Origin of the sequence: Bacillus sp. SJ-10, from assembly GCF_002843505.1 — a bacterium.
In the GTDB taxonomy this organism is placed as follows: Bacteria; Bacillota; Bacilli; order Bacillales; family Bacillaceae; genus Bacillus; species Bacillus velezensis.
The window spans coordinates 60,001-116,515 of sequence record NZ_CP025258.1 but is presented as its reverse complement, the minus strand read 5'-3'; the positions used below and the strand labels follow the sequence as shown (position 1 = coordinate 116,515).

The 56,515-nt window shown below is 46.9% G+C and carries 58 protein-coding genes, 2 tRNA genes, 1 rRNA gene and 1 riboswitch (2 of these 62 running past the window's edge); of the genes, 32 read left to right on the top strand and 29 right to left on the bottom strand.

What is annotated here, in order from left to right:
• Positions 1-546, top strand: partial view of an HAD-IIA family hydrolase gene (locus tag CXL14_RS00585; RefSeq protein WP_101287628.1) — the 3' end only. 693 nt of this gene lie to the left of the window's left edge; the window shows 546 of its 1,239 coding nt (coding positions 694-1,239); the start codon falls outside the window, past its left edge; it ends in the stop codon at positions 544-546.
• Positions 547-712: 166 nt separating this feature from the next.
• On the top strand, positions 713-1,675 hold the full coding sequence (locus tag CXL14_RS00580) for an arsenic resistance protein (protein ID WP_094296422.1): 963 nt from the start codon (positions 713-715) through the stop codon (positions 1,673-1,675).
• Positions 1,676-1,734: 59 nt separating this feature from the next.
• Here the strand turns inward: CXL14_RS00580 and CXL14_RS00575 are convergent, their stop codons facing one another.
• The gene (locus tag CXL14_RS00575; RefSeq protein ID WP_094296423.1) at positions 1,735-2,784 is read right to left on the bottom strand and encodes an NAD(P)-dependent alcohol dehydrogenase; all 1,050 of its coding nucleotides are present in this window, start codon (positions 2,782-2,784) and stop codon (positions 1,735-1,737) included.
• A gap of 158 nt (positions 2,785-2,942) precedes the next feature.
• On the opposite strand from CXL14_RS00575, the gene CXL14_RS00570 reads away from it, so the two are divergent.
• Complete coding sequence (locus CXL14_RS00570) at positions 2,943-3,347, top strand: MerR family transcriptional regulator (RefSeq protein ID WP_094296424.1); 405 nt, start codon at positions 2,943-2,945, stop codon at positions 3,345-3,347.
• A gap of 223 nt (positions 3,348-3,570) precedes the next feature.
• Positions 3,571-4,860: a Na+/H+ antiporter NhaC family protein gene (locus tag CXL14_RS00565; protein WP_101287627.1), complete on the top strand. Its 1,290-nt coding sequence runs from the start codon at positions 3,571-3,573 to the stop codon at positions 4,858-4,860.
• A gap of 37 nt (positions 4,861-4,897) precedes the next feature.
• Here the strand turns inward: CXL14_RS00565 and pdxR (CXL14_RS00560) are convergent, their stop codons facing one another.
• Positions 4,898-6,280, bottom strand: a complete 1,383-nt coding sequence (gene pdxR, locus CXL14_RS00560) for a MocR-like pyridoxine biosynthesis transcription factor PdxR (RefSeq protein ID WP_101287625.1) — start codon at positions 6,278-6,280, stop codon at positions 4,898-4,900.
• A gap of 117 nt (positions 6,281-6,397) precedes the next feature.
• Between pdxR (CXL14_RS00560) and CXL14_RS00555 the strand changes: the two genes are divergently transcribed.
• The gene (locus CXL14_RS00555; protein ID WP_014417020.1) at positions 6,398-7,018 is read left to right on the top strand and encodes an FMN-binding negative transcriptional regulator; all 621 of its coding nucleotides are present in this window, start codon (positions 6,398-6,400) and stop codon (positions 7,016-7,018) included.
• 41 nt (positions 7,019-7,059) lie between these two features.
• Here CXL14_RS00555 and CXL14_RS00550 read toward each other — a convergent pair whose 3' ends face one another.
• Positions 7,060-7,422 (bottom strand): hypothetical protein, encoded by a 363-nt coding sequence (locus CXL14_RS00550; protein WP_014417021.1) that lies wholly within the window; start codon positions 7,420-7,422, stop codon positions 7,060-7,062.
• A gap of 196 nt (positions 7,423-7,618) precedes the next feature.
• Entirely contained in the window at positions 7,619-8,809 is a 1,191-nt protein-coding gene (locus CXL14_RS00545; protein WP_014417022.1) for an MFS transporter, read from the bottom strand.
• 258 nt (positions 8,810-9,067) lie between these two features.
• Between CXL14_RS00545 and CXL14_RS00540 the strand changes: the two genes are divergently transcribed.
• The gene (locus CXL14_RS00540; protein ID WP_021495037.1) at positions 9,068-9,646 is read left to right on the top strand and encodes a TetR/AcrR family transcriptional regulator; all 579 of its coding nucleotides are present in this window, start codon (positions 9,068-9,070) and stop codon (positions 9,644-9,646) included.
• 77 nt (positions 9,647-9,723) lie between these two features.
• Here CXL14_RS00540 and CXL14_RS00535 read toward each other — a convergent pair whose 3' ends face one another.
• A complete protein-coding gene (locus tag CXL14_RS00535; RefSeq protein ID WP_014417024.1) occupies positions 9,724-10,608 on the bottom strand; it encodes a DMT family transporter in 885 nt (294 codons plus the stop codon).
• Positions 10,609-10,734: 126 nt separating this feature from the next.
• Between CXL14_RS00535 and pdxR (CXL14_RS00530) the strand changes: the two genes are divergently transcribed.
• A complete protein-coding gene (pdxR, locus tag CXL14_RS00530) occupies positions 10,735-12,123 on the top strand; it encodes a MocR-like pyridoxine biosynthesis transcription factor PdxR (protein ID WP_014417025.1) in 1,389 nt (462 codons plus the stop codon).
• A 65-nt stretch (positions 12,124-12,188) separates the two neighbouring features.
• Here the strand turns inward: pdxR (CXL14_RS00530) and CXL14_RS00525 are convergent, their stop codons facing one another.
• The 7 genes from CXL14_RS00525 to CXL14_RS00495 form a co-directional block, all read right to left on the bottom strand.
• Positions 12,189-12,488, bottom strand: coding sequence for a spore coat protein (locus tag CXL14_RS00525; RefSeq protein ID WP_014417026.1), 300 nt, complete (start codon positions 12,486-12,488; stop codon positions 12,189-12,191).
• Positions 12,489-12,495: 7 nt separating this feature from the next.
• Positions 12,496-12,702: a hypothetical protein gene (locus CXL14_RS00520; RefSeq protein WP_014417027.1), complete on the bottom strand. Its 207-nt coding sequence runs from the start codon at positions 12,700-12,702 to the stop codon at positions 12,496-12,498.
• A gap of 18 nt (positions 12,703-12,720) precedes the next feature.
• Complete coding sequence (locus CXL14_RS00515) at positions 12,721-13,857, bottom strand: zinc-dependent alcohol dehydrogenase (RefSeq protein WP_014417028.1); 1,137 nt, start codon at positions 13,855-13,857, stop codon at positions 12,721-12,723.
• Positions 13,858-13,875: 18 nt separating this feature from the next.
• A complete protein-coding gene (locus CXL14_RS00510; RefSeq protein ID WP_014417029.1) occupies positions 13,876-14,244 on the bottom strand; it encodes a spore coat protein in 369 nt (122 codons plus the stop codon).
• Between the two features lie 17 nt (positions 14,245-14,261).
• On the bottom strand, positions 14,262-14,507 hold the full coding sequence (locus tag CXL14_RS00505) for a hypothetical protein (RefSeq protein ID WP_007409324.1): 246 nt from the start codon (positions 14,505-14,507) through the stop codon (positions 14,262-14,264).
• A gap of 150 nt (positions 14,508-14,657) precedes the next feature.
• Positions 14,658-15,872 carry an MFS transporter gene (locus tag CXL14_RS00500; protein WP_072177221.1) on the bottom strand — a complete coding sequence of 405 codons (1,215 nt, stop codon included), beginning with the start codon at positions 15,870-15,872 and terminating at the stop codon, positions 14,658-14,660.
• Entirely contained in the window at positions 15,869-16,906 is a 1,038-nt protein-coding gene (locus CXL14_RS00495; RefSeq protein WP_014417031.1) for an ROK family protein, read from the bottom strand. Before CXL14_RS00495 ends, CXL14_RS00500 begins: the two co-directional genes overlap by 4 nt.
• 146 nt (positions 16,907-17,052) lie before the next feature.
• Here CXL14_RS00495 and CXL14_RS20285 point away from each other — a divergent pair, with 146 nt between their 5' ends.
• The 5 genes from CXL14_RS20285 (at position 17,053) to CXL14_RS00475 (ending at position 21,800) form a co-directional block, all read left to right on the top strand.
• Positions 17,053-17,307, top strand: coding sequence for a maltose acetyltransferase domain-containing protein (locus tag CXL14_RS20285; protein ID WP_014417032.1), 255 nt, complete (start codon positions 17,053-17,055; stop codon positions 17,305-17,307).
• A 118-nt stretch (positions 17,308-17,425) separates the two neighbouring features.
• Positions 17,426-17,548, top strand: coding sequence for a maltose O-acetyltransferase (locus CXL14_RS20485; RefSeq protein WP_014417033.1), 123 nt, complete (start codon positions 17,426-17,428; stop codon positions 17,546-17,548).
• A 154-nt stretch (positions 17,549-17,702) separates the two neighbouring features.
• Complete coding sequence (locus CXL14_RS00485) at positions 17,703-18,920, top strand: sensor histidine kinase (RefSeq protein WP_079891268.1); 1,218 nt, start codon at positions 17,703-17,705, stop codon at positions 18,918-18,920.
• Positions 18,913-19,548, top strand: coding sequence for a two-component system response regulator YdfI (locus CXL14_RS00480; RefSeq protein ID WP_053285505.1), 636 nt, complete (start codon positions 18,913-18,915; stop codon positions 19,546-19,548). Before CXL14_RS00485 ends, CXL14_RS00480 begins: the two co-directional genes overlap by 8 nt.
• 98 nt (positions 19,549-19,646) lie before the next feature.
• Positions 19,647-21,800 (top strand): MMPL family transporter, encoded by a 2,154-nt coding sequence (locus CXL14_RS00475; protein ID WP_053285506.1) that lies wholly within the window; start codon positions 19,647-19,649, stop codon positions 21,798-21,800.
• 33 nt (positions 21,801-21,833) lie between these two features.
• On the opposite strand, the gene CXL14_RS00470 is transcribed toward CXL14_RS00475, so the two are convergent.
• From CXL14_RS00470 to CXL14_RS00455, 4 genes are all read right to left on the bottom strand, one after another.
• The gene (locus CXL14_RS00470; RefSeq protein WP_014417037.1) at positions 21,834-22,556 is read right to left on the bottom strand and encodes a gamma-glutamyl-gamma-aminobutyrate hydrolase family protein; all 723 of its coding nucleotides are present in this window, start codon (positions 22,554-22,556) and stop codon (positions 21,834-21,836) included.
• Between the two features lie 126 nt (positions 22,557-22,682).
• Positions 22,683-24,311: a ribosomal protection-like ABC-F family protein gene (abc-f, locus tag CXL14_RS00465; protein WP_014417038.1), complete on the bottom strand. Its 1,629-nt coding sequence runs from the start codon at positions 24,309-24,311 to the stop codon at positions 22,683-22,685.
• A 276-nt stretch (positions 24,312-24,587) separates the two neighbouring features.
• Positions 24,588-25,115, bottom strand: coding sequence for a GNAT family N-acetyltransferase (locus CXL14_RS00460; RefSeq protein WP_014417039.1), 528 nt, complete (start codon positions 25,113-25,115; stop codon positions 24,588-24,590).
• Between the two features lie 115 nt (positions 25,116-25,230).
• Positions 25,231-26,088 (bottom strand): YitT family protein, encoded by an 858-nt coding sequence (locus CXL14_RS00455; protein ID WP_014417040.1) that lies wholly within the window; start codon positions 26,086-26,088, stop codon positions 25,231-25,233.
• A 282-nt stretch (positions 26,089-26,370) separates the two neighbouring features.
• Here CXL14_RS00455 and CXL14_RS00450 point away from each other — a divergent pair, with 282 nt between their 5' ends.
• The gene (locus CXL14_RS00450; RefSeq protein ID WP_014417041.1) at positions 26,371-27,504 is read left to right on the top strand and encodes a glycerol dehydrogenase; all 1,134 of its coding nucleotides are present in this window, start codon (positions 26,371-26,373) and stop codon (positions 27,502-27,504) included.
• A 145-nt stretch (positions 27,505-27,649) separates the two neighbouring features.
• On the top strand, positions 27,650-28,861 hold the full coding sequence (locus CXL14_RS00445; protein ID WP_014417042.1) for a Bcr/CflA family efflux MFS transporter: 1,212 nt from the start codon (positions 27,650-27,652) through the stop codon (positions 28,859-28,861).
• Positions 28,862-28,889: 28 nt separating this feature from the next.
• Here CXL14_RS00445 and fabF read toward each other — a convergent pair whose 3' ends face one another.
• Positions 28,890-30,125, bottom strand: a complete 1,236-nt coding sequence (gene fabF / locus CXL14_RS00440; protein ID WP_014417043.1) for a beta-ketoacyl-ACP synthase II — start codon at positions 30,123-30,125, stop codon at positions 28,890-28,892.
• Between the two features lie 108 nt (positions 30,126-30,233).
• Here fabF and CXL14_RS00435 point away from each other — a divergent pair, with 108 nt between their 5' ends.
• A complete protein-coding gene (locus tag CXL14_RS00435; RefSeq protein ID WP_014417044.1) occupies positions 30,234-31,073 on the top strand; it encodes a helix-turn-helix transcriptional regulator in 840 nt (279 codons plus the stop codon).
• Positions 31,074-31,114: 41 nt separating this feature from the next.
• Here the strand turns inward: CXL14_RS00435 and CXL14_RS00430 are convergent, their stop codons facing one another.
• Both CXL14_RS00430 and CXL14_RS00425 read right to left on the bottom strand, forming a co-directional pair.
• On the bottom strand, positions 31,115-31,858 hold the full coding sequence (locus tag CXL14_RS00430; protein ID WP_021495024.1) for a sulfite exporter TauE/SafE family protein: 744 nt from the start codon (positions 31,856-31,858) through the stop codon (positions 31,115-31,117).
• 157 nt (positions 31,859-32,015) lie between these two features.
• Positions 32,016-32,474 (bottom strand): GNAT family N-acetyltransferase, encoded by a 459-nt coding sequence (locus CXL14_RS00425; RefSeq protein WP_014417046.1) that lies wholly within the window; start codon positions 32,472-32,474, stop codon positions 32,016-32,018.
• A gap of 131 nt (positions 32,475-32,605) precedes the next feature.
• On the opposite strand from CXL14_RS00425, the gene CXL14_RS00420 reads away from it, so the two are divergent.
• The 4 genes from CXL14_RS00420 (at position 32,606) to CXL14_RS00405 (ending at position 36,126) form a co-directional block, all read left to right on the top strand.
• Positions 32,606-33,427 carry a MerR family transcriptional regulator gene (locus tag CXL14_RS00420; RefSeq protein WP_014417047.1) on the top strand — a complete coding sequence of 274 codons (822 nt, stop codon included), beginning with the start codon at positions 32,606-32,608 and terminating at the stop codon, positions 33,425-33,427.
• A 215-nt stretch (positions 33,428-33,642) separates the two neighbouring features.
• The gene (locus tag CXL14_RS00415) at positions 33,643-34,515 is read left to right on the top strand and encodes a DMT family transporter (RefSeq protein ID WP_014417048.1); all 873 of its coding nucleotides are present in this window, start codon (positions 33,643-33,645) and stop codon (positions 34,513-34,515) included.
• A gap of 175 nt (positions 34,516-34,690) precedes the next feature.
• A complete protein-coding gene (locus CXL14_RS00410) occupies positions 34,691-35,308 on the top strand; it encodes an NUDIX hydrolase (protein ID WP_014417049.1) in 618 nt (205 codons plus the stop codon).
• Between the two features lie 35 nt (positions 35,309-35,343).
• Positions 35,344-36,126: a class I SAM-dependent methyltransferase gene (locus tag CXL14_RS00405; RefSeq protein WP_014417050.1), complete on the top strand. Its 783-nt coding sequence runs from the start codon at positions 35,344-35,346 to the stop codon at positions 36,124-36,126.
• A 47-nt stretch (positions 36,127-36,173) separates the two neighbouring features.
• Here the strand turns inward: CXL14_RS00405 and CXL14_RS00400 are convergent, their stop codons facing one another.
• Positions 36,174-37,232 (bottom strand): tartrate dehydrogenase, encoded by a 1,059-nt coding sequence (locus CXL14_RS00400; protein WP_014417051.1) that lies wholly within the window; start codon positions 37,230-37,232, stop codon positions 36,174-36,176.
• Between the two features lie 182 nt (positions 37,233-37,414).
• Between CXL14_RS00400 and CXL14_RS00395 the strand changes: the two genes are divergently transcribed.
• On the top strand, positions 37,415-38,101 hold the full coding sequence (locus CXL14_RS00395) for a GntR family transcriptional regulator (protein ID WP_014417052.1): 687 nt from the start codon (positions 37,415-37,417) through the stop codon (positions 38,099-38,101).
• Positions 38,102-38,243: 142 nt separating this feature from the next.
• Positions 38,244-39,437: a macrolide family glycosyltransferase gene (locus CXL14_RS00390; protein ID WP_014417053.1), complete on the top strand. Its 1,194-nt coding sequence runs from the start codon at positions 38,244-38,246 to the stop codon at positions 39,435-39,437.
• A gap of 57 nt (positions 39,438-39,494) precedes the next feature.
• Here the strand turns inward: CXL14_RS00390 and CXL14_RS00385 are convergent, their stop codons facing one another.
• Complete coding sequence (locus CXL14_RS00385) at positions 39,495-39,749, bottom strand: hypothetical protein (RefSeq protein ID WP_014417054.1); 255 nt, start codon at positions 39,747-39,749, stop codon at positions 39,495-39,497.
• Positions 39,750-39,980: 231 nt separating this feature from the next.
• Here CXL14_RS00385 and CXL14_RS00380 point away from each other — a divergent pair, with 231 nt between their 5' ends.
• Positions 39,981-40,250, top strand: coding sequence for a hypothetical protein (locus CXL14_RS00380; RefSeq protein WP_007409303.1), 270 nt, complete (start codon positions 39,981-39,983; stop codon positions 40,248-40,250).
• A 137-nt stretch (positions 40,251-40,387) separates the two neighbouring features.
• Complete coding sequence (locus CXL14_RS00375; RefSeq protein ID WP_014417055.1) at positions 40,388-41,746, top strand: serine hydrolase domain-containing protein; 1,359 nt, start codon at positions 40,388-40,390, stop codon at positions 41,744-41,746.
• Between the two features lie 52 nt (positions 41,747-41,798).
• Here the strand turns inward: CXL14_RS00375 and CXL14_RS20125 are convergent, their stop codons facing one another.
• A complete protein-coding gene (locus CXL14_RS20125; RefSeq protein WP_007409301.1) occupies positions 41,799-41,972 on the bottom strand; it encodes a hypothetical protein in 174 nt (57 codons plus the stop codon).
• A gap of 196 nt (positions 41,973-42,168) precedes the next feature.
• On the opposite strand from CXL14_RS20125, the gene CXL14_RS00370 reads away from it, so the two are divergent.
• On the top strand, positions 42,169-42,735 hold the full coding sequence (locus tag CXL14_RS00370) for a YdhK family protein (protein WP_014417056.1): 567 nt from the start codon (positions 42,169-42,171) through the stop codon (positions 42,733-42,735).
• 51 nt (positions 42,736-42,786) lie between these two features.
• Here CXL14_RS00370 and CXL14_RS00365 read toward each other — a convergent pair whose 3' ends face one another.
• Complete coding sequence (locus tag CXL14_RS00365; RefSeq protein WP_007409299.1) at positions 42,787-43,947, bottom strand: MFS transporter; 1,161 nt, start codon at positions 43,945-43,947, stop codon at positions 42,787-42,789.
• 54 nt (positions 43,948-44,001) lie between these two features.
• Positions 44,002-44,101: riboswitch (purine riboswitch) on the bottom strand.
• Positions 44,102-44,279: 178 nt separating this feature from the next.
• On the opposite strand from CXL14_RS00365, the gene CXL14_RS00360 reads away from it, so the two are divergent.
• The 3 genes from CXL14_RS00360 (at position 44,280) to CXL14_RS00350 (ending at position 47,007) form a co-directional block, all read left to right on the top strand.
• A complete protein-coding gene (locus tag CXL14_RS00360; RefSeq protein WP_014417057.1) occupies positions 44,280-44,996 on the top strand; it encodes a GntR family transcriptional regulator in 717 nt (238 codons plus the stop codon).
• Positions 44,997-45,116: 120 nt separating this feature from the next.
• On the top strand, positions 45,117-45,803 hold the full coding sequence (locus CXL14_RS00355; protein WP_014417058.1) for a FadR/GntR family transcriptional regulator: 687 nt from the start codon (positions 45,117-45,119) through the stop codon (positions 45,801-45,803).
• Positions 45,793-47,007, top strand: coding sequence for a CynX/NimT family MFS transporter (locus CXL14_RS00350; protein ID WP_012116961.1), 1,215 nt, complete (start codon positions 45,793-45,795; stop codon positions 47,005-47,007). The genes CXL14_RS00355 and CXL14_RS00350 overlap by 11 nt, the downstream gene beginning before the upstream one ends.
• A gap of 59 nt (positions 47,008-47,066) precedes the next feature.
• On the opposite strand, the gene CXL14_RS00345 is transcribed toward CXL14_RS00350, so the two are convergent.
• The 6 genes from CXL14_RS00345 to CXL14_RS00320 form a co-directional block, all read right to left on the bottom strand.
• Positions 47,067-47,381: a DMT family transporter gene (locus CXL14_RS00345; protein WP_003156024.1), complete on the bottom strand. Its 315-nt coding sequence runs from the start codon at positions 47,379-47,381 to the stop codon at positions 47,067-47,069.
• A complete protein-coding gene (locus CXL14_RS00340; protein WP_003156023.1) occupies positions 47,381-47,710 on the bottom strand; it encodes a DMT family transporter in 330 nt (109 codons plus the stop codon). The genes CXL14_RS00345 and CXL14_RS00340 overlap by 1 nt, the downstream gene beginning before the upstream one ends.
• Positions 47,711-47,782: 72 nt before the next feature.
• Complete coding sequence (locus tag CXL14_RS00335; RefSeq protein ID WP_007409294.1) at positions 47,783-48,364, bottom strand: TetR/AcrR family transcriptional regulator; 582 nt, start codon at positions 48,362-48,364, stop codon at positions 47,783-47,785.
• Between the two features lie 116 nt (positions 48,365-48,480).
• Complete coding sequence (locus CXL14_RS00330; protein ID WP_007409293.1) at positions 48,481-50,043, bottom strand: APC family permease; 1,563 nt, start codon at positions 50,041-50,043, stop codon at positions 48,481-48,483.
• A 237-nt stretch (positions 50,044-50,280) separates the two neighbouring features.
• Positions 50,281-51,135, bottom strand: coding sequence for a manganese catalase family protein (locus tag CXL14_RS00325; protein WP_014417059.1), 855 nt, complete (start codon positions 51,133-51,135; stop codon positions 50,281-50,283).
• 111 nt (positions 51,136-51,246) lie between these two features.
• On the bottom strand, positions 51,247-51,711 hold the full coding sequence (locus CXL14_RS00320; RefSeq protein WP_014417060.1) for an SRPBCC family protein: 465 nt from the start codon (positions 51,709-51,711) through the stop codon (positions 51,247-51,249).
• Between the two features lie 127 nt (positions 51,712-51,838).
• On the opposite strand from CXL14_RS00320, the gene CXL14_RS00315 reads away from it, so the two are divergent.
• The 5 genes from CXL14_RS00315 to CXL14_RS00295 all read left to right on the top strand — a co-directional run.
• The gene (locus CXL14_RS00315; protein WP_014417061.1) at positions 51,839-52,840 is read left to right on the top strand and encodes an NADPH:quinone oxidoreductase family protein; all 1,002 of its coding nucleotides are present in this window, start codon (positions 51,839-51,841) and stop codon (positions 52,838-52,840) included.
• A gap of 428 nt (positions 52,841-53,268) precedes the next feature.
• Positions 53,269-54,687 carry a sugar porter family MFS transporter gene (locus CXL14_RS00310; RefSeq protein ID WP_014417062.1) on the top strand — a complete coding sequence of 473 codons (1,419 nt, stop codon included), beginning with the start codon at positions 53,269-53,271 and terminating at the stop codon, positions 54,685-54,687.
• 302 nt (positions 54,688-54,989) lie between these two features.
• A tRNA-Arg gene (locus CXL14_RS00305) sits at positions 54,990-55,066 on the top strand.
• 8 nt (positions 55,067-55,074) lie between these two features.
• A tRNA-Gly gene (locus tag CXL14_RS00300) sits at positions 55,075-55,148 on the top strand.
• Positions 55,149-55,246: 98 nt separating this feature from the next.
• Positions 55,247-56,515 (top strand): 16S ribosomal RNA (locus CXL14_RS00295); it runs 281 nt beyond the window's last position.

Sequence of the window (56,515 nt, the reverse complement as noted above, 5' to 3'; positions counted from 1 at the left end):
TTATTTCCTGCAAAACATGATTTTAGAAATCCGGATGTTGTGATCCGCGATCTGAAAGACTTGTTCGATAATGAAATAAAGGCAGAAGTACGGAAAAAACCGGATTTCCAATGGACAGAACAAGTGAAAGCCGGAGTCGCTGGAATTATAATGAAAGAATCAAGTTCCGTTTTATTAATGAAGCGTGCTGATAATGGTTTATGGGGCATTCCTTCAGGACATGTGGAACCTGGTGAAACAGTTGAACAAGCAATTATAAGAGAAATAGAAGAGGAAACTGGATTAGTGGTGAAAGTCTCTAAAATGATAGGCGTTTATTCTGATCCGAGTTCACAAACCTTTATATACCCTGACGGCAGAGTCAGCCATTTTATTACCAATTGTTTTCAATGTGACGTCATCGGCGGCACTTTGAAAAAGTCCACAGAGGAAGCCATGGAAATCAGATATTTTAATATCCATGAATTACCTGAACATCTCTTGCCGATGCACCCGAGATGGCTGGATGATGCTTTGGAAATGAAAGAGAATGCTTTTATTCGATAAGGAACAGTACGTCAAAAATACTTTTAGGGGGTTATTTACAAGAATTAACGGTTTTCAACCTGTTTTTCTCGGCCGCGTTCCAAAAACACCAAGTGTCACAGACCCTTGGTGTTTTTTAATTCCGGCAGAAAAGAAGGTATAATGGGCGGGGAAGAGGTGTCAGCCAATGAAAATAACCAGAGAGACATTAGAAAAACAGCAAATTTGGATATATGGTGTGACTCTTGTGATCGGAGGAATAGCGGGGATCGCCGGGAAAGATTCAGGACTTCGCTGGGGATGGACGATATCACCGCTTATCGCTGTTCTCATGTATGCCATGTTTGCCCAAATCCCATTCTTGAAGCTGAGGGAAGCCATGTCAAACCTCAAGTTTATGGCGGCTTTACTGATCGGTAATTTCTTAGCTGTACCTGTCGTTGTATGGATGTTAACCGCCATTTTTCCTCAATCTCCTCCTATATTATTAGGGGTTTGTTTGGTATTGCTTACACCTTGTATTGATTACGTCATCGTCTTTACTCAGCTCGGCAAAGGAAATGAGAGATTAATACTGGCTTCCACGCCGGTTTTGTTCGCCGTTCAGATGGTATTGCTTCCGTTATACCTGTGGCTGTTTATCGGGAAAGAAGTGATAGGAGCTGTTCATGCAGAACCGTTTCTGGAAGCATTCTTATGTTTAATAGCGGTGCCGCTGCTGGCGGCGGTGATGACTCAATTATGGGCTGATAAGAAGCCGGCGGGAGAAAAGATGTTAGAGTGGACGGCGTGGCTGCCTGTTCCTTTTATGGCCCTGGTCTTACTGGCGGTCGTCGCCACACAAATCGGCAAGGTCATCAGTGATGCTCACATCATTATACGTGTGATCCCAATCTATTTGTTATTCCTGCTCATTATGCCGTTTGTTTCCCGGTTTATCGCATATGCGTTCCGTCTGGATACAGGCGAAGGAAGAGCATTGATCTTCAGCACGGGCACAAGAAATTCTCTCGCAGTCCTTCCGTTAGCACTGGCCTTGCCGGATGCTTGGGCCTCATTAGCCGCCGCTGTTATCGTCACACAGACGATCGTTGAATTGATAGGCGAGTTGGTTTATATAAAAGCGGTGCCCGGCTGGCTGCTGAAATAAAAAATAATTTGAACTGAAAAAAAACATACCAATAGATATTGGTATGTTTTTTATGTGAATTATAAAGTTGCAATATCAATGACGAAACGGTAGCGGACATCGCTTTGGAGAACCCGTTCGTACGCTTCGTCGACTTGATTGGCGGGTATCACTTCAATTTTAGGAGCAATGCCGTACTCGGCGGCGAAATCAAGCATCTCCTGAGTCTGCGGAATACCGCCGACGAGTGAACCCGCAATGCTGCGGCGGCCCGTGATTAAGGAGAACACACTGTATGAGTCCGGCTTAGCTGGCGCTCCCACATTTACCAATGTACCGTCAATTCGAAGCAGAGATAAGTAGGCATCTACGTCAAGGTTCGCGGATACTGTATTTAAAATAAGATCAAATCGTCCGGCCAGCTCAGTAAATGTATCCGGATCGCTTGTTGCAAAGTAGTGATCGGCTCCAAATTCAAGCGCTTCGTCTTTTTTGTTCATTGAGCGGCTGAGGACGGTGACCTCTGCGCCTAAAGCGTGCGCGAATTGAACGGCTAAGTGTCCGAGCCCGCCCATTCCGACAATCGCCACTTTTTTGCCGGGGCCGGCATTCCAGTGTTTCAGCGGAGAATAGGTGGTAATGCCCGCGCACAATAGCGGGCTGGCAGCATCCAAATCCAGCTGATCCGGAATCCGGACAACGAATCTGTCAGTGACAACTATTTTCTGGCTGTAGCCGCCGTACGTAGGGTTTCCGTCGTAGTCCAGGTTGTTATAAGTTTGAACAACGCCTTTTGTGCAATATTGTTCGTCTCCGTTAAGGCAGTATTCACATTCCCCGCAGGAGTCTACAAAACAGCCGACACCCACACGGTCGCCGACGGCAAATGTGGTGACTTCTTCACCCACGGCTTCCACAACTCCGGCAATTTCGTGCCCGGGAACCATCGGAAAGATTCCGCCGCCCCATTCATCGAATGCGCTGTGGATGTCTGAGTGACAAATCCCGCTGTACTTAATATCAATCAGGATATCGTGCGGCCGTAATGCTCTTCTCTCAATCGTCGTCCGCTCAAATTTAGCTTTTGCATGCGGAGCGCTTAATACACGAGTCGGATGATTATTACACATGGTTATCTTCCTTTCCAAGATAAAGTGATGAATCCTCTGTTCGATTTTACTTTAAATGTTAAAGCGGACTTTAAGTCAAGGAGTTTGGTTTATTTTTTTATGAAATGATATTCTATAATGGCAAGCTTATGAAGGTTTGAAGGACGGGTGATAAGAATATGAAGATTGCGCAGGCTGCAAAGCAGGTTGAGTTATCAGCCGCGACGCTTAGGTATTATGAAAGTATAGGTCTGATTCCTCCGGTAAAACGCGATGAAAGCGGCATCCGCGATTATGACGAAGATGATGTGAATTGGATTCAATTTATAAAATGCATGAGAAATGCCGGGCTGTCGATTGAGGCGCTGATTGAATATACCGCTTTATTTATTGAAGGAGCCGATCATACGATCGAACCCCGAAAAAACATCCTTATAAATGAAAGGAAAAGGCTGACGGAGAAACAGAGGGAAATTGATGAAACCATAAAACGATTAAACAGGAAGATTGAGGATTACGAAGATATCCTTGAAAATGAAGCGAAACTTAAAAACAGATTGAAAGCTGAATGTATTTCTGAATGAAGAGAAGGTGTCCCGGACGCCGGGCCGCATGAAATGTACCAAGGGAAACGAGCCTTGGTTTTTTTATTTTCTAAAGAGTGGAAACAAAACAGCTTTTTCTATCTTATCAATCTTTACTTATCCTTTTTTCAGCTTGACTTTTTTACTGCAGACTTTTAAAGTGTGAAATGTTGCTTAGACTGTGATTAGCGACTTTAATGCTGAAAAGAGGTGGTTTACCCAGATGAACAATAAAAAGAACCCTTGGGCGTTATTGCCTTTAGTCTTATTCGTAGGGCTTTTTGTCGGCTCTGGTCTGGTGACCGGAGATTTTTATAAATTGCCGATCTTGATTGCCGCGATCATTGCGTCAGCTTTTGCGCTGTTATTTAACCGGAAGAAATCGCTCAATCAAAAAATAGAATGGTTCGCTTCCGGTGCGGGACATCCTGATATTATCATTATGGTTATGATTTTTATATTGGCAGGTGCCTTTGCTTCAGCGGCTGAGGCGATGGGAGCGGTGCATTCAACTGTCAATCTTGCTTTGAGCATTATTCCGCAGCAGTTTTTGCTGCCGGGGCTGTTTATCATTGCTTGTTTTATTTCTATATCGATGGGAACATCAATGGGCACGATTGCGGCGGTTGCGCCGATCAGCGCGGGTCTGAGCGGAGAGCTTGGCATCTCCGGCGCGATTACAATGGCAGCTGTGGTCGGCGGAGCTATGTTCGGAGATAATCTTTCTTTTATTTCCGATACGACCATCGCGTCAGTCCGGACGCAAAAAACACAAATGATGGATAAATTCAAAACGAACTTTCTGATTGTTTTGCCTGCTGCCATTGTGACTGTTATTATCTTATTTTTTATTCCGGCAGGCCACGCCGGCCATACGGGTGCTGAATCTTACAACTGGATTAAGGTGCTCCCTTATGTCGCCGTGTTGGTTTTTGCGTTAATCGGTATTAATGTGATGGCTGTCATATTCGGCGGATTGGTTTTGACGGGAATCATCGGATTAGCGGGCGGCAGCCTGACGCTTGACTCTTATTTTAAGGCGATTACGGATGGAATTGCCGGAATGAGCGATCTGATCATCCTGTCCATGCTGATCGGCGGGATGGTCGGCGTGATGAAACAAAACGGCGGGATCGACTTTTTACTGGAGTTCATCACGAAACGAATCCGTTCGAAAAAAGGAGCCGAAGCCGGCATTGCCGGACTGGTCAGTGTGACGAATCTGGCTGCGGCCAATAATACGATCTCGATTATCGCAGCCGGGCCGATTGCAAAGAATATCGCTGATAAATTCAACATCGACAACAGAAAATCGGCAAGTATTCTGGATATCTTTTCGTGCATGATTCAAGGATTGATTCCTTATGGCGCGCAGCTGTTATCAGCCGGAAAATTCGGGAATATTTCACCCGTCAGCATCCTGCCATACTCTTTTTATCCCGTTTTCATCGGAATCTGCGGCATCGCCGCCATCATATTTGGACTGCCGAAATTCACAAGAAATACGAAATAAAAGATAACAAAAGGCGCCGAACGGCGCCTTTTTTCTTTCATGTCAGCCAAGCATTTCTCAAAAGCTGTACGCCCTGTGTGATCTGATCCGTATCGAGATGGGCGAAACCCAGCTTTACAGTCGGCGGTTCGGGTTTTTGGGCAACGAAATAAATGGCGGTAGGGTACACCTTCACTCCGTACTGAAAAGCGCGTTCGATTAATGTTTCTTCTGTATAGTTCAGGTGAACTCTCACCAATATATACAATCCCGACTGCTCGCCGATGATCGTCACATGATCGCCGAACTGCTGCTTTACATGTGAAATCAAGTGCTGCATTTTGCGCTTATAAACAATGCGCATGCGCTTAATATGGCGGGTCCATTCACCGGCCTTCATCAATTCAGCCATGGTCAGTTGGTTAAGCGAAGAAGCGGTGCTTTCGAAATGAATAAACCTTTTTTTATACCGGTGCAAAATGCGCTGCGGCAAAACCATATAGCTTATGCGGATGCCCGGAAGAAAGGATTTTGAGAAATTCCCCAAATAAATCACCCGGTCTGATTGAATGGAAGCAAGAGCGGGAAACGGCTGCTGTGTATAACGGAATTCACTGTCATAATCATCCTCAAGAATATAACCCTCTCTATGATTCACCCAATTGATCAGAGTTTGGCGCTGCTGAATGGACATGCTTACGCCGTAAGGGCTGTGATGGGAAGGGGTCACATAGATTAATTTTTCTTTCATTGCATGTAATTGAGAAAAATCAGCTCCGTTTTCATAGACAGGCATCGTCTCCAGAGAAAGCCCGTGAAATTGAAAAGCCGCTCTGGCACCGTCAAATCCCGGGTCTTCAACGATCATTCCCGAAAAATCCTCTTTCAGAATCCGGCTGAGATATATCAGCATCTGCTGGGTGCTGCTGCCGATGATAATGGAATCCGCATCTGTTTTCACTCCGCGGGATTCCAAGAGATAAGCGGCAATTTGTTCACGCAGGTCTCTCTCGCCGAACGGTTCACCGTACAGAAAGCTTTTCTCTGATGTCAAAACTTGATTGTATAATTTTCTCCATGTTTTCAGAGGAAAATGATTTTGATCGACGGCTCCGGCACGAAAATCAATCAGGATCGGCTGAGTTGATTCGGTTTTCTCAGCGTAAACAACATCGTTTTCTTGTTGAAATAAAGAAGGTTCTACTTCATTTGCAAAATAACCTTTGCGTGTTTCTCCGCGAATGTATCCCTCCGCTAAAAGCAGATCATAGGCCATCAGCGTTGTATTACGGCTTACCCGCAGAGAATCTGCCAGCTCCCGAATTGAAGGCAGCCGCTCATCTGCCTGAATATTTCCCTGCTCAATCAATGTTTTAAATTGCTCGTAAATTTGTTTGTATTTCGGGGTATCGCTTTCGAAAGCGAAAATCATATTTTTCATCAGATGTTCTCCTCTGACATGTATATTTATTCAAAACTGTACCTTTTTAAATGTCAGTTGATATCTTATTATAGCGGAAAGCGCTTTATCAATCCATGTTCAGAGAGGAGAGTTTTTATGTATATTCCCGCTCCATTTCAGCTGAGTGAAGCTGAAGCGTGCGATGTAATTAAAGAGTATGGTTTCGCAGCATTGTTTTCAACGGCGGAAGGCATGCCGTATGCAACCCACCTGCCATTGATGATGAGTAAGAATAACGAATGCTTATACGGTCATTTTGCATTGCCGAACCCCCAATGGAAAGAGATTGATGGCCAAAACGTGTTAGCCGTTTTTCAAGGGCCTCATTGTTATATCTCGCCTAAATGGTATGAGACGAATCAGGCTGTTCCCACATGGAATTACGTGGCGGTTCATGTTTACGGAGAGGCGGAGCTTTTGGATGAGGAAGAAACCGTGCAGTCGATGAGTGATCTCGTATTGAAATACGAAAGCCCCGACAGCCCGTACAAATTAGAGGATGTCGATGCGAAATTGCTGGCAGGCATGAACAAAGGGGTAAAAGGCTTTAAAATCAAAATCAGCAAAATAGAGGGGAAAGCAAAGCTGAGTCAAAATCATTCAGCCGCAAGACAAGGGCTGGTCGTGCAACAGCTCAAACAGATTCCTCATACAAACGAACAGCTCATTTCCGGCTTGATGGAAGAAAACATCAAACGGATCACTACGAACAACTGAAACTAAAAACATACCGGCAGCATGCGGTATGTTTTTTCAGGTTACGAAGCTTTTCTCAGGATGAATAACGACTCAAACAGCACATAAATCAACGGCGCCATTAAAATGAAGAAAGAATGAAAAATAGCATACGGTATGAGGAAGTAAACGATAAGTTTCAATAGAATGGAAGACGTTTTATTCAATGTCCAGCGGTTTTTCAAGATATCAGTCATACAAGCTAAAACAAGGCCGACCGTCAAATATCCGGCTGCGATGTAAAGATAAATAAAAAGGTAAAACGGGTAAGAAGACAACGGCGGTGTGTCTTCCTGTGTCATTTTTAAACCCACATAAAAGACCAATAAAAAGCAAACGGACGAAACGAGAGCTAACAAAAGGTGTTTATATAAATACTTCTTCATGTGTTCACCTGCCTATGGCGCAATTATTTCTTAACATATTATGACATGGTTTTACCGTTTCTGCTATGTGAGCGGGGCGTAAAGAATCAATATCATCTTTTCATGAATCCGGATTTTTTGTTCGGATGGATGTAAAGAAGAATACACCAAAAAAAGCTGTCAGCTTGGTCCTGACGGCTTATTTTTGGTGAAAGGCTTATTTCTCTGTGGTGAAATAAAGCAATGCTATGACCGGAAAAGCGATTCCAATCCATAATGTGATACTCCACCCGCCTGAGGCGTATGCCCATCCTCCGATTGATGATCCTATAGCACCGCCGAGAAAGAAGATTGCCATAAATAATCCGTTTAATCGGCTGCGAAATTCAGGTGCCAACGAAAAAATGGCACGCTGACTGAGTACGAGATTGGCAGATACCCCCATATCCAACAGGATAGCAGCGGCCACCAGAACTGCTATTCCGACGGGGGAGCTGCTCTGAATCATGAGCGGGAGTAATAAAGAAACGATGACAACACCGAGAGCGATTCCGGTGGCAAGCCGGGTCAAGCCGCGATCAGCCAGACGGCCGCCTATCGGTGCAGCCGCTGCACCCGCAATGCCCGCTAATGCATACAGCGCGATTGCCTTTTGAGAAAAATGAAAAGCAGGACCGGACAATAATAAAGGCACAGTCGTCCAGAATAAGCTGAAAGCGCCAAATACAAACGCATGATAAATGGCACGGCGGCGTAAGACCGGAGTCGTGCGCAGCAGCTTCCACATTGAACCGAGTAAGACGGTGTAGCTTGTGTTTGCTGTTGGTTTTCTGGCAGGAAGCACTTTTGATAAGATGATTGCCAGGACAACACTTAACGCGGCGGATAAAGCAAATATGGCATTCCACCCCCATATATCAGCGACCAGGCTGGATATCGGACGGGAAAGCATAATACCGAGCAGCAGGCCGCTCATCACATTGCCGACAACCCGGCCGCGTGCGGCGTCTGGCGCAAGGTATGATGCGAACGGAACTAGCACTTGGGCTGCGATGGATCCCAGTCCGATGAAAAACGCAGCGGTTAAAAACAGTGTTCCATGCTTCACAAATGCTGTCAGTGTCAAAGCGGCTGCGCTTAGAAGGAGTGATACAACGACAAGTTTTTTGTTTTCGATAATGTCTCCCAAAGGGACGAGAAACAGTAAGCCGGCAACGTATCCGATTTGGGTCAGCGTGACAATCAGTCCGGCGCTGCTTGGAGAAAGTCCGATTGCCGCACTAATGAATCCTGCCAAGGGCTGTGCATAATAAAGATTAGCGACAATGATACCGCATGCCGTTGCGAGAAGAAGGGTTAAACCAGGTGAAATTCCCTGATCTGCTGTCTGTTTGTTTTCTTTAGCCATATGAATGAACTCCTTTTTAAGTGGTTTTTATGATGCTTGATAAATGATTTGCTGATTCATCTCCTTTACGCAGAGGCTTTTGGAGTCTGTGTTTCATCAAGATTTCCCTCAAGTTATTTTGTAAACTAAACGTTTAGTTTTATTATAAGCAAATGATATACTAAACGTTCAGTTTTGTAAATGGGTTTCTGTTTTCTTTTTTTATACAGGTTAAGTATACTGAACGTATCGTTTATAATTCGGGAAGGAATGATTCATGTGCAGAGTAAACGAGGACGGCCGCGCGATGAAGGAACACATAAGGCGATTCTTTCTGCAGCCTATGACCTATTGTTGGAAAATGGCTTTGACGCGGTGACAGTCGATAAAATTGCTGAGCGTGCCAAAGTGAGTAAGGCAACGATTTATAAATGGTGGTCAAACAAGGCTGCCGTTATCATGGACAGCTTTCTTTCGACCGCTACGGACAGACTGCCTGTGCCCGATACAGGATCAACAGTGCAAGATATATTGACCCACGCCACGAATTTAGCAAGGTTTTTGACGAGCCGGGAAGGAACCGTTATTAAGGAATTAATCGGTGCGGGGCAGCTGGATGCAAAATTGGCGGAAGAATATCGCACGCGATTTTTCCAGCCCCGCCGCCTCCAAGCGAAAGGCCTTCTGGAAAAGGGAATTCAAAAAGGTGAATTAAGAGAGAATCTTGATATTGACGTAAGCATCGATCTCATTTACGGACCGATTTTCTATCGCCTGTTGATCACAGGTGATGAGGTGAATGATTCCTATGTGCATGATCTGGTGATGAGTGCGTTTAAGGGAGTTCAGCCTGCCTGAAAAATACCCGGATCATGTGAAAGAGATGCAGACTTTTGCTGCCTATGGGCGGAACATAATGAAAAGGCCGAACAAGTTCATTGTTCGGCCTTTTCTGATTGATTTGCGAACCGCCGGGCGGCCGCCACGCAAGCGATAACGCCGACATTCACCGCCGCAAGTTCCCATCCCGCTTTTTCATGGAGAATCATGGCGGCCAGTAACAGTCCGAAGAAAGGCTGCAGAAGCTGCAGCTGTCCGACCGCGGCGATGCCTCCCTGGGCGAGTCCGCGATACCAGAATACGAAGCCGATCAGCATGCTGAATATTGAGACATATGCAAGACTGAGCAGTGCGGGCGCGCCGATGTTTGACCATGAGTCCGGCATGAAGCAGAAAGACAGGATGAACATAAGGGGAAGCGATAAAACGAGAGCCCAAGAGATCACCTGCCAGTTGCCAAGCCGCCGGGAGAGGCGGGCGCCTTCGGCATAACCGAGACCGCACACGATAATCGAAGCGATCATGTACGTATCACCGAGCGGAGAGGATTCCCCTCCTTGCAGCAGAGCATATCCGGCTACGAGGATGCTGCCGGCAGCCGAGAAAATCCAAAAGACCGGTCTGGGCCGTTCGCCTCCTCGCAGTACGCCGAAGATCGCCGTCGCAAGCGGGAGAAGCCCGATGTAGACAATGGCATGAGCGGATGTGACATGCTGAAGCGCTAATGCTGTAAGCAGCGGGAAACCGATCACGACGCCGAGCGCTACTGTTATTAATGAAATGATGTCGCTTTTGGCAGGGCGTTGCTCCTGAAAAATCAGGAGCAGAGCGCCTGCCAATATACCGGCTATCGCGGCGCGGCATACGGTGAGAAATACCGGATCAAAGTCCGCTACAGCCAAGCGGGTCGCGGGAAGCGAGCCGCTGAAAATGAGCACGCCGATAAATCCGTTAATCCAGCCGTTTGCGGCCTTATTCATTCCAATCACTCCAATATATATTTCTAAACCCATTTTCAAAGTTTATAATGACTATAAACTGAAATTGGCCTTATACAAATGGCCAGTTTTTATAAAAAGAAGAATGCCAGTTTGGAGGGAATAAAAATGGATATCACGCCATTTTTAAATAGAGATCTGGATATTCCGCTTTATCAGCAGCTTTATCGGCATTTTAAGGAAAATATGCATCAGGGCCGTATTCCTAAAGGACTGAAGCTTCCTTCAAAAAGGCTTTTGTCAAGTCAGCTTTCCGTCAGTCAGACGACTGTGGAGCGTGCCTATGAACAGCTTGCCGCCGAAGGCTATATTGTCAGTAAGCCGAGAAGCGGATGGTTTGCCGATTATGACTCGGACGCCGTCTATGTGAAAAAGCCGGGCGCTTCGCCTGTTCAAACAAAGGCGAAGGAAGACCGCCAATGGATTGATTTTCACTACGGCACTGTGGATGCCGCTCATTTTCCTTTTTCGGCATGGCGCAAAAGCATGGTTGCAAGCTTAGATCAATATGGGCACGAGCTGTATCGGCCCGGGGATGATTTGGGCGAGCTTGAACTGAGAACGCTCATTTCAGAATACTTATATCAGTCGCGCGGCGTGAATTGCCGTCCTGAACAAGTGATAGTCGGCGCCGGGAACCCTGCTCTTTTGCAAATGCTGTGCAAAATATTTGAAGCAAATCTATCCATCGGATATGAAGATCCGGGTTATCCGAGAGCGAGGGAGATTTTTAAAGCCAATCACATGAAGATCATTCCGATACCCGTCGATGATGAAGGAGTCTGTATCCGGAAGCTGAATGAAGAGCGGCCGCGTCTTGTATATGTCACGCCTTCTCATCAATTTACGTTAGGAACGATTATGCCGGTAAACAGAAGGATTCAGCTGCTGAAATGGGCGAAGGAACATCAATCGTTCATTATAGAAGATGATTATGACGGTGAATTCCGATACACCGGCCAGCCGATCCCATCATTGCAAGGGCTTGATCAGCATCACCGTGTTATTTATATGGGAACGTTTTCCCAATCTCTGCTTCCTTCGCTGCGCATCAGCTATATGATTCTTCCTTTGCCGCTTATCGAAAAAGGCAGGGAAATCGCTTCTTTATATAAGCAGACCGTCTCCTGCCACAGTCAGCTGACGCTGGCTCAATTTATCAAAAGCGGAGAGTGGCAGAAACATATTAACAGAATGAGAAAGCTGTACCGGAAAAAAAGAGCGGTATTATTAGAGGCCGTGCGGCGCGAGCTGGGACAATACGTCAGGATTCGCGGAGAAAATTCCGGGCTGCGGATTTTACTTGACGTTCAGCTGCCTTTCAGTGAAAAAGAGCTGATTGAAAAGGCGGAGGAACAAGGCGTCAAAATCTATCCCGTGTCTCTCACCTATCAAAAACAGCTCCCTGAAAAAACAGTTTCTCTCGGTTTCGCTGGGGTTTCTGAAACCAATATACAAGAAGGCATAAAAAAACTGAGAGCCGCCTGGGCGCTGTAAAAGGCAGCTCACAGTTTGAAATACTGAAGCTTGAGTCAGGGGTGCTGTCTCAGCAGCAAAACGATTTATAGGACGGGCAGGCGGAGCGCCGTATCAATATTTTGCAAATTGAGCCGGACTTGTTCATTTGTGTTCCACGGGTGATACCAGCCTTTTTCCATCATATAGCGTGAGATTTGCTCGTGCATGTCAAGGGCTTCTTCTAAGTGCCGGGTGAGGATCGCTTTCACTTCAGGCGTTCCGGCTTCCGTCGCCGCCATCGCATAGTTTCTGACACCGCTTTTTGCCGAATTCAATAAATCCATTGCGACAATTTGGTCTGTCAGTGCATTCATTCCCGTCAAGTATTCAATAATCGGATTCATTCGTGATTCATCTCCTCATTTCATGCTGTGCATCAGATAAAATCGAGGCAAATTCCTGCAATTGCCTTGTTGATGTATCCACATCCTGCTGCATGATTTCTTTCAGCTGCGGATCGGATACGAGCGCTTTCATGGTTTTGGATTTCGTCAGACAAAGTGACTTAAAAGAAGCCATCTCCTGAATTTCGAGTAATTCATGTAAGGCGCTGGCCATTTCTGTAGCCTCCGTTCTTTAAGGTTTGAGTACAACTTTAATACAATCATCTGTTTTCGTGTCAAACATCTCATAGCCGTGCTTCGCTTCACTGAGCGGAATGACATGGCTTACAACATCGCCTGGATCAATTTTGCCGGTTGACACCAATTCAAACATATACGGCATATAGTGGATGACCGGAGCTTGTCCTGATCGGATATTGACGTTCCGCTGCATGATATCGCCAAGGGGAAACCCGTTGTATCTGCCGCCGTACACACCCGTAATCTGGATTGTTCCCCCTTTTCGCACCGCTTGGGACGCGATGACCAATGCGCTCATCGCCCCGCCCTGAAGTTTTAATCCGCTGGCGAGGAACTCGAGATCCGTCATTTTTCCGTCCATGCCGACGGCGTCAATGACAACGTCGGCGCCGCCTTTGGTGATTTCCTTCAGGTAGCTGCCTGTATTTTCGTGGTCTTCGAAGTTCACGATTTCTACTTTATTCGTCCGTTTCGCATGCTGGAGACGGTAGTTGACATAGTCTACGGCTATTACGCGTTTCGCTCCCTTTAACCAGCAGAATTTTTGAGCGAAAAGGCCCACGGGCCCGCAGCCGAGAACGATAACTGTATCGCCTTCTTTTACGCCGGCATTGTCGACGCTCCAAAAGCCGGTTGTCATCGCATCGGAAATAACACTCAGTTTCTCATCCGGTTCTTCGCATGTTTCGGGAACTTTAAAGTGGGTAAAGTTCGCAAATGGAACGCGCAAATATTCGGCCTGGCCTCCCGGATAGCCGCCGGCATTTCCTGAATAGCCGAAATAAGCGCCTATATCGCCGTTCTCATTTGATTGATCACACTGGCTTTCCAGGTGATTCTTACAATAAACGCATTCTCCGCAGGCGATATTAAAAGGAATAATGACGCGGTCGCCTTTTTTGACTTTCGTCACGCCGGGACCGGTTTCTTCCACGATGCCCATCGGTTCATGGCCGATGATGTAGTCTTCCTGCAAATTCGGGATGAGTCCGTGGATTAAATGTAAATCTGATCCGCAAATTGCCGTACTTGTGACTTTTATAATCATGTCATCGTGTTTTTCAATCTTCGGATCAGGCACGTCTTTGACAACGACGTTTTTCACTCCTTGATACGTTACGGCCTTCATGCTGTAATACCTCCAGTGTTAGTGTTCATCAGGTGTGCGGTCAAACATCCCTTTTCTGTTTGTTTCAACGGGAAACAGGTTCATGCTTCCGACCATGAGGGTATTTTTTGCAGAGAGCTGATCCAATTTATACTGTTCGCTCAAATCATGCGGGTGAAACCACTTTTTGCTGACCATCAAGTCTGTTATCTCCTGATGCATCGCGATTCCCTGCATGAGCTGTTTGCGCAGCAAAGCTCTTACATCAGGTGAAGCGGTTTCTGTTAAAGCAACGGCGGTATTTCTGACGCCTTCTTTGGCGCGTATGAGAAAATCCATTGCGAATGTCATATCCGCAAGTTCAGGGACATGTAATGAATTGATCGGATCTAAATGGTCATGATTCAATGATGCTTACCTTCCTTTCAATTGATGATCGAAGTCGGCCGGTTTTGAGGAACGGGAGCCTGAAACGTTGCCCGTTCATAAACCGCCTGCAGATCAGCCAGGTCTTGAGAGGCTTGCTGAACGTCTTTTTCCATTAACGTTTTCAGATCCTGATCAAACACAAGCCCTTGCATGAGCTTGGATTTCGCTACACAAAGCGTCTTGAAGTTAATGATTTCATGTAAGTCCAGCGACTCGTGAGCCGCTAATTCACGCTTTTCCATAATCGTCTGAAACCTCCCTTTCTAAAAATACGTAATTAATTTCCCCTGAGAAAAGAGCTCTAGTCTTACAAATTTTGTTTGTAAGAAAAAGCGGAGAAAAAGCCTGACGGTGCATCAAAAAAAAGAGGAAGCACAATCGCTTCCTCTTGTTCACATGGAATGGCTGTTGGTGTCATGAACGTTTTTCTGATGCGCGGGCGGTTTTGCCGCGCGGGAGACGAGCCCGCTGAGCACGATGCCGATCAGTACGATGATCAGTGCTTTAACAAGGCCGAATTCTTCACCGAGCAGTCCGAGAACGGGAGGGCCGACTAAGAAGGCGCAGTAGCCGACGAAGGAGATTGCTCCGACCCGCTTAACTGCTCCTTTTGGGTCATCGCCGGCTGCGGAAAGGCCGACCGGGAAGCCGAGGGAGGCGCCGATTCCCCAAAGAAAGACGCCGATTACGGCTGCTGTGAGGTTTCCGCTGAAAATTACAAGGGAAAGTCCGATGACACTGACGGCGGTGCAGAGACGAAGAACGGGCACGCGTCCGTACCGGTCCAAAAATGCCCCGCCAAAGATGCGGGCGATCAGCATAGCGGTGAGGAAGACCCCGTAAACCGCCGTGCCTTGCGCGTGCGTCACGTGAAAACCATCCGTCATGGTGAGCGGAAGCCAGTCATTGGCCGACCCTTCTGCGAAAGCCATTCCGAGCACGATGAGCCCGATCAGCAGTGTGCGCGGCTCTGTCCAGACGTTTTCCGGCTTTTCGCTTGAGACTTCCTGCCGCCTTGAGACGGCATCTTCTTTCCCGGTGTCCTCCGGCAGAAACCGGAAGAAAGTAAAAATCAGGATAAACTCAATTCCGGCAATGAGCAGCAGGTGAACGAGCACGGGAACCTTGAATAAAATAGCGAGAGAGGAGAGTCCCGCGCCTATCAATGTGCCGGCGCTGAACGATGCGTGCAATGCGGGCATCATGGTTTTCCCGGCGGCGTGTTCAAGGGCGGAACCATCTACATTAAGGGCCACTTCCGCAAGTCCGTAGCCGAGCCCGAAGATGATCAGTCCGGCAAATACGATGCTTTTGAAAGCGGCAAAAACACCTGCGCTGATGACGAATATCCCGATAATGACAATCAGAACACTGATCAGAGCTGCGAATCTGGTTCCCTTCCGCGAGATGATCCGGCTGGCGCTTAACAGACCGATTAATGAGCCGCATGCAAGGCCGAAAATAATCAATCCCATCACTGAAGTCGAGGCTTTCAGCGTTTCTCTGACTTCAGGCGTGCGGGAAATCCAGGATGAGAAAGCAAGTCCGGGCAGCGAAAAAATAAAAAAAAGGGAAAGTTTCCATTTTTGAATGCCCTGTTTACTCATGAAATCAGTTCCCTCTCTGCCAAATGAAGCGGAAAACGCAGAGATTTTAATGTGATGGCAATCAATCCTTTTTGATAATAGGGCTGGATGTCATCTATGAGAATCAGCTCGGGCATGTGTTCTTTCGGGACAAAAGCGGAGCATGCTTCATAAACCTGTTCCATATCCAATCCCTTTGATAATTCTCCGATAAACGCAATGGCCTGCGGATTGATGATTGAAATCATGGCGCTTGTCATCTTAACAGCCAGTTCCGGAAAAGAATCAGGTGAATAGAGCTTTTCAAGCTGCTGCTTCCGTGTCGTTTCAAATGGAATATAAGAAATTTCTCCGGCGAATTGCGTATTGCCTTTGACTAAGCGCCCGTCTATAACGAAGCGCGCTCCCGGAGGGTTGTCTTTGACAAATGCGGCCATGGCGATGGTTTTCGGGACGGAATATTGCTGATCGCGATAAAATCCGTACAAAGCGTAATGCATCTCGTTTTCTACATTGACCTTGACAGAATGTCTGGCTTCAAGTCTTTCCTGCATCGGGATATCACACAGCTCTTCAGTGTCACAAATGCCGATGATGCCGTGGCTGACCACACCCTGAACCCCCATGCCGATCGCCTTTATATTGGGAAACCGCCTTATCCATTCGTCAGTAAGCCGTTCGATGACGTCATAATTGATGACATCATAAAAGTGGCTGTCTTTTTCAATATAGTCACCGTGCCAATCTGCCAGCGCGACGTCAATCGAATGGACGCCGCCTTCTGTTTTAACGGATATGCCGAGTACCAAATGACTGTCCGCATTTAACGTAAACTGCCTTGCTTTTCTTCCGCCTGTTGAGGCGCTCGGTTCCAGTTCCATAACTTCGCCGCGTTCTTTTAATTCATGTAAAATGTTTCCGCACGTGGCGGCGCTGAGCCCTGTTTGTTGAGAGAGAAAGGAAATGGTGGCCGCATCCGTTTTCAGCAGCGCTTCAATGATTGTTTCTTCATTCGTTTTTTTTACAATGGATGTATTATTAATGGTATTTGCCATGATTCTGCACCCCTTTATTAATCACTTTTTAAAAGACTTATTAAAAGTAGTTTAAAATATACTTACCGAATCAGTCAAGACGGGTTAACATTGTTTTCAAGCGGAGAATAAACAGAATATCCTTGCTGAAAATGGAGGCTCGACACATGAGTTCTGATAACAAAATCTATTATGAACGCGAAACGGAAGAGCTGAGGAAGAAAAACATCCGGGCGCATAGGCTTGTCCGGGAATTAAACGACGCCGATCCGGAAGCGTTTGAAACAAAAGAAGCGCTCATCAGAGAATTGTTCGGGACGGCAGGGGAAAAACCGGGCATCGAGCATAACTTTCACTGTGATATCGGAACCAATATTCATGTCGGTGATCATTTTTATGCCGGCTGTAATTGCACCATTTAGACATGGCTGACGTGCGAATAGGCGATAACTGTATGATAGGGCCGAATGTCGGGATCTATACAGCCGGGAGGAAGAAATAAAAGCGGTTACGGCATTCCGATTACGATCGGAGGCAGCTGTGTCATTTTTCGTCACCATCGGCGAAAACTCCGTCATTGCGGCCGGTACAGTCGTTACGAAAGACGTCCCGCCAAATCCCGTCATGGCCGGAAACCCGGGGAAGGTCATAAAAAAGATATGAACAAAAACAGCTTGCGAACAATCCCGCAGGCTGTTTTTTCTTTCACCCGTCATGCAGGGACAGAAGGGGAAGGTGAGAAGAAGGCACATATGGTATGATGACAAATAGAATAAAACCTCGTGAGGCCGGTCGGCTAAAAGGAAGTGGACAGAGATTGTTTGGTACAAAACATCAAGAAGACTACGTCTCCCGTGACAGACGCTCATTGCATATGCTTGCGCTTCGGGTGCCCGGTCTGGCGTTTATTTTAATGGTATATGCCGCATCAGTTTCTTTGCAGTACATTTATGAAAGCTGGACGGTTTTTTTGCAGCTGTTATTCACGATATTGATCGTCATTTTTACCGTGCTGCACTGGCATTCCCATCGCTGGGTGAAGAAAAAGACGTTTCTTTATTTCATCATACAGGGATTTATCATATATACATCGGCTAACTTGATGACCGGCGGCTATATCGCACTGGTCATCGGTCTCTATGCCTTTTTAATCGGGCAGATTATCGGAATGGCGGATAAGGGAAAAACGTTGCTCATACTCTATCTTTTCATTTTAATGTCCATAACAGCCCTGCATCAGGAGCATCCGCATCATCTGCTGCGTTTCATCGTTATCGCCGCTCCCATCATGATCGTGATTATCACGTATGCGGCCACATTTTTCGCGCAAGTTGATGAAAAAATAAAAACACAGATGACGCTTGAAAAATTAGAGCTCGCTCACCGGCAAGTGAAACAGCTGACGCTTCAGAATGAAAGACAGCGGATGGCGAGAGACTTACACGATACGCTTGCCCAAGGATTGGTCAGCTTGCACATGCAGCTTGAAGCGGTGCAAGTTCATCTTTCGAAAGATAACACTGACAGAGCGAAAGACATCATCAGCCAGTCAATGGACAGAGTGAAGGGCACATTGGCTGATGCGCGCTCGGCCATTGATAACCTTCGCAGTAAATCAGAAGAGATCGGTTTCTTAAAAGAAAGCATCACTGAACAAATCAACCATTTTACAGAAGCCTCCGGGCTGTCTTGTTTTTTAGATTACAGCGTGCATCATGTGCTTGACGTTCATACGGCGGAGAATTGCCATTACATGATCGGAGAAGGCCTGACAAACGCCGCCAAGCATGCAGAAGCAAAGAATGTCTGGGTGTCCGTTCGGGAAGAAGAGAGACAGATCCGCATAACCGTCAAAGATGACGGGAAAGGCTTTGATGCCGGAACAGAAATGAGAAAAAGCGGACATTACGGGCTGCTTGGGATACAAGAACGCGTCAATATGATGAACGGTACTTTCCGTATAACAAGCGCCAGATCAGCGGGGACTCAAATTGAGATCATCATACCAATTCAGGGAGAGGCGGAACATGTATAAAGTGTTAATAGCAGATGACCATCTTGTCGTCAGAGAAGGTCTGAAGCTTTTGATAGAAACAAATGACCATTACACCATAACGGGAGAAGCGGAAAACGGGAAAACCGCCGTCCGCCTCGCAGAGGAACTAAAGCCCGATGTCATTCTCATGGATCTGTACATGCCGGAAATGAGCGGGCTGGAAGCCATTAAACAGATAAAAGAGCATTCTGATGTGCCGATCATTATTTTGACGACCTATAATGAAGATCATCTGATGATAGAAGGCATCGAATCAGGCGCGAACGGTTATCTGCTGAAGGACACAAGCTCAGAAACCTTATTTCATACGATGGATGCGGCAGTCAGGGGAGAAGTGCTTCTGCAGCCGGACATCTTGCGGCGTTTCCGGGAAATGAAAATGGAACGGGCAAATGCCAATGAAACACAGCTGACGGACAAGGAAATCATAGTTCTGCAAGCCGTTGCGCAAGGACATAAAAGCAAAGCGATCGCCTTCGATTTAGGAATCTCAGAGCGGACGGTAAAAGCGAGATTAACATCAATTTATAACAAATTAGGCGCTGATTCGCGGACGGAAGCCGTCACCATTGCCATGCAAAAAGGCATTCTGAAACTGAATATATAATGAAAAACTGCCCAAACGTACATGCCCCTATGTACGTTTTTTTTATGTGAATGTGAACTACAATTAGGCAGAAAGTAATGATTGGAGAGGAGTATTCGATGTCTGGTTTTTTATATAAATTAGGGGGATGGTCTGCCCGCAATCGATTAAAAATGATCAGTGCGTGGCTCGTGATACTGATCGCTTCGATTGTGATCGCCATCTCGTTAAAACCTGCTTTTTCTGAGGATATGTCAATTCCCGACACACCTTCTGAAAAGGCGATGGATATGATTCAAAAAGAATTTTCAAAGGGTCCCGATAAAGGAAGCATACGGGTTATTTTCGGAGCTGAAGACGGGAAGAAATTGACGTCAAAACCGGAAAAACAAGCGATTGAAGAGACATTAAAGAAGATCAAAACAGATCATTCAGTCGCTTCGATTGCAAGTCCTTTTGAGACAGGAACCATTTCTAAAGACGGATCAGTAGCATATGCCGATATTACGTACAAAAAAGCGGCGGATGACATTACGGATGCGTCTGTTTCACATATTAAACACAGTCTGTCCGCCGCAGGAGACAAAGGTCTGCAGACGGAGCTCAGCGGCGATGTGCCGGGGGCCGGTGTTGAAATCGGCGGTGTATCTGAAATTGTCGGCGTTGTGCTGGCATTCGTCGTACTGGCTATTACGTTTGGTTCATTAGTCATAGCGGGGCTTCCGATTGTCACGGCCCTGATTGGGTTAGGCGTAAGCGTCGCGCTGACGTTAATCGGGACACAGTTCTTTACGATAGCCTCGGTCAGTCTCTCATTATCCGGAATGATCGGACTGGCCGTCGGGATTGATTATGCGCTGTTTATCTTTACGAAGCATCGTCAGTTTTTGGGCGAAGGTGTACAAAAAAATGAATCGATCGCTAAAGCCGCGGGAACGGCTGGCAGCGCCGTCGTTTTTGCGGGACTGACCGTGATCGTCGCGCTTTGCGGATTGACCGTTGTCGGCATTCCGTTCATGTCTGCCATGGGATTGACTGCGGCACTCAGTGTGCTGATGGCTGTATTGGCATCAGTAACGCTGGTTCCTGCGGTGTTGTCAATCGTGGGAAAACGGATGATTCCGAAATCAAACAAGAAGAAAGAAAAGAAAAGCGCCGACACGAATGCCTGGGGGCGCTTCGTTACAAAGAAGCCTATTCTGTTAAGCATTTTCAGCATTATTCTTTTAGCCGTCATCAGTCTGCCGGCCATGCATTTAGAGCTGGGGCTGCCTGATGCGGGAATGAAAGCGAAAGACAGCCCGGATCGCCGCGCCTATGATCTTTTGTCTAAAGGATTCGGCGAGGGCTTTAACGGCAAGCTGACAATTGTTGCCGATGCAAAAGGGGTCAAGGGGAACAAAAGTGAAGCATTTCAAGACGCCGTGAACGAAATGAAGGACTTGCACAATGTGGCGAGCGTCACACCGGCCATGCCGAACGAAAAAGGGGACTATGCCATTATTACGGCAGTGCCTGAAACCGGGCCGAATGATAAGGCAACGAAAGAGTTAGTGCAGGATATACGGAAACGATCAGACAAAAACGGCATCCGCCTGCTCGTCACCGGGTCAACCGCGGTGAACATTGATATTTCAGATCGGTTAAACGATGCCATTCCGGAATTCGCCATTCTCATTGTCGGGTTTGCGTTTGTATTGCTGACCGTTGTTTTCCGCTCGCTTCTCGTGCCCCTTGCCGCCGTCGTCGGCTTTTTGCTGACGATGACCGCTACACTCGGCTTATCGGTATTCGTTCTGCAGGATGGGAATTTCACCGGCTTGCTCAGCATTCCGGAAAAAGGCCCGATTCTCGCCTTCCTGCCTATTTTAGCGATCGGTATTCTTTTCGGACTGGCGATGGATTATCAAGTATTCCTTGTCAGCAGAATGAGAGAAGAATATGTCAAAACAAAAAATCCGGTACAAGCCATCCATGCCGGATTGAAACATAGCGGACCTGTCGTAACAGCGGCGGGACTGATCATGATTTTCGTCTTTGCGGGATTCATCTTTGCGGGAGAAGCTACGATCAAATCCATGGGCTTGGCAATGACCTTCGGTGTTCTTTTTGATGCGTTCATTGTAAGAATGACCATTATTCCGAGTGTCATGAAGCTGATGGGACATGCGGCCTGGTACTTGCCGAAGTGGCTGGATAAGATCATTCCGAATGTGGATATCGAAGGCCATAAGCTGACACAAGGCAAAACACCGGAGAAACCGGAAGAATAAAATGAAAAAGCAGATCGTTATGATCTGCTTTTTTTATGTGCTGATCGCATTCATGAAAAGAGAAAAAAGCTTTTTCATGTCTTCATGTTTTTTTGTCAGCATTTCGGGATGCCATTGCACGCCGACGACAAATAATTCACCCGTCCGTTCAATCGCTTCAATGGCCCCGTCTTTCGCATAAGCCGCGGCTTTAAACGAAGGCGCCGTCTCTTTTATGATCTGGTGATGGAATGAATTCACCCGCGCTGAATCGCCAAACAAAGAATGGAGACGTGTCCCTTTTTCAAAGGAAACATGATGGGTTTTTAACGGCGGGTCTTTTTCTTGGTCATGCTTAATGTCAGCAAACGAAGCGTGTGTTAGATCCTGATATAAAGTTCCCCCGTAAGTGACGTTTAACATATGCATCCCCCGGCAGATGGCCAGAATCGGCTTTTCTAAAGCAACCGCCGTGAGAATCAGCTCCTTCTCGTAGGCGTCCCGATCAGGAAAGGTCTTTCTTAAAGCCTGTAAAGGTTCTTCGCCGTAAAACAGCGGGTCTATGTCCTGGCCGCCGGACAGAATGATCCCGTCAACATGAGAGACCTGTTCCTTTACAAGCGCCGTCTCTTGAATCACCGGCAGTATAAACGGCACACCGCCGGCCTCAGAAACAGACTGAATATAATCATTATTGACATATGCCCGATTATAACCCGGGAAAGGACCGGATTGATCAGCCATAATGTTTCCCGTAATTCCGATGCGTTTGGCCATTCTTTGCCCCCCTGAACCATGCTCATAATAAATCTGAACGTAGGTTGTACAAATCAGTTTGAAATTATTCTTCATGATACGTGAACTTTCAAAAAAAAAACCCGTGACAATCACGGGCTTTTACATTCATTTCAATTTCTTGATTTCTTCCGTCAGCTCTTTGAATTTTTGATCAAGCTCACGATATTGTTTATCAGCCGGAGTCATGAAGCTGAGTTTTCCGAGGACTTCCTGCCGTTCGGTTTCAAGCTTTAATCGCAGTTCTTCAGCATCGTCCCTGACGGAGGGAGATTCTTTCCATTGTTTTCGGACGCTGCCATTTGAGATATCAAGCCGGATGTCCGTCGTCTTTTCGAGAAAGTAGCGATCATGAGATACGATGATAAGCGTTCCGTCGTATCGGGCCAAAGTGTCTTCAAGCTGCTCGCGTGACGGCAGATCAAGGTGGTTTGTCGGCTCATCCAGAATCAGCACATCTTTCTCCTCCAGAATAAACGCCATCAGTTTGCATTTGACCCGCTCTCCCATGCTCATCTTGCCGATGGGTTCCGTCCATTGCGCTGCGGTAAATCCTAAATGCTTCATGAGGGATTGCACATTGCCCCTTGCTTCGAACGTTTCTTTGTAAAAAAGCTGTTCGGGGGTTTTATCAAGCGGAAGGTCGAATACTTCCTGGGTTAAATATCCGACATTTGCAGACGGAGATATCCATATGCCGCCCTGCGCTTTTTCCTGACCGAGGATGACCTTCAATAATGTTGTTTTCCCGCTGCCGTTCGGGCCTGTAATCGCGATCTTTTCACCGTGCATCACAGTGAAATTCACGTTTTTGAAAAGCGTTCGGCCGTCATATGACTTTGTGACATCCCTTACTTCTAAAAAACGCTTTCCCGCTTTTTTGCGGTGCTCAATGGAAAAACGGACTTCATACTCCGCTTCAACCGGTTCTGCTTTCACTTTTTCAAGCTCTTTTTCAAGACGCTTCTGCTTTGATTTAATCTGGGCGTCCGTGCGTTTTGCTTTTACACGATGGTATTCTTTAAAGCCTTCTATTTTCGTTGATTGGGCGTGGGCTTTTTTCGACCAGGCGCTCAGCTCGTTCATTTGAGCTTCAATCCGTCTGATCATATTTTGCTGATTCTCATATTCCCGCTGCTGTGTCAGCCTTCTCTGTTTGCGGACCTCCATATAGCTTGAATAATTCCCTTTATGTTCAATGAGTTTCTTTCCTTCGATGGCCCAGATTTTTGTCGCCGCTGCATCTATAAAAGCACGATCATGCGAAACGAAAATAATGGTGCCTTTGTAATTCTTGATCTGATTCAGCAGTATTTCTAAACTGTGCTGATCGAGGTGGTTCGTCGGCTCATCTAATAACAAAAGGCTGCTTGAGGAGGAGAAACCTTTGGCAAGACGGGCTTTCAGTTTTTCTCCGCCGCTCAATTGCGAAAAGGCGCGTGCGGGCACGTTCCACTTTTCTAACAAGGCTGCCTCCGCAGGCTCCGGATGGCCGGAATCATAAGCTTCCGTTTCTTGTTCCACCATATATATGTTCACATCTTGCATCATCTGAATCTGTCCTTGTGACGGCGCTTTTTGATTGCAGATCAATTGCAGCAATAACGATTTGCCGGCGCCGTTTTTACCGATAACGCCGATGATGTCACCTTGCTGAACGCTCGCGCTGATCTGTTCAAAAAGGGGAACGCTGTTGATTTCATAACTGATGCCGCTTATTTTTAACATTTCTTTCATATGTCAATCCCTCGCTTTAAAGGGAGGACAAAAAAATCCTCCCAATTGATTTGGAAGGATTAGCCGTACCTGTGCATGATCAAATAAGCTATTTTCACATAGCTTTCGTATCGTATAGAAAATGGGCAGACTAATCCTATTTTTTCTGATTTGAAATATTTGATTTCAAACGGTCAAAATAAGATTAGTTAATCATTGTCCACCCATCATCCCTTCGTATTTGTTACAAACAGTGTAGCACACACTTATCTGTAAAAGCAAAGGGTATAAGCCTTTTTATTCCAGATTGGAGACTTCCCACTCTTCTTCTAAAACGGCATAATAATATTCATCCCACCATTCATTATCATGGGGGATGCATTTTTTAAAAAAGCCTTCCCGTCTCATCCCGATCTTTTCCATCACCCGGTGCGAAGCCGTGTTTTCCGGCTGACATGTCGCAATGATCCGGTGTAATTTCATCTTGTTAAACCCGAATGCCAGCACGGCGCGCGCCGCCTCTGAAGCATATCCTTTGCCCTGATATTCCGGGTGAAACACCCAGCCGATTTCATACGTATGATCGCCAAAATACTGAAAAAAAGCAATGTGGCCAATGACCGTTTTCTCATCCTTCAATAAAACGGGAAACTTCCCGGCATGTTCACCGCTGTTTTCAGTAACGAATTTCCTGGCATCATCTTCGGTAAAGACACCCTCTGGTATATATTTCATGACATTCGGATTTGATGTGTACGCATAGACATCCTGCCAATCTTCCGGTTCAAATGTCCGAATGACGAGCCTGTCAGTTTTGATATTCATTTTTTATGTTCCTCCATCAAAAAGGTTTCATTTACTACTTCGATTGAAAGATGTAAAAACCTTTGAGCGGGGAAGAGCCGAATAAAAAAAGCCTGCAGCTATACACTGCAGGCGGTTATTTTTCATTTGCGGCGGCGGGCAGGTTTGTAAACCCGAATTGCCCTCCGACAGCTTCTTTTACTTCATGAATAACGATAAATGATTTCGGGTCAATTTTTTGAACATGTTTTTTGATTTTCAGCAATTCGTTCTTTTTAATGACGACATAGATAATGCGCTTGTCTTTGCTGCCGTAATACCCGTATCCGTAAAAAATCGTCGCCGCGTTGCCGTACTCAGAGGTGATGGCTTTGGCGATTTCTTCGTATTGGTCAGACATAATGGTGAGGGCTTTTTTATTATGGAAACCCTCAATGACAATATCGACGATTTTGGCGCACAGATATACGAATATAAACGTATACAGCATGTGATTGATGCCGATCGCTAAAACGGATGCGAAAATGATGACACAATCCATATAAAACATGCTTTTCGAGATGTTAAAGCCCTTTGTGTAATTCAATAAATACGCCAAAAGCGTGGTCCCGCCGGTAGATCCGTCAGCGATAAAGATCAATGCCAGCCCCGCTCCCATCAGCAGAGCGCCGAATACAATCCCGAGCACCATGTCGTGCACGCCGAACGGAATAAAGCTGACGACGCTGAGAAAAACAGAAGTCATCCCCGTACCGAGTATCGTGTATAAAATCGTTTTTTTTGTTAAAAATTTATAAGCCAGCCCGATAAAAATCAAATTTACAACCAGAGTCGTAATACTTGCAGGTATATGGAAAAGATAATATAACACGAGAGCGATTCCCACGGTGCTACCGTCCCCTAAATGATTCGGGATGACGAAAAATTCCACGGACGCCGCAATAAGAAAGGCTCCGGCCATAATCATCAGTATATCCTTGCAAATGTTCTTCATGTGCAAACCTCCTCTGCAGTCAAAAATATATAAAAAACAAAAACGCCTCAAAAATTATCCAGCAGAACTAAATAATTTTTAAGACGAATCATTCACAATCTCGTTTGTTCATTCAGTAAAGAATGATCAGCTTCAATATCGAAGATTATATAGACACCTTCACATCTTGTCAATGCCGTGAAAATTGATTTTTCTGCAGTGTATATGAGGTTTAAATCAAGTTAAAACGAGGAATTATATCAGAAGAGTTTTCATTTCTGCTCTATCAATAAGAGAAATGTAATGAAAGACAACGAAGAAGGGATGATGACATTGGAACGAATTTTTATCAGTCCGGCCAAATACGTGCAGGGAAAAAACGCCATTGAAACGATCGGCGGACATCTGGAGGGCGTTGGTGAAAAAGCCGTCGTCATTGCGGACAAAACCGTATGGGATATCGCGGGCCACAAGGTGACGGCTGAATTAAAGAAAAGCAATATTTCTTCTGAAGAGGCGGTTTTCAACGGCGAAGCCTCCCAGGAAGAAATGAAAAGAATTGCCGGCATCGCAGAAAAAGCAGGCGCGACTATTGTCATCGGAGTCGGCGGCGGTAAAACGCTTGATACCGCCAAAGCCGTATCAGATGAAATAAACGGCTACACCGTTATCGTGCCGACGGCCGCTTCAACGGATGCTCCGACAAGCGGGCTGTCTGTCGTATATTCTGAACAAGGCGCGTTCGAAAACTATCGTTTCTATCATAAGAATCCTGACTTGGTTCTGGTCGATACGAAAATCGTCGCGGAAGCTCCGCCGCGCTTTTTAGCATCAGGGATTGCCGATGCGATGGCGACGTGGATAGAGGCGCGCAGTGTCATCGCCAATGGCGGTAAAACGATGGCAGGCGGAATTCCTACCATCGCCGGAGAAGCTATCGCGGAAAAATGTGAAGCGGTGTTATTCAAATACGGCCGTCTCGCTTATGAGTCTGTGAAAGCGAAAGCCGTTACGCCCGCATTGGAAGCGGTGGTTGAAGCCAATACACTTCTGAGCGGACTGGGATTTGAAAGCGGCGGCTTAGCTGCGGCACATGCCATTCATAACGGATTTACCGCGCTTGAAGGTGAAATCCATCACTTGACCCACGGTGAAAAAGTGGCATTCGGCACGCTCGTTCAATTGGCGCTGGAAAAACGTTCGCTTGAGGAAATTGAGCGGTATATCGCGTTTTATATCAGCTTGGGGCTGCCTGTCACACTTGAAGACATCAAATTGAAAGACGCATCTAAAGAGGACATTATGAAAGTGGCAGAAGCCGCGACGATTGAAGAAGAAACGATTCATGCCGCTTTTGACGTGACGGCTGACGACGTGGCGGATGCCATTATAGCGGCTGATCAATACGCAAAAGCATTTAAAGAAAAACACGCGTAAAACCTTTTACCGCGTGACCCGGAACCAAGGGCTGTTACAGCCCTTGGTTTTTTTGTGCCCTTTGAAAACTTTTAAAAATAAAGAAAAAATTATGATACAATATACAAATGTTTTGAGAGATTGACAAAGGAAAGGTGGGAACGATATGCTGCATAATCCGACCGGTAAGGAGCGGCTTGCGCTTGCTTTTCTTCTCGGCATGCTTGCGATACTGGGGCCGCTCAATATAGATATGTATCTGCCGAGTTTCCCTGAAATCGCTGAAGATTTAAGCGCCCGCGCATCGCTTGTCCAGCTCAGTTTAACCGCATGTCTGATCGGGCTGACAATCGGACAGGTTGTTGTCGGCCCGTTAAGTGACGCGAAGGGAAGAAGAAAACCGTTATTACTATGTATTTTTTTATTTGCGTTGTTTTCTCTGTTTTGCGCACTTGCACCGAACATTGCAACACTAGTGATTGCCCGTTTTCTTCAAGGGTTCACCGCTTCGGCAGGACTCGTTTTATCCCGTGCAATCGTCAGAGATGTGTTTACGGGAAGAGAGCTTTCTAAATTTTTCTCGCTGCTGATGGTCATTACCGCCGTCGCGCCGATGGTGGCGCCGATGACGGGAGGCGCGATTTTACTGCTTCCGTTTGCATCATGGCATACGATTTTTCTCTTTTTAACGTTTATCGGTTTTTTGCTTGTAATCATCATTGCGCTCAAGCTGACAGAAACCCTGCCGCCGGAAAAGCGGATTCCGAGCTCCATCGGAAATTCCGTGCGGACAATGGGAAGCCTGCTGAAGGATCGGTCATTTATCGGCTATGCGCTGACGGTCGGTTTTATTCACGGCGGGAGCTTTGCGTATGTCTCCGGAACGCCTTTCGTGTATCAGGATATTTACGGAGTAACGCCTCAGGTATTCAGTGTTTTATTCGGCATAAACGGTCTGGCGATCATTACCGGAAGCTTTATCATCGGGCGTTTCGGCGGGATCATTCACGAAAAAAGCCTGCTGAGAATCGGCGTGATTACAGCGATGACGGCGACTGCCGTTCTGCTCGTCATGACAATCATTCACGGGCCGCTGGCGGCACTGGTGATTTCCATTTTTATTTATATGATTACGATCGGCATGACGCTGACAAGCACCTTTACATTGGCGATGGAAAAGCAGGGACACCGCGCGGGAAGCGCAAGCGCACTGCTCGGCATGCTTCCGCTTCTTCTCGGTTCCATCGTGTCGCCGCTTGTGGGGATGAATGAAGCGACGGCCGTGCCGATGGGGGCAATAATGTTCACGACATCCGTTATCGGTTCCATCGCTTTTTTCGCCTTAACAACAAAACCGGAGAAAGCAAAAAAGGAGTGAAATGATTCACTCCTTTTTTTGATGCCCGCTATTCATATTTCTTCAGCACGATCGCCGAATTATGCCCCCCAAAGCCGAATGAGTTGGAAAGGCCGATCGTTAACGATTGCTGGCGGGGTCCGTCTGCTACATAGTCCAAATCACATGCCGAATCAGGGTGCTGCAGATTGATCGTCGGCGGAATGATGCCGTGTCTCAGGCTTTCTGTCAGAGCGATGGCTTCAACGCCGCCTGCCGCGCCAAGCATGTGGCCGAGCATTGATTTGTTGGCCGTAACCGGAATGTCATAGGCAAGCTCCCCGAATAATGTCTTGATGGCCAATGTTTCAGAAAGATCTCCGGCTTTTGTGCTTGTCGCATGAGCGCTTACGACATCAATGTCTTCCGCTGAAACGTTCGCCTTTTTCAAAGCGTTTTTCATCGCCAGGTATGCGCCCGTTCCTTCCGGATGGGAGGCTACCATATGATAGGCGTCAGAGCTTGCGCCGTAGCCGAGCACCTCACAGAGGATCGGGGCGTTTCTGCCGATTGCGCTATCCAATGATTCCAATACTAAGATGCCCGCGCCTTCACTCATGACAAACCCATCGCGATCCGCGTCAAACGGCCGGCTTGCCGCGGCGGGGTCTTCGTTTCTCGCTGACAGCGCGTGGGCATTGCCGAAGCTGGCTAATGACAAATTCGTAATCGCCGCTTCCGCTCCCCCGGCAAACATGATATCTGCGTCATCATTCCGAATGGCGTTGAAAGCTTCCCCGATCGACGTATTGCCGATGGAACACGCGGTGACGGGAGAAAGTGAGGGGCCGAGCGCGCCTAATCTGATGCTGATTTGAGCGGCGGCCGCGTTTGAGATCATCATGGGGACAAGGCTCGGGCTCACTTTTCGCGCTCCCCGTTCATTTAAAGTATGAACGTTATCAATCAAAGTCGTGATGCCGCCGATTCCCGAGCCGACGTACACGCCGAGGCGTTCACGGTCAATCTGATCGAGCTGAATCCCGGAGCTTTCAAGCGCCTGTTCCGCTGCCGCTAAAGCAAACTGGCTGAAACGGTCAAGCCGTCTCGCTTCTTTTCTGCCCCATCTTTCTTCTGCGTCAAAATCACGGACGGTGCCGGCTATTTTTGTCTTTGAATCGGAGACATCAAACGAATCGATGAAAGAGATTCCCGATTTTCCTTCCGTCAGGTGTTTCCAAAATGTATGCACATCATTGCCGAGAGGTGAAATCACTCCCATTCCGGTGATCACAACTCTTTTCATGGTCATTCCTCCTTCGGTATGTATTTATTGTAACTCGCAATTATCCTATTACAAGTTGTTGATTATCCTAGTATAATGAATACCAGGGTAAGAGAGGAGAGATTCGGTATGATACCAGAAGGAAGATTGCAGGCGCTTTCAGAGTTTTTAAAAACGCAGCGGGCCAAAATTTCTCCGCAGATGGCCGGGCTGCCGATGGGCACACGGAGAAGAACGCCCGGACTCCGAAGAGAAGAGGTCGCGCAATTAGCCGGCGTAAGCACCACGTGGTATACGTGGCTGGAGCAGGGCAGAGATATTAAAGTGTCCGCAGCCGTATTGGACGCCGTTTCCGATGCGCTGCAGCTCAACAAAGATGAGAGAAATTATTTATACGCGCTTGCCATTGAGGAGGGCGTGAAGCAGCCGTTTACCGCGGAGGAAGAAGCGGTTATCAGCCCGTCGCTTTCAAAAATCCTGCAGGAGCTCCGTTATTGTCCCACCATTATCTCGGACAGGCGGTGTCATATCGTAGGATGGAACCAGGCCGCGGCTCACGTGTTTTTAGATTTTGAACAAATTCCTCCTGAAAAACGGAATCTCATAGAGCTATTGTTTTCCAGAAAAGAATTAAGAAGTTTAGCCGTGAACTGGGAGCACTTTGTGAAAGGATTCATCGCCATTTTCAGAACGTATTACGGCCAGTATGTAGCTGATACGTGGTATTCTCAGTTTATAGAAGAAATGGAGAAAACGTATTCGGAATTTCATACGCTGTGGAATGAGAGCGAAGTCAGCTCGGCACCCGAAGTATTAATTGAGTTCCGCCACGCGAAGGCGGGAAAAATGGTCTTTAACCTGACTTCATTTCAGGTTCAGGGCAACAGTGATCTGCGCTGCAGTGTGTATACGCCGGTAGATCATACCGAAACGGAAGCAAAGCTGAAAAAGCTCTTCGAAAACAGGTGAAGAACAGAAAAAAACGGGAGGCGGCCGCCTCCCGTTTCAGTTTAAAATAAAAGCATGAGACCGGCGATGGCCGGTGTTAAAAAGATGGCTGATTTCAGAATGACTTTCGGCACGAGGTTGGTGAATTTCGCTCCGACATATGCGCCGCACATCGTTCCGATCAGCACTTTGACCAACAGCATATAATCGACAAATCCTTCCGTCACATAACCGAGTCCTCCGCCGACCGCAAGCGGGATAATGACAAGCATGGTGGTGCCGACCGACTGGCGGATAGATAAGCGCAAAAGAATCATTAAGCCGATTTGGATGAAAGGGGCAGAGCCGATCCCGAATGTTCCGGACAAGATTCCTGCGATGACACCGAGTACAACGGCTTTCACCCATATGTTCAGATTGCTTTGCCGTCCGGAATCTTCATGTGTTTCTTTTACAATAAATAACCGGACTAAAATAAGCAGAGCAGATAAAAACAGCATGCCCGCCGTCAAGTAATGCAGCAAATCTGCGGGGATAAGGGAAGTAAGCCTTGCCCCGAAAAACGAACCGAATGCCGCAAAAACGCCGACGATGAGACCGATTTTCATCTGAATATTGCCTTCACGGTAGTGGCTGAAAGCCCCAGATAAACTTGTGAAAGCCATTCCGGCAAGGGAGGTGCCCAACGCCGTATGAATCGGTACGTGAAACAGTATAGTTAAAAGTGCAATGACAAAACCGGCTCCCCCGGCGCCGATAAACCCGAGAATAATCCCGAGAAGAAACATAACGAGTATAATAAGCACAATCTTCTCCTCCATTTAGATGCCTGATCACCATGTTCCGCTCCGCTGTATCAGGTTTTAATAATCGACCGTAGTCCGTCGACCGTCGTCTAATATCTTTATGTTACCTCAAATTTAAGGTATTGGCAAGAAGCCGAATCGCTTTTATACAGAGGGTTTACAGCTCTTTCACCATCACTTTTTCCCCGTTTGAGTCCAGCTCTCCATTGAATAAGAAGCCGAATTTTTGATAAAGCCGCAATGCGTGGACGTTATCTTCAAACAGGCTTAAATAAATCCGTCTGCAATCATATATTCGAACGAGATGGCGGATAAGGGCATCAAGCAACAGCTTGCCCAATCCCCGTCCCTGATAACGTTCATCAATAAAAAAACGGTCAAGCCACACTCTGCCGTTTTCATTTTCCTCATCATATTCCGGAAACCATCCGTACATGGCAAAGCCGACCAATTCCCCGTTAACATAAAGACCGGCCGGCTGATAATGCCGGCAATCCTCAGCATCTTGTAAGCACTCTTCCGCGGTTTCAATAAATGAAGTCTGGCTTTCCCTTACATGAAGCGCCAGTATATCGGCACGGTTTTCTTCCGTGACTGTTCTGATTTCAATCGTCATACTTGATACTCCTCTTCCGCTTTTTTTGAGACGGTAAAGCTTTCATTGCGTAAGCCATTTGTGAATCAGCCTTCTCTCGGATACAATGATCATCATAAAGGATATGGTTACCGTATAGTCAAGGAGGCATTATGAGCGAAGACGTCAGAAAATACTTCACAACGGGTGAATTTGCAAAACTGTGCCACGTAAAAAAACAAACCCTGTTCCATTATGACGAGATCGGCCTGCTTTCTCCGGAAATCAAAAAAGCGAACGGATACAGATACTATTCCTATCATCAATTCGAACTGTTCCAGGTCATCGGCCTGTTTAAGGAGGTCGGCGTGCCCTTGAAGCAGATCAAACCGCTCTTAACAGACAAAACTCCTGAGGGTATCATCACGCTTTTAAAAGAGAAATCTTCAGAAATCGAAAGCAAAATCAAAAAGCTGGAGCACCTGCAAAGGATGATTCAGACAAAGGTGAAGCTGACCGAACAAGCCTTGGAGACAGACTTTTCCTCCGTCTCATTGCAGCGATTAGATGAAGAGACACTTATGATAGGACGACCCGTACTCCATTTGCCAGAACGGCAATACACTGCCGCCATTTCCGAATTGATCCGTTATATGCGGGTACATGAACTCGATCAGGGGCATCCGGTCGGCGGACTGTTTGCGCGGGAGCAGATTCTGAAAAAAGAATTCTACAACTACACCCATTTTTATATGAAGACAGAAGAAGGCATAGAGAATAGAGACCTCCATATCAAGCCGAAAGGGCTTTATGCCGTCGGGTACCAAATAGGGGATGAAGCGGAAGCGGCTTACCGCAGCATCATGCAGTTTATTGAAGAGTATGGGCTGGAAATGGGCGATTATGCATATGAAGAATATATGTTTGATGAGGTTGTGGCGGACGGGTTTGACAATCAGATCACAAGAATCCAGCTGCAAGTCCGCAATCGATAAAGCCGGTGCCGCCGTTCGTTTACGTCTTCTAACAAACCTTGTATAATGAGAAAAATCAGATTGCAATTGAGGTGAAACACGATATGTTTCTAGCGCCCTTATTTGAACATGATGTACCGGCAGCACTTCTCCGCCCTTAATGGAGGAAAGTGACTGCGCTTCTCTCCGTTAGGGCATATGACGTGACCTAATATGATAACGGAGGGTGCATCAAATTGAAAAATACATTGTTCGGTTCGATTTATTTGACATTGGCCGCCAGTATCTGGGGAGGTATGTATGTCGTTGTAAAAGTTGTGGTAGCGGTCATTCCGCCGCTTGAACTGGTATGGCTGAGATATGCGGTGGCGCTTCTTTCGCTTTTGATTCTCAGTTTGTTTACACGCCAATCCTGGAAAGTTCATAAACGTGATTTATTACTGATCGCTGCGATCGGATTGATCGGCAACACGATTTCGATCGTCACGCAGGAAATCGGCACGAAATTATCAACCGCGCAGATGGGTGCGATTATTACGGCATCCACTCCCGCATTTATGGTTGTATTTGCCCGGCTGATGTTGAAAGAGCGGTTAACGCTGAAAAAAGGAATATCGACAGGGCTGGCGACGATCGGAGTATTGCTCATTGTGGGGAACGGAGATCTCGATATGTCGAGCCAGCTCGGCGGTCTCTCGCTTCTGGCTGCGGCGCTGACATGGGCTTTGATGTCCGTGCTGATGAAACGGGTTCCCGGCCATTACTCACCGCTTGTCGTCACAACGTATTCCATTTGCGTCGCATTTGTCATCCTGACCCCGTTTACAGCGGGCCCGCTTCAGGAGATTCCTTTGTCTCAGCTTGCCCGGCCTGAGATATGGGGCGGACTTTTATATTTGGGTGTGATCTCAACCGCCTGCGCGTTCATGCTTTGGAATCGCGGATTGCAATTGCTGAATGCGGCAAGCGGCGGTCTGTTTTTCTTCTTTCAGCCGCTTTCCGGGACATTGCTCGGCTGGCTGCTGCTGGGAGAGACGATCGGAGGAACCTTCTGGATCGGGGCGGCCCTTATTGTTTCAGGCGTCGTTCTCGTCATGAAAGAAAAATAGAAAATGAAAAAAAGCCATTCAGCAAATGAATGGCTTTTTTCTGTTTTCCCGGCAGGATTCGCCCCTCCATAAACAGAAAACAAGGAGCAGAAACGGATCATGGGCACCGGTACTCTCAAGGTGCAATACCCGGACCCTCAGGGTTTCGTCAATTAACATAACGGGCGGTGAAAAAATGGAGCCAAAATGGCTTGAATGGGCAAAACAGCTTCAATCCGCGGCGCAAGCGGGGCTGGCTTATTCCAAAGACATATATGATATTGAGAGATTTGAAGAAATAAGAAAAATAAGCGTGGATATCATGGCGCATCATACCGGCATCGACAAAAGAATCATTAAAGACGTATTCGCCGGTGACACGGGCTATCCCACTCCGAAAGTTGATATCAGAGCGGCAGTTTTTAAAGATCAGAGCATATTAATGGTAAGAGAGAAAAGCGACGGCAGATGGGCGCTGCCGGGCGGATGGGCTGATATCGGGATTTCTCCGGGCGAGACCGCTGTCAAAGAAGTAAAAGAGGAGTCGGGAATCGACGTAAAGCCCGTTAAACTGTTAGCTGTAATGGATAAGAAATGCCATTCCCATCCGCCGTCCGCCGTCCACGTTTACAAAGTGTTTATCAAATGCGAGATCATCGGCGGCCGGCTCAGGGAGGGAACGGAAACAAGCGCGGCCGGCTTTTTTGCGGAAACGGAACTGCCGCCGCTATCTGAAGCCCGCAATACGGAAAGTCAGATTGAAAGGATGTTTGCATATCTCAAACATCCGGACGAACCCGTTTATTTTGATTAAGGCAGCAATCAGAAAGAAAAGGGGGCCCGATTATAATGGAGGATTCAATTAAACAGCAGGCGCAGCGGCAATTTGCCAAAAACGCCGCGAAATATGTGACTAGTCCAGGACACGCCGCAGGAGAGGATTTGGCGTATCTCGTTTCAGCTTCCGGTGCCGAAAAGCATATGAACGTGCTGGATATCGCGACGGGAGGCGGACATACGGCTAACGCTCTCGCTCCTCTCGTACGCTCTGTTATCGCATATGACCTCACGGAAGAAATGTTAGCAGCCGCTGAAGCATTTATAACCGGAAACGGATGGACGAACGTGTCATTCGAAAATGGCGATGCTGAAAAGATGCCGTTTTCCGATGCTGCTTTCGATATCGTCACATGCAGAATCGCGGCGCATCATTTTCCCGATGTCAGAGCCTTTGTTCATGAAGCGTTTCGGGTTGTCAAACCGGGCGGCAGACTGCTTCTCATTGACAATACCGCACCTGAAAAGGATGAATATGACCATTTTTATAATGACATTGAAAAGAAACGGGATCAGAGCCACTTTCGGGCGTGGAAAAAAACAGAATGGCTCCGTTTTCTGGAGACAGCCGGCTTCCGGATTGAATCCGCTGTCTGCTTTTTGAAACCATTTCAATTTACCGTCTGGTGTGAACGGGCAGGCCTGACTGAAGAGAAAGCCGCATTACTGGAAAAACAGATGCTGGATGCTCCTCGTGATATACAGCGGTTTTTTTCTGTAGAAAAGGATCAATCAGGCCGTATTGCGGGCTTCACAGGTGAATCGGCCTGTTTCTGCGCGGTCCGTCCCGTCTGAGACGAAAAAAACCGCTGTGCAGTTTTCCTGCCCGCGGTTTTTTCGTATTATCTGTTCTTGATTTGAGAAATAATAGCGGAAGTGACATCTTCCGTTGAATGTTTTCCGCCGACATCAGGAGTCAGAATGCCGCTGTTTGTGACCGTTTCAATAGATTGTAAGAGGAGATGGCCCAGTTCCTCTTCTCCGAATGAATCGAGCATTAATTTCGCCGTCCATATTTGGCCTATAGGATTGGCAATTCCTTTTCCGACAATATCCGGGGCGGAGCCGTGAACAGGCTCAAACATGGAAGGGTATTTGCCGTTTACATTGATGTTGGCTGCGGGAGCGATTCCGATGCTTCCCATAATCGCCGCGCCGATATCTGTCAGCACATCTCCGAACAAATTCGAAGCGACAATGACATCAAAGCGTTCCGGCTGCGTGACAAAGAAGGCCGCCAGTGCATCGATGTGCTGGGAATCCGTCTCAATCCCGGCGTACTCCCGGCTGACCTCTTTAAAGATGTCATCCCAGAACGGCATCGAGTGAATAATACCGTTTGATTTCGTCGCGCTTGTGACGTGTTTCCGCCGACTTTCCGCCAGTTCGAAAGCATACCGCATCACTCTTTCCGTACCCCGGCGGGAAAAGACCGCGTTTTGTATGGCGATTTCGTCCTCACCCTGATAGATTCTGCCGCCGACAGAGCTGTACTCGCCCTCACTGTTTTCGCGGACGACTATCAGATCAAAATCCTTCGGGTTAACGAGGGGGGAAGTGATTCCCGGCAGGAGCTTTGCCGGCCGCACATTAATCACCTGTTCAAATTCCCGGCGTATCTTAATGAGCAGCCCCCACAGCGAAACATGATCGGGGACGAGTTTTTGATTCCCCACCGCTCCCAAAAACAAAGCATCAAAGTGCTGTAACGTTTCTAATCCATCATCCGGCATCATAGTCCCGTGCTCCAAATAATACTCGCAGCTCCACGGAAAAGAAGTGAAATCAAAGGCAATGCCTCCATGTAATTCGGCGATCGCGTTCAACACCCGCTCCGCTTGCGGAATTGTTTCTTTCCCCACACCGTCCCCCGGTATGCTGGCAATCTTGTAAGTTTTCATGTTTCCGTCACCTCTGAATGAATTGTTTTCGGTTTACGGCAGACCGTCGACCGTCGTTCATCATAATTCCATATTACGCCACATCCGATATGCTGACAAGCTCGGGAATGTTGCTTCCATAGATAAACTGTTATATGATCATGGTAACAATAAGGCCTAAATTGTATGAAGAGGTAGGAAAGATGGATAATTTTAAATTAGATAAGCCAATCCCGTATTATCTGCAATTTTATTCCCAATTGAAAAAAATGATATTTGACGGGATTTTTAAACCGGGTGAACGGCTGAATGAGACTCAGCTGGCCAAGGATTTCGGAGTCAGCCGGTCGCCGGTCAGAGAAGCCATGCGGCTCCTTGAAAAGGACGGGCTTTTGACGGCAGACGATCGAAACGGCTTTGTCATTTATTCTTTGTCCGTTAAGGATGTTGAAGAGATTTATAAAATCAGAATGTCACTTGAATCACTGGCGGTCGAACTCGTTATTGATGAAGCGGCTGAGAGTGAAATTGACCTCATTGAAAAACAGCTGCGGGAGACGGAAGAAGCCATCAATAAAGGCGTCAAAGAGACTGAGATTATTTCCTTAAACGAGTCGTTTCATCGGCTCCTTGTGGATTTCAGCCGCAACAGCCGGCTGGCCATGCTGCTTGAGCATGTCAATGTGCTGATTAATTTTTGCAGAGTTCTTAATTTTAAAGGCGATGACCGTGCGGAGGTTATCCTGCATGAGCACCGGAAAGTCTTTGAAGAAATAAAAAAGGGCGATAAAACAAAAGCCGTGCAATATATGACGGAGCATCTCAAGCATGATGAAGAACATCTGAAAGGCGTGCTCAAAGCGGGAGAAACAGACGAATCATCACGATAGACAAGGTGAAAAGCCTTGTCTTTTTTTTTGCCGATGTCATCGAACCGTCATAAAGACCTGACGGATGTTCCTTGCATGATTTTTTCCGCGTCATTTATGATGGATATGGAAGAGACGCAAAAAAGGCAAAGGAGTTTGAAAAATGGCGAAACATATTCTGATGATCAATTTTCCCGCAGAAGGACACGTAAACCCGACTTTGGGTATGACAAAGGCCTTCAGCGAACGGGGCGATCACGTTCATTATATCTCAACGGAAAAATACAAAAGCAGACTGGAAGGAGTAGGGGCGAAAGTTCATCTTCACAGCGATCTGCTCAGAATGACACCTATTGATCCCGGCAGTCCGTCCGGCATACTTGCATTTTTAAAGGTTCATATCAAAACGTCACTGGAGATTTTACATATTGTGCAGCGGCTGTCAGAGGACATTCAATTCGACGCCGTCTATTATGATAAATTCGGTGCGGGAGAGCTGGTGCGGGATTATCTCAACATTCCCGGCATCTCTTCTTCAGCATCCTTCCTATTCAATGAAGACCGTCTGAAAATACTGCCGCTCCATCCGGAATCGGGCGTGCCGTTTCAGCCGGACAGGGAATGTGAAGAGCTGTTGGCCGAGATGAAAGACAAATACGGTGTCGCCCCTGACAGCATGGTTCAATTTATGAACAACACAGGTGAATTGAACGTCGTCTATACAAGCAGGTATTTTCAGCCCGAAAGTGAGACATTCGGAGATGAGTATTTATTTATCGGTCCGAGTTTTCCGAAGAGAAAAGGGCGCGTCGACTTCCCGATTGACTCATTAAAGAATGAAAAAGTCATTTATATCTCAATGGGAACGGTGCTCGGGGACACGGAAGCGTTTTTCAATCTGTGCATAGACGCGTTCTCAGATTTTGAAGGAAAAGTAGTCATTGCCGCCGGGGAAAAAGCCGATCTGTCGAAAATCAAACAGGCGCCGGAAAACTTTATCATCGCCCCGTACGTGCCGCAGCTTGAAGTGCTGGAGCAAGCCGACGTGTTTGTCACGCATGGCGGAATGAACAGTGTAAATGAAGGCATTCATTATCAAGTGCCGCTGGTCGTCATCCCGCACGATAAAGACCAGCCGATGGTTGCGCGCCGCCTGACTGAATTGGATGCAGGCTATACCGTGCAAAAAGATGAAGTGAGCGCTGAAAAGGTAAAGCTTGCCGCGAAAGAAGTGCTGCATAACGGAAAATACAAACAAGGCATTCAAGCCATTAATGAAAGCTTTAAAGACTGTACGGACATGAAGGATGTTCTGGCCCGGATCGACCGGTTTATTGAACAAAAACATGCTCAATAATACATGGAAAAAGCCTGTTTCCTCTGCCAAAGGGAAACAGGCTTTTTATAATGGCTTTTAGATGATGTGATGTTCTTCATTTGCAAGTTTCACAAGAGTCAAAAGAGATTCTGCCTCACGTGCGTCGAGTGTTTTTGCCAGACGGTCTTTTTCAAAGATCTGCTGGCCGAAGACATTCACTGACGCCTGGTCAACCGCCGTGTGCCAGTCCTTTTGTGAATGATTCTCAGAAAAAGAGAAAACGAACACGGCAAAGACCGCTATAAGCATCGCCATGACCCAAAATTTTTGCCGATTTCCTGCTGCTGACATAGGCCGCCTCCTAAACATTTTACTGGTATTAGATCATATATGAGCTGTTTTTAACAGAGTAAAGAAGTCATTATTTCAGGTAGTCCAAATGAAACGGAGCACAGCCGAAAGCCCGCCGGTCAGGCCGATGAGCCAATTCATATTTTGTTCATATTTTATTAAAAGTTTATCCAAGCCTGTCCTTTACAGTAGATATAACCACAAAATGCTGCTGAAAGGAGCCTTTTAAAAATGCATATTCATATGATCAACAAAAACCAGTTTGAGAGTGACTTGGAGGCGGCCGGCTTCAGCCGTCAGGCAGATGATATTATCGGCAAAATGAAAGAGTACGTAACGGAATACGCGGCTTCATCCGAACGGTTCCTGATTGAAATTCAAACCGTCATGAACGAATACAAAGCCGTCGTCTGCGCGATGTTTTCGACCATGGAAATTGCCGGTGCAAATAAAGACGAGAAGCATGTTGAATTTGAAGCCTGCACAGTATTGTGTGAATAAAAGACATTCATCAAACCTCCGCGGCTGCCTGAAGCGGCAGTATACTGACTGGTGTTTCGAGAAGGGAAAATATTGAAACTTCTAAAGCGGCCGTTCGTATAAAAGAGTAAATCAGCTTGTATATGGAGGTTCGTGAAATGAACGATAAGAAAAAACAAGCTTTTGAACAGCTTTTCAGCACTTTAGACGAAAGGCATGAAATAAACGGCGCTGTATTGGCAGCGGAAAACGGCCGCATCTTATACCAGGGGGCATTCGGCGCTGCAGAACTGAATACAAAGAGGATGCTGAATGACCAATCGGTCTTTGAATTGGCCTCAGTATCGAAGCCGTTTACAGCTTTGGGCGTTATCATTTTAGAGCAGCAAGGGAAGCTGCGTTATGACGATATGATAGAGCAGTGGCTTCCTGATTTTCCTTATCCGGGCATTACCATTCGGCATTTACTCCATCATACGTCAGGATTGCCGGACTATATGGAGTTGTTCTTAACACATTGGGACCGGGACAGAATTGCCGTTAATCAAGATGTGATCGATATGCTTAAGCAGCATAAGCCGGATGCTTATTTCCCGCCGGGCAAGGAGTGGCTGTACAGTAATACGGGGTATGTGGTGTTAGCGGTTATTATAGAAATTGTATCAGGCATGAGTTTTGCTGAATTTATGAAACAAGCCGTATTTCATCCGCTTCGTATGCACGATACGCGGATTTATAACAGAAGGCTGAGTAAAGAAAACATCCCGAACTATGCATATGGCTATGTGTATGATGTTCATTCCGGAGAATATGTGCTGCCGGATGATCTTGAGGAAACCGATTATGTCGTCTTTCTTGACGGGATTCAAGGTGACGGAACCGTTAACTCCGCTATTAGAGATTTATATCTGTTTGATCAGGCTCTTTATACGGAAGAAATCATCGGCAAAGAGTCTAAAGATCAAGCGTTTACACCGGGCTATTGGAATGAAGAAGAGCAATTCGGATACGGATTTGGCTGGATGATTCAAAACAGCCGGCAAAAAGGGAAGGTTATCAGTCACGACGGAGGCTGGCCGGGCTATTCAACTCTGATGATCCGGTATATTGACCAGAATAAAACACTGATTTATCTCAGCAATATGGAACAATCGTATCAATTTGAACAAGCTGTAATTGCCGCGGCTGTAAACATCTTATTTGATCAGCCATACGTGATTCCGAAACGTCCGGCAGATCAGAAAAAAGCAGATATCGATCCTGCGATTTACAGCAGATTTACCGGCAATTACTCATTTCAGGATGACACACATGCATCGGCGGCGGTAAAAGAAAACCGATTGTATCTTACAATAGACGGGCAGACACCATTCGAATTATTCCCAATGACGGAAACCCGTTATTTTGTCAGGGCGCTGCCGCTTGAAATTGAATTTGCAGGTGATAAAGCACAAACAGCCCCGCATTTTGTTTTATATCAGGACGGCACAGAAGAAACGGCTGTGCGGATAGACTGAGTGACATGCAAAACAAAACCGCCGTCCTGAGAAGACGGCGGTAATAGAAAAGTCAAACCCCTTTGATGACGCGAAATTTTCTTTTCGGCTCTGACATAAATATAGAAGAAAAAATCATAGCTCCGAGCATTGTGATGTATTCCATATAAAGCGAAACCTCTGCCAAAACCAACCCCGCAATCATTAAAACAGCGCCCAATACCACCGCAAAAACCTTCGTTTTCATGATGAGTTCCCCCTATTATCTGATAATTGAATTATACTGCATCTCCATTAATGTGTACATTTTGTGAACAATTTCACCTGATGAAAGGCAATAAAGAGAGATTTGAAGAATTAGGAGAAATGACAGGCCATCTTTTTGTTTTACCGAAGAAACGAAAGGGAAAGTGAAAAATCAAAAAGGCAAAGGAGTTCTTGAAATGAAAGCGAGACTATTTTTATTCAGCATGTTTCTCCTGATCCCCGTTCTGGCGCTTGCCGGATGCAACAGCCAATCTTCAGGAGGAAGCGAAAAAGCGAAAGACAAAGAAACGCACTCTCACGAAGACATGAATCACTCAGGTTCATCCGAGGTGCCGAAAGGTTTAAAGAAGGCCGAAAATCCGACTTATAAGGTCGGCAGTGACGTCATGATTTTAGCTTCTCATATGAAAGGCATGAAAAATGCGCAAGGAACCGTAAAAGGTGCTTATGATACAACGGTTTACAGTGTATCTTACACTCCGGAAACGGGAGGAAAGCGCGTCGAAGATCATAAATGGGTCATTCAGGAAGAGCTGAAGGGCGCCGGTAATAAAACGTTAAAACCGGGTGACAAGGCCGTGATCGAGGCATCCCATATGAAAGGCATGAAGGGCGCCGAAGCCGTTATTGATTCAGCCAAAAAGACAACCGTTTATATGGTCGACTATACACCGACTGACGGCGGCCAAAAAGTAACCAATCATAAATGGGTGACAGAAGACGAGCTTGCTGCCGCAAAATAAAAAGACCGCCAAAGCCGAAGGAACTCCTTTGGCTTTTTTGCGGTCTCACATTTATGCGGATTTTCTTTTCAAAGCAGGTCTCGTTAAAGAGAATACAGCTAACGCGACAGCGATAATGACAATCAAACCTCCGCACCAGGCTGTTGCTGTGACTGAACCGGTTTGTCCGATCACGCCGCCGCCGATGGCTGACCCGAGCGCGATGCCGATCTGCAAAGCGGACGTGTTGAAGCTTTGCTGAATATCGGAAGACTCAGGCGCAATTTTGATTAAATAACTTTGCTGCGCCGGCGCAAGGCTCCAGCTGAGCAATCCCCAGATCACCATCGCAGGCAGGAAAATGATTAAAGAAACCGTTGTCAGCGGAAGAATAAACAGGATCAGAGCGAAAGAAACGGTCACAAGCATGATGCTTTTAAATGCTCCTAAACGGTCATACAGCCAGCCTCCGAACGGGCCGCCGCATACCGCTGACAGACCGAACAAAAAGTAGCATACACTGACCCAAACGGAACTCAAATGAAGCGTTCTTTCCAAAAAAGGCGCAAAGTAGGCATAGAGTGTGTAATGCCCCGCCAATGTAAACAAGGTGACAAGATGTGCGCTGGCAATTTTGGCGGTCCCGATCGTCTTGATCTGCTCACGAAACGGAATCATTTTTTCAGCAGGTATTTTTTCGAAAAAGACGCTGATAATCAGCATGGAAACGAGAGATAATACGCCGATTCCCAAGAACAGAACGCGCCATCCGAAGGCATTGCTGATGATAATACCGACAGGCACGCCTAAAGCGATTGCGGAGCTGAACCCCATGAAAATGATGCCGATCGCCCGCGCTCTGTATTCAGGTGCCACGATTTTAGGAGCAATCGTTAAAGAAAGGACGACAATCAGTCCTGTGCTCATGGAAGCGAGCACCCGTGACACCATAAGTACGGCGAAATTGGGACTGAAATAAGCGACCAGATTACTTAGGAAGAAAATAAACAGTGCGATTAAATAAAGACGCTTTCGTTCAGCCTTTGCCGTCACTGCCAAAAGCAGAGGGCCGGATACCGCGTAACCGAGCGCAAACACGCTGATCAGCTGCCCCGCGCTGACGATGGATATATCTAAGTCGGAAGCGATTTGCGGAAGAATACCGCCCACAATTAATTCAACCAATCCGACTGCGATGGTAGATGCTGCAAGCAGAAATACTTTGAAATTCATGTACAGATACTCCTTTTTTTATTTTTTAGAAAATAAAAAATCCTGATTACAAAAAGTGTACGGGACAATTTTTGTAATCAGGATTTTACGGTTCCTGGTAGACACCCTCAAACCATATCATTGAGGTTATACAATGTATGCAATATTCGGTTGTGTCCGTTTCTGCAAAAAATTCTACCATAATAGTGAGGGAGATTCCATAGAAAATTCGAGGAAATCCTTTCAAATTTCAATATCGGCGCCTGTAACGTCATTGATGAAGCAGGGAAAAAAATTTATGATAACCGTAAGGAGTCTATACAGATCAAACATTATACAGCCGGAGGAAACCGATGAATAAGTACGAAAAAATCGCCAACGAAATGAGAAAGAGGATTAAAAGCAGTGTATATGACATAGATCAGCCGATCCCGGATGAAAAGACGCTCGCTGCGGAGTTCGGGTGCAGCCGGATGACGATGAAGCGGGCGCTTGATACACTTGCGGCTGAAGGGATGCTTTTCAGAAAAAGAGGGCACGGCACGTTTATCATTCAATCAGCCATGCAGGATGAGCACGTTCACGTAGTCAGCAACGAAATTCTCGGCTTGAGCAATTTGTTAAAAGGCAAAGATATCAAGAGCAAGGTCATCCGGTTTGAAGTGCAGTTTCCGTCTCAAGATGTCGCCGCACATTTGGCCATCGATGAAAAGACTCCCGTCTATTATGTAGTGAGGCTCAGAATCGTTGAAGGCGAACCGTACGTTCTTGAAAAAACGTACATGCCGGCGAGCCTTATACCCGGCATTAATGACGAGGTGCTCAACCATTCCATCTACGATCATATTACGCGGGAACTCCAGCTCAAAATCGCAGGCTCACACAGAAAAATCAGAGCGTGCAAGTCGGATGATATGGATCAGCAATATCTCGGCTGCCGGCCGGATGACCCGATACTTGAAGTCGAGCATGTAGGCTTTTTGGACAACGGCACTCCCTTTGAATATTCATTTTCCCGCCACCGTCATGACAAGTTTGTCGTGACCTCAGTCAATATAAAACGTTCATAAAGCGCCGAAGAGTGAGAGAAAAACTCACTCTTTTTTTGTTGCCGCTGATTTACATCTTCGCTTCTTTTATGTTATATTACCCAATGATAGAATCATCCTACAAATTTCAGAGGTGTTTTGATGGAGATATCCAAAACAAGCAGACTGTCGCTCGTAGAACAAGTGGTGGCGCAAATTGAATCGTTAATTCAATCGGATAAATGGCCGGTCGGGACGCGCATTCCCCCTGAGCTGGATTTAATGAAGCAATTTGATGTGAGCCGAAACACATTGCGTGAGGCCATTCGGGCGCTCGTACATGCCGGCCTGCTTCAGACAAGGCAGGGAAGCGGTACGTATGTCAGCTCATCCAGTGTTCTCGGCGCGGCATTTTACCGCCATATTAAAAAATCAAATTTGCTTGAAACATTAGAAGTCAGATACGCACTCGAAAGAGAAGCTGCACGATTGGCGGCGGAAAGGCGTAATGACGAAGACCTGAAAGCACTGAAGGCATGCTTGGATGAATGTGAAGCGGCCTTGCAAAATGAAGATCGAAAACGGTATGCCGAAGCCGACATTAAGCTGCACAAAACAATTGTACAGGCGGCCCATAACAACATGCTTTCTGATCTATACGAGCATATGACGGAGGCGCTTTGTGCGTCAGTCCATAACCTGTTGGAAATCACCCCTGCTATCCGGATCCACACCCAGCTTGCCGCCGCGATTATCGGACAGAAACCGGATCAGGCCATGGAGGCCGTCAACCAATACATCAGAGTATTTAAAGATACAATACACATGGAGGATGAACATGAAAATTAAAGACGAACATCAAATTCTGCAAGCAAGTCAGCGTAAAAAACTGATATTGCTGGTCATCGGAGTCATATTGATAGGGGCCAACCTCAGAGCGCCTCTGACATCGGTCGGGCCGCTCGTTTCCTCAATTCGGGACAGCCTCGGCATGACCAATGCGGCTGCCGGCACCATTACGACAGTGCCGCTTTTGGCCTTTGCATGTCTGTCGCCGTTTGTTCCTTTATTGTCCCGGCGCTTCGGGACCGAGATTGTCTTACTGTCATCATTAATTGTCCTGACAGCCGGAACTCTGCTGCGCTCCATCGCCGGAATCGGCACTCTCTTTTTCGGAACGATCCTGTTGGGATTGTCGATCGCCGTATGCAACGTCCTGCTGCCGAGTCTCATTAAACATAAGTTTCCCGGAAATTTAGGCATCATGACCGGCGTCTACTCGGTTTCTATGAATCTGTGCGGCGCGATTGCATCCGGCATCAGCGTGCCGATCGCCTCTTCAGCGGGGTTAGGCTGGAAAGGCGCGCTCGGCTGCTGGGCTATCCTTTCTTTCATTGCGTTTGTCATGTGGATTCCGCAAATGCGAGGACGCGAACTGCCCGTCCGCACGACTGGGACAAACGGAGAGAAGAAAAGCAGTCTGCTGCGGTCTCCGCTGGCTTGGAAGGTGACGATGTTCATGGGGCTGCAATCCCTTATTTTTTACACCGTCATCGCTTGGCTGCCGGAAATTCTTCAGCAGAATGGACTCAGCTCAAGTAAGGCGGGATGGATGCTTTCATTAATGCAATTCTCAGTCCTGCCGATTACTTTTATCGTGCCGATCGCTGCCGCTAAAATGAAAAATCAGCGCGCACTCGCCGGACTGACGGCTTTATTTTTCCTTATCGGCATTGCCGGCGTTCTTTTCGGAAGCCCGGCTCTCACTCCGCTATGGGTCATTTTGATCGGAATTGCGGGAGGCTGTGCGTTCAGTCTGGCGATGATGTTCTTCAGCCTGCGGACCCGGCACGTTCATGAAGCCGCGGCGCTTTCCGGCATGGCACAGTCATTCGGATACCTGCTTGCCGCGTTCGGGCCGCTCGTATTCGGTTTGCTGCATGACATCACGCACGGCTGGACGGTTCCGTTATTCATGCTGATCGCAGTCTCCGTTCTGATCTTCATTTTCGGAGTCGGAGCGGGAAAAGCGGAACAGATCAAAACAGCATAAAAAAACAAAGGGCCCGCTTAGGGTCCTTTGTTTTTTATTTAAAAAGCTGTCTCAGGCCGTCACGCTGTCAGTTTTAAGCCGATGACACCGATGAGGATAAGCCCCAGAGACACCAATTGTGACAGGTTGAATTTTTCTTTAAACCAAAGTATGCCCACGGCCGAAACACCGATGCTTCCCATGCCGGTCCAAGCCGCATACGCGACACCTGTGGGAAGAACCTGCATCGCTCCGGAAAGGCAAAAGAATGAAAGCATAAAGCCTGTTACCATGACAATCAGCGGCCACTTTTTTTTAAAACCGTCAATATGTTTCATGGCAACGGCCGCTACAACTTCCTCCGCTCCGGCAATAAATAACAGCAGCCATGCCATTAATGTTCACCCCTTGTTTCAGTTTCTTTCGTAAATACCTTCATTCCTAAAATGCCGGACAACAGCAAAGCCAAAAAGAATATTTGCCCGATTGAAAACGATTCGCCTAAAATGACGCCCGTTACATATGTGCCGACGGTGCCTATTCCGACAAAAACGGTATATGCGGCAGCCATCGGAATTTTTTTATAAGAGCGGATCAGCATCAGAAAGCTGACGGCAATCAGAAGGAAAATACCGATCCAATCAAAGAGCGAATCCGCATGCTTCAGGGCGGACGCCCAAACGACTTCTAACAGTCCGGCTATCAATACAAGCAGCCAATACATGATACAGTCACCTCAGTTATGAATGAATGTCAGTCATTTTTACGGCGATCAAAAATGATCGGTCTCCGCCAATCATTTCTGCAAGCTTCTTTTGAGAAAGCTGAATATTTCTTTTTTATATACTTCGAGATCGACATCCTGTTCACAGCCGATATAAAACCGTTCAGCCGCGTTCTCGACAACGTTGATAATCGTTCTGGCCGTCCATCTGACATGAATGCCGCTGTGGACCTCACCCTGTTCAATGGCCGTATTGATCACGCCTTCCAGCCAGGAATAATAAGGCTGATAAATGGCTTCCCATTTCTCCATTGAATGATCGATGGCAAGACCGGAATAACAGAGAACGATAATATCTTTATGAAGCCGGGTGATGTGAAATGTCTCATCTACCAAAATGTCCAGCAACGTCCAAAAATCTTCAGAACCGTCCGTTTTCCCTTTTATTCTGTCCAGCGTAGTGTCGAGCAGGTTTTCTGCAATCGCGGATATCAGTGCGTTTTTAGAAGAAAAATATAAGTAAAACGTACCTTGGGCCGTGCCGGCTTTTTTGACGATTTCTGAAATGGATGCTTTGTCTAAACCTTTTTCAGAAATGACTTCAATCGCGGCTTGCAGGATCTTTTCGTATTTTCCCGAGCTTTGTTTTGCCAATAGAGAGGTTCCTCCTTTTATGAATGACTGTCATTCATTTTATCGCATGTTCGCTTTTTTGTCATCCTTTAAAATAAAAATACCGGAAAGAAGACCAAACTTCTTTCCGGCATTCGTCATTTATCACTGTCGATCATAGCCTTCGGCAGACCCGTATATTTTGCCCAATAATAAATACCGAGCGAACCGATGGCGATCAGAATCAGGTCAAGCGGATTGCTGATAATGCCCAATCCGTGGCCGAACGAGCCGAGATAGGAGAAAATCAGCATCATGACATAAAAGCCGACGATCCACCATGCTGATTTCAGCTGCTGCCGTATGCTGACATCATCTTTGGGAGCATATTTACTGAAACAGAGATAGATCAGAAACATGACAATTTGAGAACCGAGAAGCCAGGATACGGTGCGCCATCCGGACCAATATACAATATAAGAGGTAAAAATAAACGACAGCGGTCCGATGATGCTCATCCCTTTTAAATAAAACGGTCTGTTAATATTCTTCGCGTTGACTCTCAGCGCCGCAGAAGAAATCGGCGCAATCGCATAAGACAGAATCAATGCGACGGAGCATACGTTGACAAGAGCGTTCCAAGAAGGGAACGGAAGCGTCCAAAAAACAGCCAGACCGAACGAAAGCCAAAGGGAGGCACGCGGTGTCCCGGTTTCTTTATTGACTTTAGAAAAAATGCTGAATAATGTTCCGTTTCTGGCCCAGGCATAGACGAGACGTGAAGTCGTATTCATAAAGATATTTCCGTTACCGCCCGGTGATAAAATCGCATCTAAAATGACCAATGTCGCCAGCCACCCCAAACCGAGCAAAACGGCGATATCTTTGAACGGAAGGGAGAATTCAGTCCCGATAGCCGGCCATCCGTGCTTCAGGGTATCCGCCGGGATCGCCCCGATAAAAGTGAGCTGCAGCACGGTGTAAATAATAGTAGACACGATAATACAGACAATCAATGCGATCGGAATGTTCCGCTTCGGATTCTGCACTTCACTCGCGACAGCCACAATCGGATGCAGCCCAAGGTATGCAAACATGACGCCGCCTGTGGAAATCGCGGCCTGAATTCCGGTGAAGCCGAAAGGCGCGAATCCGTGAACGGTCATATTGCCCGGGTGAAAATGAAAAATCAGTACCACAATTACCGTAATCGGTACGACATATTTAAAAATCGAAATAATGAAGTTTGCTTTCGCAAAGGTTTTGACACTCCAGTAATTGAGGAGGAAGAACAGGCAGAGCAGCGCAAATTGCAATATCCACCCGGCAATTGTCGGAGAATCGGAGCCTTTTACGGTCAAACCGGGAAACCAATACGCCACGTATTGGCGGACTGCCGTGACTTCTATAGAAATAAGACTCGTGTATGCCACAATGGTGACAAAGGAAATTAAATATCCGACCAGGTGCCCGTGTGAATATACGGGATACCGGATAATTCCCCCGGTCCGCGGCAGCGCGGCGCCCAGTTCCGCATAAACCAAGCCGATCAATAAGATGATTCCCCCGCCGATCAGCCAGGAAAAAACGCCTGATGGGCCCGCTTTAGAGGCGACGTTACTGACGGCAAACAGCCATGCCGAACCGAATATGGCTCCCATGCCGATTAAAATAAGATCAAAAAGTGACATAGTTTTCTGGAAGTTTCCTTGCTTAGACATTCGCTGCCTCCTTAGAAAAGACATTGTTCTCTTTACATAATTCCCATTATCATTCAAACATACCCAGCCGGCCGGCTGGAAAATTAGGACAACTTTCGAAACGAAGTATGTACAGCAATGTGCTCACATTATAATAACGGCCGTATGGCAAGATCTCCCGGCTTATATTCCCCGTTTTAAACACATTCAAACCTCATATTCAGAAAAACAAAAAACGCCCGAAACAGGCGTTTTTTGTTACAAGTTCATATCTTTCAGTCCGGGGCTGTGCTCATTCGGAAGCTCGGGAAGTTCCGGCACGGGGAAACCTTTAGGAGGCTCGGACACACTTAATTCGCCGCCGTTTCGGCTCGGCGTCGTTCCCTGCAGAATTTCTCCGATCCGTGTCGGATCCAGTCTGAAATTAAATTGGGTATTATGATAACCCATCTCAACGAATTTCCGGCATTCCGGGTATTTTTCAATATCATAATTCGGAACGGGAAATAATTTGCCCCATTCGACACCCAGTGTTTCCAACGCTTTTGTAAATGCATTTTGATGGGCGTTGTCACGGACGATCAGAAAACCGAGTGTTTCTCTGAACGTCTGATTTGAACTCATTTCATAAATGCGCGTCTTTTGCAGCACGCCGGTTGATTCCAGCACGACATTGTCCAATAAATCGGAAATCAGATTCCCGTGGTTGTATACCCAAGACCCGTTCCATGGATTGCCGCCGGCGTCTACAGGAAGAGAACTTTGCGCCCCGATGATAAAATGGTGCGGATTGGCGTGTTTAACCGCTTCGTCAAGCGGCGCCTGATCTGCTGCCTGGTTTCCGGCGCCCTCAGCGCCGCTTTCATCTAGCAGCGCATTAATCGTACTCTGGACGAGTTCAACGTGTGCGATCTCTTCTAAAAATACACCGCGAAGCAGGTCACGGAACTGTTTTTCTTTTCCTCTGAAATTAGAGCTTTGGAAAAAGTATTGCATCATCGTCCGCATTTCTCCGTAGTGCCCGCCTAAAATTTCCTGAAGCACCTTGGCCGCGGCCGGGTCCGGCTTGTCCGGTTTAATGATATTGATCAGCTCTTCTTTGTAATAATACATAAACAGCGCCCCCTGAAAGAAGTTTTCGGTTCTTCTGTTAGTGTCTTTGCAAAGTCAGTTTTTATGTATCGGCATCAAAAAAAGGACGGAAAGCGTGTCCGTCCTTTTGTGTTAAGCCTCAACCGCCCCGCGAAGTTTCGTGTTGACAAGCCCGTTCCATCCTTGATCCATCGTACTGTGAATCTCGGAGCTTTTCCGATTGACTTTATTGATGACGGCTTCCGGCTCTTTCCATCCGCCGTGAATGAGAGTGAATTCCGTATCTCCGCTTTCCGTTTCCTTTAAGACAAAAGAAACGATCCAGCCTTCCGTATCCCACGAAAAAGAAAGGCGGTACGGCGCTTCAATATCCAGCAGCTTGCACGGAGAGGGACCGAACGGAGATTCCAGCTGAAACTCACTGTCTTCTTGAGGTGTGAAATCATTCGGCATAAACCAGAGAGACAGGCCGTCCGCAGTGGAGACCGTATCCCAGACAACTTGTATCGGCGCCTTGAAAACGGCGGTATGAATAATGTCCGGTAATGGCTGATTGCCGCTGTTGTTGTTGTTATCTTTGTTTTGTTTATCAGACATGATGCGTAACCACTCTTTCGCTGTTTTTACTTTTGATCATACTACACGGGGCAGGACATTTGAAATCAAATCAAACTTATTCTATGCTTTTCCAAAGCCATTCAATTCATTTTAAGGAGACGTAGTGATGACAGATCAATTTAAAGCGTTAGTAGTCGATCAACGTGAAGACCGGTTTTCAGTCAGCGTACGGGAGCTGGCGGTTCAGGACCTTCCCGAGGGTGAAGTGCTGATTAAGGTTTGCTACTCAGGGGTGAATTATAAAGACAGCTTGGCTGCCATTCCTGACGGCAAGATTGTAACGTCGTATCCTTTCGTGCCGGGAATTGATTTAGCGGGAATCGTCGTTTCCTCAGATGACGCCCGTTTCAAAGAGGGGGACAAAGTCATTGCGACAAGCTACGGCATAGGTGTTTCCCGCTTTGGCGGTTATAGCGGGATGGCCCGCATTCCGGCAGATTGGATCGTGCCGCTGCCTGAAGGTCTGACACTTAAAGAAGCCATGACGATCGGAACCGCCGGCTTCACTGCCGCATTGTCCGTCCAGCGTCTTGAAGAAAACCATGCCGCTCCTGAAAAAGGGAAGGTGCTGGTGACGGGAGCGACAGGCGGCGTCGGAAGCTTTGCCGTCTCCATTCTTTCAACCTTAGGTTACGAGGTCGAGGCCAGTACGGGAAAAGAGGAAGAAAGCGGCTATTTGAAGAGCCTCGGAGCGAAGACGGTCATTCACCGTGATGAAGTGTATAACGGCACGTTAAAACCGATGCAAAAACAAAAATGGGCAGCGGCCGTCGATCCGGTCGGAGGTGAGCCGCTTGCTTCAGTTCTCAGCCAGATTCAGTACGGCGGATCAGTTGCTGTGAGCGGACTGACAGCGGGAACGAAACTCCCTGCTACAGTCTTCCCGTTTATATTGCGCGGCGTCAGTCTCTTGGGAATCGATTCCGTATTCTGTCCGATGGAGACAAGAAAGAAAACATGGCAGCGTTTAGCTGATGAGTTCAAGCCTGCAGATCTGGAGGCCTTTATTCAAAAGGAAATTACACTTGAAGAGCTGCCGGATACGCTTCCTGCCCTTTTAAAAGGAGAAGCGAGAGGGAGAACGATCGTTACGATAAACGAAGAATAAAACAAAAACCCCCAACTGCTGATTGGGGGTTTTCAATATATAATCAATTATTTATTGAAAAGAGATTAACTATTGAGTATATCGTGAAAATGAGTTGATTAAAAATATAAATTGATTACATATAGGTAATATAAAGGTAAGTTATAAAATTTTCTGAAATATTTATTGACTGAAAGCGCTTTTAAAATTATGATGATAACATAAGTACCAATAATATCATTATAACTTCACTACAAAGTAACTATAAAATAACAATTTGACGAGAGGGGAGAGCGAATAATCACTATAAATGATAACGCTTTCAGATCATTTTCTTCTTATATAACTGTTTTGGACGGTCAGAACTTGTATGCAGACGTTATAGGTGTAAATATTGATAACTGAATATTCCGATATTATCTCTGTGTAAAAACTAGGAGGATTTGAAGATGAATAAAAATAGCAGCCAGCATTCATTTTTAAGAACCATCATTTTGGTATCGACGTTCGGGGGTCTACTTTTCGGCTACGATACAGGTGTAATTAATGGGGCGCTGCCGTTTATGGCGGAAGCTGACCAGCTTAATCTTACGGCTTTGACTGAAGGGATGGTGGCGAGCTCCCTGCTCTTGGGGGCTGCGATCGGAGCAGTTTTCGGAGGGAGATTGTCGGACTATAACGGCAGACGTAAAAATATCCTTATCCTTGCCGTTTTGTTCTTTGCAGCGACGCTTGGATGTACACTGGCGCCTAACGTATCGGTTATGATCATCTCCCGTTTTCTGCTGGGGCTTGCCGTTGGGGGAGCATCCGTAACCGTTCCGGCGTATTTGGCTGAAATGTCGCCGGCGGAAAGCCGAGGGAGAATGGTTACCCAAAATGAATTGATGATTGTAACGGGCCAGCTGCTTGCCTTCACGTGTAATGCTATCATCGGCAATGTGCTTGGTGATACCTCTCACGCCTGGCGTTATATGCTCGTTATCGCGGCCCTTCCGGCGGTATTCTTGTTTTTCGGTATGCTGAAAGTTCCTGAAAGTCCGCGCTGGCTTGTTTCTAAAGGAAGAAAAGAAGATGCTCTGCACGTTCTCCGGCGAATAAGGAATGAAGAGAAAGCGAAGTCTGAGCTCGCTGAGATTGAATCTGCCTTTCATAAGGAAGCTGAGATGGAGCAGGCCGCCTTTAAGGATCTTGCCGTTCCGTGGGTGCGCCGCATTGTGTTTATCGGGATCGGAATTGCGGTAGTGCAGCAGCTCACCGGCGTGAATTCAATTATGTATTATGGAACTCAAATTTTAAAAGATGCCGGTTTCGAGACAAAAGCCGCATTAATCGGCAATATCGCCAACGGTGTGATTTCGGTGCTCGCGACTTTTGTGGGAATATGGCTTCTCGGCAAAGTCGGCCGCCGCCCGATGCTGATGACGGGGCTGATCGGAACGACTGCGGTGCTGCTTTTGATCGGAGTTCTGTCTGTCGTGCTGAAAGGATCGCCTGCTCTTCCTTATGTGGTTCTTTCATTAACAGTCACTTTCCTTGCGTTTCAGCAGGGGGCTGTCTCTCCGGTGACCTGGCTGATGCTGTCGGAGATATTCCCGCTTCGATTGCGGGGGCTTGGTATGGGGGTCACTGTCTTCTGCCTCTGGATCGTGAACTTCCTTGTGGGTTTAACTTTTCCGGTCCTGCTCGCCAACATCGGATTGTCTGTAACTTTCTTCATTTTTGTTCTATTAGGGATAGCGTCCGTTATATTTGTGAAAAGGTTCCTTCCGGAAACGAAAGGTCTGTCGCTCGAACAGCTTGAACAAAACTTCCGTGCTTATGAAAAAACAGATCGTAATAGCGCAGAAGCTGAGGTGAGCGGGTAATCTGAATAGACGCGGGGTTCCTAGGAATCCTGCTATTTTATTTATTATATAGAAGGGAATAATAAGTGAGAAAAAAGTTTCGTAAAAGTGTTGACCTCATTTAAAGTGCATGGTATATTATTAAACGTCGCTGATGAACAAAGCGATAACGACAAATGAGAAAATGATCTTTTGAAAAAAAGGCTTTGCAAATTCTCAAAATCGTGTATAATAAATGAAGTCGAGAAAAAGACTTCGAAAGAAATGAAAAAACACTTGACATCATAACTGATTGGTAGTATGATAGTTAAGTCGCCTGATAAGCGCCCGTAGCTCAATTGGATAGAGCGTTTGACTACGGATCAAAAGGTTAGGGGTTCGACTCCTCTCGGGCGCGCCAATACAAACGCGGGTGTAGTTTAGTGGTAAAACCTCAGCCTTCCAAGCTGATGTCGTGAGTTCGATTCTCATCACCCGCTCCATTATAATGATCTTTGAAAACTAAACAAGACAAAACGTACCTGTTAATTCAAAGTTTTAAATAAATCGCACAGCGATGTGCGTAGTCAGTCAAACTACTTTATCGGAGAGTTTGATCCTGGCTCAGGACGAACGCTGGCGGCGTGCCTAATACATGCAAGTCGAGCGGACAGATGGGAGCTTGCTCCCTGATGTTAGCGGCGGACGGGTGAGTAACACGTGGGTAACCTGCCTGTAAGACTGGGATAACTCCGGGAAACCGGGGCTAATACCGGATGGTTGTTTGAACCGCATGGTTCAGACATAAAAGGTGGCTTCGGCTACCACTTACAGATGGACCCGCGGCGCATTAGCTAGTTGGTGAGGTAACGGCTCACCAAGGCAACGATGCGTAGCCGACCTGAGAGGGTGATCGGCCACACTGGGACTGAGACACGGCCCAGACTCCTACGGGAGGCAGCAGTAGGGAATCTTCCGCAATGGACGAAAGTCTGACGGAGCAACGCCGCGTGAGTGATGAAGGTTTTCGGATCGTAAAGCTCTGTTGTTAGGGAAGAACAAGTGCCGTTCAAATAGGGCGGCACCTTGACGGTACCTAACCAGAAAGCCACGGCTAACTACGTGCCAGCAGCCGCGGTAATACGTAGGTGGCAAGCGTTGTCCGGAATTATTGGGCGTAAAGGGCTCGCAGGCGGTTTCTTAAGTCTGATGTGAAAGCCCCCGGCTCAACCGGGGAGGGTCATTGGAAACTGGGGAACTTGAGTGCAGAAGAGGAGAGTGGAATTCCACGTGTAGCGGTGAAATGCGTAGAGATGTGGAGGAACACCAGTGGCGAAGGCGACTCTCTGGTCTGTAACTGACGCTGAGGAGCGAAAGCGTGGGGAGCGAACAGGATTAGATACCCTGGTAGTCCACGCCGTAAACGATGAGTGCTAAGTGTTAGGGGGTTTCCGCCCCTTAGTGCTGCAGCTAACGCATTAAGCACTCCGCCTGGGGAGTACGGTCGCAAGACTGAAACTCAAAGGAATTGACGGGGGCCCGCACAAGCGGTGGAGCATGTGGTTTAATTCGAAGCAACGCGAAGAACCTTACCAGGTCTTGACATCCTCTGACAATCCTAGAGATAGGACGTCCCCTTCGGGGGCAGAGTGACAGGTGGTGCATGGTTGTCGTCAGCTCGTGTCGTGAGATGTTGGGTTAAGTCCCGCAACGAGCGCAACCCTTGATCTTAGTTGCCAGCATTCAGTTGGGCACTCTAAGGTGACTGCCGGTGACAAACCGGAGGAAGGTGGGGATGACGTCAAATCATCATGCCCCTTATGACCTGGGCTACACACGTGCTACAATGGACAGAACAAAGGGCAGCAAA

Excerpts from the sequence above, each read along its gene's own strand:
- CXL14_RS00325 (WP_014417059.1), bottom strand. The coding sequence starts at position 51,135 with ATGTATTATTACAAAGAAGAGCTGATCAATATCATTAAACCGGACAAG.
- CXL14_RS00395 (WP_014417052.1), top strand. The coding sequence starts at position 37,415 with ATGGATAATTTTAAATTAGATAAGCCAATCCCGTATTATCTGCAATTT.
- CXL14_RS00500 (WP_072177221.1), bottom strand. The coding sequence starts at position 15,872 with ATGAGTAAACAGGGCATTCAAAAATGGAAACTTTCCCTTTTTTTTATT.
- CXL14_RS00360 (WP_014417057.1), top strand. The coding sequence starts at position 44,280 with ATGAATAAGTACGAAAAAATCGCCAACGAAATGAGAAAGAGGATTAAA.
- CXL14_RS00320 (WP_014417060.1), bottom strand. The coding sequence starts at position 51,711 with ATGTCTGATAAACAAAACAAAGATAACAACAACAACAGCGGCAATCAG.
- CXL14_RS20125 (WP_007409301.1), bottom strand. The coding sequence starts at position 41,972 with ATGAAAACGAAGGTTTTTGCGGTGGTATTGGGCGCTGTTTTAATGATT.
- CXL14_RS00455 (WP_014417040.1), bottom strand. The coding sequence starts at position 26,088 with ATGAAGAACATTTGCAAGGATATACTGATGATTATGGCCGGAGCCTTT.
- CXL14_RS00410 (WP_014417049.1), top strand. The coding sequence starts at position 34,691 with ATGGAGCCAAAATGGCTTGAATGGGCAAAACAGCTTCAATCCGCGGCG.
- CXL14_RS00520 (WP_014417027.1), bottom strand. The coding sequence starts at position 12,702 with ATGGCCAGCGCCTTACATGAATTACTCGAAATTCAGGAGATGGCTTCT.
- pdxR (WP_014417025.1), top strand. The coding sequence starts at position 10,735 with ATGGATATCACGCCATTTTTAAATAGAGATCTGGATATTCCGCTTTAT.
- CXL14_RS00495 (WP_014417031.1), bottom strand. The coding sequence starts at position 16,906 with ATGGCAAATACCATTAATAATACATCCATTGTAAAAAAAACGAATGAA.
- CXL14_RS00425 (WP_014417046.1), bottom strand. The coding sequence starts at position 32,474 with ATGACGATTGAAATCAGAACAGTCACGGAAGAAAACCGTGCCGATATA.
- CXL14_RS00525 (WP_014417026.1), bottom strand. The coding sequence starts at position 12,488 with ATGAATCCGATTATTGAATACTTGACGGGAATGAATGCACTGACAGAC.
- abc-f (WP_014417038.1), bottom strand. The coding sequence starts at position 24,311 with ATGAAAGAAATGTTAAAAATAAGCGGCATCAGTTATGAAATCAACAGC.
- CXL14_RS00345 (WP_003156024.1), bottom strand. The coding sequence starts at position 47,381 with ATGGCATGGCTGCTGTTATTTATTGCCGGAGCGGAGGAAGTTGTAGCG.
- CXL14_RS00330 (WP_007409293.1), bottom strand. The coding sequence starts at position 50,043 with ATGTCTAAGCAAGGAAACTTCCAGAAAACTATGTCACTTTTTGATCTT.
- CXL14_RS00355 (WP_014417058.1), top strand. The coding sequence starts at position 45,117 with ATGGAGATATCCAAAACAAGCAGACTGTCGCTCGTAGAACAAGTGGTG.
- CXL14_RS00400 (WP_014417051.1), bottom strand. The coding sequence starts at position 37,232 with ATGAAAACTTACAAGATTGCCAGCATACCGGGGGACGGTGTGGGGAAA.
- CXL14_RS00390 (WP_014417053.1), top strand. The coding sequence starts at position 38,244 with ATGGCGAAACATATTCTGATGATCAATTTTCCCGCAGAAGGACACGTA.
- CXL14_RS00575 (WP_094296423.1), bottom strand. The coding sequence starts at position 2,784 with ATGTGTAATAATCATCCGACTCGTGTATTAAGCGCTCCGCATGCAAAA.
- CXL14_RS00310 (WP_014417062.1), top strand. The coding sequence starts at position 53,269 with ATGAATAAAAATAGCAGCCAGCATTCATTTTTAAGAACCATCATTTTG.
- CXL14_RS00420 (WP_014417047.1), top strand. The coding sequence starts at position 32,606 with ATGAGCGAAGACGTCAGAAAATACTTCACAACGGGTGAATTTGCAAAA.
- fabF (WP_014417043.1), bottom strand. The coding sequence starts at position 30,125 with ATGAAAAGAGTTGTGATCACCGGAATGGGAGTGATTTCACCTCTCGGC.
- CXL14_RS00315 (WP_014417061.1), top strand. The coding sequence starts at position 51,839 with ATGACAGATCAATTTAAAGCGTTAGTAGTCGATCAACGTGAAGACCGG.
- CXL14_RS00555 (WP_014417020.1), top strand. The coding sequence starts at position 6,398 with ATGTATATTCCCGCTCCATTTCAGCTGAGTGAAGCTGAAGCGTGCGAT.
- CXL14_RS00340 (WP_003156023.1), bottom strand. The coding sequence starts at position 47,710 with ATGTATTGGCTGCTTGTATTGATAGCCGGACTGTTAGAAGTCGTTTGG.
- CXL14_RS00370 (WP_014417056.1), top strand. The coding sequence starts at position 42,169 with ATGAAAGCGAGACTATTTTTATTCAGCATGTTTCTCCTGATCCCCGTT.
- CXL14_RS00570 (WP_094296424.1), top strand. The coding sequence starts at position 2,943 with ATGAAGATTGCGCAGGCTGCAAAGCAGGTTGAGTTATCAGCCGCGACG.
- CXL14_RS00535 (WP_014417024.1), bottom strand. The coding sequence starts at position 10,608 with ATGAATAAGGCCGCAAACGGCTGGATTAACGGATTTATCGGCGTGCTC.
- CXL14_RS00405 (WP_014417050.1), top strand. The coding sequence starts at position 35,344 with ATGGAGGATTCAATTAAACAGCAGGCGCAGCGGCAATTTGCCAAAAAC.
- CXL14_RS00385 (WP_014417054.1), bottom strand. The coding sequence starts at position 39,749 with ATGTCAGCAGCAGGAAATCGGCAAAAATTTTGGGTCATGGCGATGCTT.
- CXL14_RS00350 (WP_012116961.1), top strand. The coding sequence starts at position 45,793 with ATGAAAATTAAAGACGAACATCAAATTCTGCAAGCAAGTCAGCGTAAA.
- CXL14_RS00475 (WP_053285506.1), top strand. The coding sequence starts at position 19,647 with ATGTCTGGTTTTTTATATAAATTAGGGGGATGGTCTGCCCGCAATCGA.
- CXL14_RS00470 (WP_014417037.1), bottom strand. The coding sequence starts at position 22,556 with ATGGCCAAACGCATCGGAATTACGGGAAACATTATGGCTGATCAATCC.
- CXL14_RS00365 (WP_007409299.1), bottom strand. The coding sequence starts at position 43,947 with ATGAATTTCAAAGTATTTCTGCTTGCAGCATCTACCATCGCAGTCGGA.
- CXL14_RS00375 (WP_014417055.1), top strand. The coding sequence starts at position 40,388 with ATGAACGATAAGAAAAAACAAGCTTTTGAACAGCTTTTCAGCACTTTA.
- CXL14_RS00580 (WP_094296422.1), top strand. The coding sequence starts at position 713 with ATGAAAATAACCAGAGAGACATTAGAAAAACAGCAAATTTGGATATAT.
- CXL14_RS00545 (WP_014417022.1), bottom strand. The coding sequence starts at position 8,809 with ATGGCTAAAGAAAACAAACAGACAGCAGATCAGGGAATTTCACCTGGT.
- CXL14_RS20285 (WP_014417032.1), top strand. The coding sequence starts at position 17,053 with ATGAGTTCTGATAACAAAATCTATTATGAACGCGAAACGGAAGAGCTG.
- CXL14_RS00450 (WP_014417041.1), top strand. The coding sequence starts at position 26,371 with ATGAAAGACAACGAAGAAGGGATGATGACATTGGAACGAATTTTTATC.
- CXL14_RS00515 (WP_014417028.1), bottom strand. The coding sequence starts at position 13,857 with ATGAAGGCCGTAACGTATCAAGGAGTGAAAAACGTCGTTGTCAAAGAC.
- CXL14_RS00565 (WP_101287627.1), top strand. The coding sequence starts at position 3,571 with ATGAACAATAAAAAGAACCCTTGGGCGTTATTGCCTTTAGTCTTATTC.
- CXL14_RS00380 (WP_007409303.1), top strand. The coding sequence starts at position 39,981 with ATGCATATTCATATGATCAACAAAAACCAGTTTGAGAGTGACTTGGAG.
- CXL14_RS00445 (WP_014417042.1), top strand. The coding sequence starts at position 27,650 with ATGCTGCATAATCCGACCGGTAAGGAGCGGCTTGCGCTTGCTTTTCTT.
- pdxR (WP_101287625.1), bottom strand. The coding sequence starts at position 6,280 with ATGAAAAATATGATTTTCGCTTTCGAAAGCGATACCCCGAAATACAAA.
- CXL14_RS00505 (WP_007409324.1), bottom strand. The coding sequence starts at position 14,507 with ATGGAAAAGCGTGAATTAGCGGCTCACGAGTCGCTGGACTTACATGAA.
- CXL14_RS00460 (WP_014417039.1), bottom strand. The coding sequence starts at position 25,115 with ATGAATATCAAAACTGACAGGCTCGTCATTCGGACATTTGAACCGGAA.
- CXL14_RS00435 (WP_014417044.1), top strand. The coding sequence starts at position 30,234 with ATGATACCAGAAGGAAGATTGCAGGCGCTTTCAGAGTTTTTAAAAACG.
- CXL14_RS00550 (WP_014417021.1), bottom strand. The coding sequence starts at position 7,422 with ATGAAGAAGTATTTATATAAACACCTTTTGTTAGCTCTCGTTTCGTCC.
- CXL14_RS00480 (WP_053285505.1), top strand. The coding sequence starts at position 18,913 with ATGTATAAAGTGTTAATAGCAGATGACCATCTTGTCGTCAGAGAAGGT.